Here is a 57249-nt window from a genome sequence, read left to right on the forward strand (position 1 = left end):
TACAACATCGGCACCGGCTTCTGGGTCGTCAATGCGCGCGCACCGTTCGCCCCAACCCTGGTGACATTGCACGCCAGCGATCTGGATGGCGCCACCATCCTGGAGTCGCAGAAGGGCCGCGGCCTGGGCGACTGCTACAGCCAGGCGGCGTGGACCTGGGATGGCCGCCGGTTCGTGCTGACCTCCAAGTCCACCTCCGGCCTGTGCCGGCTGGTCGCCGCCGGCGGCGCCTGGGAGCTGCCAACCGTGGTGGCCGACGTCAAACAATAACTGGCGCGATCACCCGGCCGGCGCATCGTCAACGGCGCGGTCTGCAGCACGGCAGACCGCACCAGGCCTATGCCCGGAGCGCACCTCTCAACCCGCTGACGCCGCCGGCTCGCAGTGCTCGACGATGAGCTGTACCGCAGTGCCACCGCGGTAGTCGTCGCCGACCAGCCGATAGGCGATGCGCACCATGCGCGCCGGCTCGCTGCCGCGCCAGCCATTGAAGTGGATGGCGTTGAGCGGCTCGGCGCGCCCGGCGCAGCGCAAGGTCAGCTTGAGGTGGCGCTCCTTGAGCAGGCGCCATTGCAGCACCTCGAATTGCCCATCGAACAGCGGCTCGGGAAAGCCCTGCCCCCACGGCCCGGCGGCACGCAGCGCTTCGGCATGCAGATGATCGAGTTCGTGCGCGGCCAGCTCGCCATCGCTGTGCAATTCGGCCTGCAACAGCGAGGCATCGACCATCGCCTGCACCTGCACCTGAAACGCCTGCTCGAACGCGGCCAGCGCGCGGTGCTCCAGGCTCAGGCCAGCCGCCATCGCATGCCCACCGAACTTCTGGATCAGGCCCGGATGGCGCGCATCCACCGCCGCCAGCACGTCGCGGATATGCAGGCCGGGAATGGAGCGCGCCGAGCCGCGCAACTGGTCGCTGCCCGGCTCAGCCGGTGCCAGCGCGATCACCGGACGGTGCAGGCGGTCCTTGAGCTTGGAGGCGACCAGGCCGATCACGCCCGGGTGCCATTCAGGGTCGAACAGGCAGGCCGCCATCGGCAGCGCGCCATCGGCAGCCAGCATCACCTTGGTGACGGCCTGCTCGGCATCGTCGGTCATCAACTGCTGGACCGCACGACGCTCGGCGTTGATTTCTTCCAGCAGGCCGGCGATCTCGCGCGCCCGGCTCCAGTCCTCGCACAGCAACAGTTCGATGCCCAGTGCCATGTCTTCGAGCCGGCCGGCGGCGTTGAGACGTGGCGCCAACGCAAACCCGATATCGCTGGCACTCAACCGCGCCGCATCGCGGCCGCTGGCGTCGATCAACGCACGCAGGCCGATACAGCCTTTGCCGTCACGCAGGCGGCGCAGGCCCGCCGACACCAGTGCGCGGTTATTGGTGTCTAGCGGCACCAGATCGGCCACCGTGCCTACCGCCACCAGATCCAAAAGTACCGACAGATCCGGTTCTGCCCGCTCGGCAAACGCACCGCGCGCGCGCAACACGCCACGCAAGGCGAGCAGCACATAGAAGATCACCCCAACCCCGGCCAGCGTCTTGCTCGGGAAACTGTCCTGCACCAGGTTGGGGTCCACGATCGCATCGGCCGGCGGCAAGACCTCGCCGGGCAAATGGTGATCGGTGACCAGCACGGTCCAGCCGCGCGCTTTGGCTGCCGCAACACCGGCATGGCAAGCGATGCCGTGGTCGACGGTGACCAGCAGATCCGGCTGCAGTGCGGCCAGTTCGTCCACCAGCGCCGGCGACAGGCCGTAGCCATGCACCATGCGATTGGGCACCGCGTGGTGCACATCCAGCGCGCCCAGCATGCGCAGACCGCGCACGCCCACTGCGCACGCGGTAGCGCCATCGCAATCGAAGTCGCCTACCACCAGGATGCGCCGTTGGGCGGCGATCGCATCGGCCAACAGTTCGGCGGCGACGCGGCTGTTGTGCAACAAATCCGGCGACAACAGCTGGCCGAGCCGCGGGTGCGCGCCCTGCACATCGACCACGCCGCGCGCGGCGTAGATCCGCCGCAACAACGGCAGCATTGCGTCGGGCCAGGTGCCGCCCTGCCCGGGCGGGCGTCGCACAATCGTGGGGCTGGAGGTCATTGCACCAGCTGCAGGCGCGGCTTCCGCCAGAACCGCCAGCGCTGCGTGCGCTGCAGCGTCAGGGTCTCGCCGTCCTGGAAATCCAGCACCAGGCGATCGAGTTCGCCGCGCGCGATGGCGGCGAGCAATGGCGCCACCGCATCGTCACTGAACTGCTCCAGCGAACGCAGGTGGCGCAGATCCACCAGCGCATCCACGCGCTGCTCGCCCTGCGCATCGGCACCGGCGGCAAGCGCCAGCGAACGCAGCAACGAATCGCGACTGCGTACCTGGCGGTGCGGCGAGGTCACTGCGTGCGGCAACACGCCGCCTCCCCAGAACCACAGCGAATTGATCGGCGGCTTGCCGTTGGCCACGCGCCCCTCGTTCCAGGGATGCTGGTGCAGCACCACCTGGGCTTCGGTCAGCAGCGCGCGCCAGCGCCGGCCCGTGTCGCCGGCCGGCAAATGATCGAACAGGTCTTCACCGATCGCCGCGTCGGGTGAGGCGAACTCCGGCAGCTGTGCATCCGGCGACAGCCGCAGATACCAGCGCGAGGGCGTGGGTGCATCCAGCAGAAAACCGGCATCGCCAAACATCGGCTTGAGCACCGGCAACAGCATTGCCAGGTCTTCGGCGGTGGCGCCCAGTGCTTCGCCATAGCCCATCAAGCGCGCGCCCTGCATGTCCGGCACCACATAGGCCGGATCGGCGCGGACCCAGGTCGCGCCGGCGGCGTCGCCGGCATCGAGCTGACGCGTCAGCGCCGCCACCGGCCACTGGCGCGGGGTGAGCGCGAAATGGCGCTGCAACTGCGCCACTTCGCCAGCTTCGGCCGGCTGCACATCGGCGCGCGCCAGTGCACGCGCCACCGCTGCATCGCCCAGGGTTCCGGGCAGGCGGCGGCGTTCCGGCAGCAGCAGGGTCGCGGTGGTCATCGATCAGTCGAGATACGCCACGCTGACGACTTCGTATTCGCGCTGCCCGGCCGGCGCATCGATGGTCACCGAATCGCCTTCCAGCTTGCCGATCAGCGCACGCGCCAGCGGTGAGGAGATCGCGATCAGGCCCAGCTTGATGTCGGCCTCCAGATCGCCAACGATCTGGTAACGCTTCTCTTCGTCGGTTTCGGTATCGGCCAGCGTCACGGTGGCACCGAACACGATCTTGGTGCCGGCCGCCAGCTTGGTGATGTCGATGATCTCGGCGTGCGACAGCTCGCCCTCGAGCTGCTTGATGCGGCCTTCGATGAAGCTCTGCTGCTCGCGCGCGGCGTGGTACTCGGCGTTTTCCTTGAGGTCGCCGTGCGCACGCGCTTCGGCAATCGCGGTGATCACCGCCGGGCGCTTGACCGACTTCAGGTGGTCCAGTTCCTCGCGCAGACGCTGCGCGCCCTTGGACGTCATGGGGGCTCTCATGCTTCCAGCTCCTTGTGCAGTTCCTGCAGCGACCAGACGGGGCCGGTGCCGCGGAATTCCAGTGAATGCACCAGCGCCTTGGCGCCGGCGACGGTGGTCGAATAGGTCACGCGATGCTGCAGCGCTTCACGGCGGATCGAGAACGAATCGGAGATCGCCGCGCGCCCTTCCGTGGTGTTGACGATGTAGACGATCTCACCGTTCTTGATCGAGTCGACAATATGCGGCCGCCCTTCGGCCACCTTGTTGACGATCTCGCAGCTCAGGCCGTGCTGCTGCAACCACGCACCGGTGCCACGCGTGGCCACCAGGGTGAAGCCGCGTTCCACCAGGGCCTGGGCCACCGGCAACACGCGCTGCTTGTCCGGGTCACGCACCGACACGAAGGCCTTGCCCAGCGGCGGCGCCTTGATGCCACCGGCTTCCTGCGCGCGTGCAAACGCGGCGCCGAAGCTGCGGCCTACGCCCATCACTTCACCGGTGGAGCGCATCTCCGGCCCAAGGATCGGGTCCACGCCCTGGAACTTGGCGAACGGGAAGATCGCCTCCTTCACCGAGTAGTAGTCCGGCACGATTTCCTTGGTGGCGCCCTGCTCGGCCAGCGTCTTGCCGGCCATGCAGCGTGCAGCGATCTTGGCCAGCGGCATGCCGGTGGCCTTGGACACGAACGGCACGGTGCGCGAGGCACGCGGGTTCACTTCCAGCAGATACACGATGTCATCGCCGGCGTCGTTGACCTGCACCGCGAACTGGGTGTTCATCAGGCCGACCACATTCAAGCCTTCGGCCAGCATCACCACCTGGCGACGCAGCTCGGCCTGGGTTTCGGCCGACAGCGAGTACGGCGGCAGCGAGCAGGACGAATCGCCCGAATGCACGCCGGCTTCTTCGATGTGCTCCATCACCCCGCCGATCAGCACGTTGCCGTCCTTGTCGGCAATGATGTCCACGTCCACTTCCACCGCGTTGTCGAGGAAGCGGTCCAGCAACACCGGCGAATCGTTGGAGACCTTCACCGCATCGCGCACATAGCGCGCCAGGTCGGATTCGCCGTACACGATTTCCATCGCGCGGCCACCCAGCACATAGCTCGGGCGTACCACCAACGGGTAGCCGATTTCGCGCGCCAGCACCAAGGCCTCGTCGGCATTGCGGGCAATGCGGTTCGGCGGCTGCTTCAGGCCCAGCTTGTCGACCAGCTGCTGGAAGCGCTCGCGGTCTTCGGCCAGATCGATCGAATCGGGCGAGGTGCCGATCACCGGCACGCCGTTGGCTTCCAGCGCACGCGCCAGCTTCAGCGGGGTCTGGCCGCCGTACTGCACGATCACGCCCTTGGGCTGCTCCAGCTCGACGATCTCCAGCACGTCTTCCAGCGTCAGCGGCTCGAAGTACAGGCGGTCGGAGGTGTCGTAGTCGGTGGAGACGGTTTCCGGATTGCAGTTGACCATGATGGTCTCGAAGCCGTCATCGCGCAGCGCCAGTGCCGCGTGCACGCAGCAGTAGTCGAACTCGATGCCCTGCCCGATGCGGTTGGGGCCACCGCCCAGGATCATGATCTTGTCGCGGTTGCTCGGCAGCGCTTCGCACTCGTCCTCGTAGGTCGAATACAGGTACGCAGTGCTGGTGGCGAATTCGGCCGCGCACGAGTCCACGCGCTTGTACACCGGGCGCACCTTGAGCGCGCGGCGCAGCGTGCGCACGGCTTCTTCGTTGGTGCCGATCAGCTCGGCCAGGCGTGCGTCGGAGAAACCGGCGCGCTTGAGAAGGCGCAGGCGTGGGGCATCCAGTGCCGTCATGCCATCGTCAGCCAGCTGCTGCTCGAGGCTGATCAGCTCTTCGATCTGGTCCAGGAACCAGGGGTCGATGAACGACAGCGCATACACGTCGGCCACGCTCATGCCGGCGCGGAACGCATCGCCCACGTAGAACAGACGCTCCGGGCCCGGGGCCTTGAGCTCGCGCTTGAGCGCGGCCATATCGTCTTCGCTGCCCAGATCCAGACCGGTCGGGTCCAGGCCGATCTTGCCGGTTTCCAGGCCACGCAGCGCTTTCTGCAGCGATTCCTGGAAGGTGCGGCCCATCGCCATGACTTCACCGACCGACTTCATCTGCGTGGTCAGGCGTGCATCGGCCTGCGGGAATTTTTCAAAGGCAAAGCGCGGAATCTTGGTGACCACGTAATCGATCGACGGCTCGAACGAGGCCGGGGTCAGGCCACCGGTGATCTCGTTCTTCAACTCGTCCAGCGTGTAGCCCACCGCCAGCTTCGCGGCGACCTTGGCGATCGGGAAGCCGGTGGCCTTGGACGCCAGCGCCGACGACCGCGACACGCGCGGGTTCATTTCGATCACCACCACCCGGCCGGTGGTCGGGCTGATGCCGAACTGCACGTTGGAGCCGCCGGTATCCACGCCGATCTTGCGCAGCACCGCGATCGAGGCATCGCGCAGGCGCTGATATTCCTTGTCGGTGAGCGTCTGCGCCGGCGCCACGGTGATCGAGTCGCCGGTGTGCACGCCCATCGGGTCGAGGTTTTCGATCGCGCACACGATGATGCAGTTGTCCGCGGTATCGCGCACAACTTCCATCTCGAATTCCTTCCAGCCCAGCACCGATTCTTCCACCAGCACTTCGGTGGTCGGCGACAGTTCCAGGCCGCGGCCGACGATGTCGATCAGCTCTTCGCGGTTATAAGCGATGCCGCCACCGCTGCCGCCCAGGGTGAAGCTGGGGCGGATGATGGTCGGGTAGCCGACGCGGGTCTGGATATCCAGCGCTTCTTCCAGCGTGTGCGCTACTTCTGCCCGGGGGCAATCCAGGCCGATCTCGCCCATTGCCACGCGGAACAGCTCGCGGTCTTCGGCCATGCGGATCGCTTCGCGCTTGGCACCGATCAGCTCGACGTTGTACTTCTCCAGCACGCCGTGGTCGGCCAGGTCCAGCGCGCAGTTCAGCGCGGTCTGGCCGCCCATCGTCGGCAGCAGGGCATCGGGCTTTTCCTTGGCGATGATCTTCTCGACCGTCTGCCAGTTGATCGGCTCGATGTACACGGCGTCGGCCATGTTCGGGTCGGTCATGATCGTGGCCGGGTTGCTGTTGACCAGCACCACGCGGTAGCCCTCGTCACGCAGCGCCTTGCACGCCTGCGCGCCGGAGTAGTCGAACTCGCAGGCCTGGCCGATGACGATCGGGCCGGCGCCGATGATCAGGATGGTTTTAAGGTCGGTGCGCTTTGGCATTGTCTTCTCTAAGTCTGGACAGCGTGACAAATAGGGGGAGTGATCGGACGCTGTCGATCAGGAAACGGCATCGGCGGTCAGCACGATGCCGCACTGCGCCTTCAGGTCTTTCGCCATGCGTGCTTCGTGGTCGTCGGGCATCGGCGAGGCGGCATCCAGCGCGGCCATCAGGCGTGCGCCGGAGGGGCTGCGCAGGAACGCGTCCAGCTCGACACGTGCCGTCTCGTCCAGACCTGCACCGGCCCTGTCGGCAATCGTCTGCGCGTTGGACCCGGCAAACACGCTCGCCAGCGACTTGCCGGCGGAGGTGTCCAGAAACTGCGCCCAATCGGCAACCACCTGCGCGCCGTCGTCGCCGAGACCGGCGATCATCGAGCTGCGAAAGCCTTGGTCGATCATGTCCTGGATCGGCTTGCGTGCGCAGACACGCTGCGCATCGTCCAGTGCGCTCAACGATGGCGTGCTTTTGACCGTCAAGTCGGCCATGTCGGTCCCAAGCCCGCCCATGCCCAACCGGGTCACCAGCGTCTTGACCGCGCCATCGCTGGCTGGCGCGGCATGCACCGCGCCCACCGTGCAGGACAGCGCCAGCAGCAGGCATACCCGCATCAAGACTTCGCCTCGGCCATCGATGCGACAAACCGATCGAACAACGGCCCGACATCGCGCGGGCCCGGCGAGGCTTCCGGGTGACCCTGGAACGAGAACGCCGGCGCATCGGTCAGGGCGATGCCCTGGTTGGTACCATCGAACAGCGAGCGATGGGTGACTCGCACGTTGGCCGGCAGCGTGGTTTCGTCCACCGCAAAGCCATGGTTCTGCGAGGTGATCATCACCCGGCCACCCTCCAGATCCTGCACGGGGTGATTCGCGCCGTGGTGGCCAGTCGCCATCTTGACCGTCTTGGCACCGGCGGCGAGCGCCAGCAACTGGTGGCCCAGGCAGATGCCGAAGGTGGGCACCTTCTTGGCGATCAATTCCTGGATCGCGCTGATCGCGTAATCGCACGGCTCCGGGTCGCCGGGTCCATTGGACAGAAACACGCCGTCGGGCTGCAGCGCCAGCACCTCGGCCACCGGCGTTTGCGCCGGCACCACGGTGACGTCGCAGCCGCGCTCGGCCAGCATGCGCAGGATGTTGATCTTGACGCCGTAGTCGTAGGCCACGACCTTGAACTTCAGCTCGGCCTGCACGAAGGCGTTCGCGTTTAGGTCCAGCTGACCTTCCTGCCACTGATAGGTGGTTTCGGTGGAGACCACCTTGGCCAGGTCCATGCCCTTCAGGCCGGGGAACTTGCGCGCGGCTTCCAATGCCTTTTCGACATCGATCTCGCCGGCCATCAGTGCACCGTTCTGCGCACCCTTCTCGCGCAGCAGACGGGTCAGCTTACGGGTGTCGATGCCGGAGATGGCCACCACACCGCGGGTCTGCAACCAATCCGGCAGCGCCACCTGGTTGCGCCAGCTGCTGGGGCGGCGCGGCACATCGCGCACGATCAGGCCGGCGGCCCACACCTGCTTGGCCTCGTCGTCCTGATCGTTGAAACCGGTGTTGCCGATATGCGGATAGGTCAGCGTGACCATCTGGCGGGCGTAGGACGGATCGGTCAGGACTTCCTGGTAACCGGTCATGGCGGTGTTGAACACCACTTCGCCGACGGATAGCCCGTTGGCGCCTACGGATTCGCCCTCGAACACGGTGCCGTCTTCGAGGACAAGGATTGCGGGTTGGGTCACGTGGGGTCTCGCTCTGGCTGCCTGGGACTCCGATGCGCTCCCGGCCAAATTCCGGTTGCAGCAAAGCGCGGACGCGGTGCTGGGGACCGGTCCGACGCTAGGTTCGGGCAAGCGAGAATTGTAAAGGCAAGTGCCCCGGCATGCCAGTGCGCGGCACACCGATCAGCGCAGGCGCGGCATCGCTGCCAGGTGAATACGGCCCGCTGGCATGCGTCCATTCATGTAACGGACGCCCGCGTTCACAGCACCAGATCGCGCACCCGGTAGCTGCCCGGCGGCTTGCCGAGCAGGCGCTTGGCCGCATGCAACGCACCGCGCGCGAAGATGTCGCGGTTGGTGGCGCGGTGGATCAGCTCGACGCGTTCACCCAGCCCGGTGAACTGCACGCTGTGCTCGCCGACGATGTCGCCGGCACGCACGCTGGCAAACCGCGGCTGTGCCCCGCTGCCAGTGGCGGCCTCACCCAGCGTCAGCGCGGTGCCCGAGGGGGCGTCCTGCTTGTGCACGTGATGGGCTTCGATGATGTCGCAGTCCCAGCCCGGCAGGCTGCCGGCGGCCCGCTCCACCAGTTCGGTGAGCACCGCCACGCCCAGGCTGAAGTTGGACGCCCATACCAGCGGAATCTGGCCCGCAGCCTGCAGCAAGCCGGCCCGCTGCGCCTCGTCCAGCCCGGTGGTGCCCGAGACCAGCGGTTTGCCGCGCTGCACGCACAACGCCAGGATCGGCGCAAAGCCCTGCGGCAGGCTGAAGTCGATCGCCACATCGAACGCCGGCGCACCGCCCAGTTCGTTGGCGGCGAAGTACGGCACGCCATCCACCACGCGCTGCGAGGGCGACCGCCCCACCACCGCACCGACGACGTGCAAGGCGTCGTCTTCTGCGGCCAATCGCAGCAATGCCTTGCCCATGCGCCCGGAGGCACCGTGGATCAGAACTTTCACGGGAGAAGTTGTCATGGGGTCAGGCTAGCGAGGCGGCAACGGTTTCACAAGATGAACCGGCAACCGCCTGCTGCGCGTGACGCCAGCGCTCACCCCGGATCGACAGCGCCGTGCAAGCGTGCGCCCCAACTCTCCACTTCGTGGCGCTGCAAGCGGCGCTCGAACAACGCGCGCCACGACGGCACCAGCGGCAGCTGCAACACCGCGGCAATGGCCTCGGCATCCACCTCGCGCGCATACAGCACCTGCTGCACGCGCGACAGCGTCCACTGCGGATGCGGGCGTTCCAGCAGCGTCAGCGCATCGCCGGCCGCCAGCTGCCCGGGCTGCAGCACGCGGTAATACCAGCCGGTGCGGCCGCTGTCCTGGACGCGGCGCGCCATGTCGCGCAGGCCGAAGCGGTCGGAAAGTTTCCAGCACGGTTGCCGCAGTTGCGACACCTCCACCACTGCACTGCCCAGCGCCAGGCGATCACCCAGGCAGACATCGACCTCGGTCAGGCCGAGGCTGCTGAGGTTTTCGCCGAACGCGCCCGCGGCCTCCAGTAATGCATGCGCGCCGATCTCGGCCTGCCACGCCGCATAGTGGTCGCGCGGGTAATGGTGGATCGCCTTGTCGGGACCGCCATGCACGCGGCGGTCGCCCTGCTCGTCGCCTTCCAATCCTTCGGGACCGATCTGCAGCGGCCGCGTGACCATGCGCTTGTCGATCGCACTGCGGCTGCCCGGGCGGGTGAAGTCGCGCGCCACGCCGGTGGCCACGCTGTCGATCCGCGTCAACTGCGTCGGTGTAGAGAGGCGTGTCTCCGCAGCGCTCACGCGTCCTGCCCCGGCAGCTCCGCCAATGCCTCACGCAGCAACTCGCCGAGCACCTGGATGCCGGCATCGATGCGTTCGCCCGGCACGGTAACGAACGACAGCCGCAGCGTATTGGTCTGCGGCAAGGTGGCGAAGAACGGCGCGCCGGGCACAAACGCGACATTGCGCGCGATCGCACGCGCCAGCAGCACGCTGGCATCCAGGCCCTGCGGCAGCGTCACCCACAGGAACATGCCGCCGTCGGGACGATTCCACTGCACCTGCGGCGGAAAGTGCCGCTCCAGCGCCTCCAGCATCAGGCTGCATTGCCGCGCATACAACGCGCGGATCTGCGGAATATGCGTATCCAGAAAATCGTCCTGCAACGTGGAGTGCACCACGCGCTGGGTAAACGACGGCGTATGCAGATCGGCCGCCTGCTTGGCCTGGATCAACTTGCCCAGCACTGCTTCCGGCGCCACCACGTAGCCCAGGCGCAGACCAGGCGCCAGCACCTTGGAGAACGAGCCCATGTAGATCACCCCGTCCGGGTGCATCGACAACAGGCTCGGCAGCGGCTCGCCGCTGTAGTACAGCTCGCCGTACGGGTCGTCTTCGACGATCGGCACGCCCGCCTCCGCAGCCCGCGCCACCAGCGCCTGGCGACGCGACAGCGGCAGCCGGCGCCCGGTGGGGTTCTGGAAATTGGGCAGACAATACAGAAAGCGCGCATCGGCCAGCAGCGAGGGGTCCAGCGCATCCACCACCACGCCATCGGCATCGGACGGCATGCCGACAAAGTTGGGCTGGAACAGCGAAAACGCCTGCAATGCACCGAGATAGCTCGGCGTCTCCACCAGCACCTTGCTGCCTTCGTCGATGAAGATCTTGCCCAGCAGATCCAGCCCCTGCTGCGATCCGGTGGTGATCAGTACCTGGGTCGGGCGGATGCTGGCGCCGTCACGGCTCAGCCGCGCGGCGACCCACTCGCGCAGCGGCAGATACCCTTCGGTGGGGCCGTATTGCAGCGCCGCCTGAGGCGCATCGCGCAGCACCTGGTCGCTGGCCGCACGCATGCGCTCCACCGGAAACGTGGCCGGCGACGGCAGGCCGCCGGCAAAGGAAATCACCTCGGGCCGCTCGGTGATCTTGAGGATTTCGCGAATCGCCGAACTGGTCAGCGCCTGCGCACGCCGGGAGATCTGGAAAGAGGTCGTCATCGCCCAAGCATAGCGACTGCCCGCCGCCAACGCGCTGTGCGCTGCAGCGAACGTGGGTCGGCCTGATTGCGATTGTTTACCCCGTGATTGCGCTGCCATGCGTGCATCAGCCGCGCATGGCAGCGATGCTTGGCGCGCTCACTGCCGCACGATGCCGCACGATGCTGAAAGCGCCAGTGCTCCCGCGCACCGAAGGCGGCGCGCGCGCCGCGCTCAGTCGTACGCGGGCCCGACCCAGGCGGTGCCTTCGCTGCGTTCCACCAGGGTTTTCCAGCGCTTGCGAATCACCTTGTCGCGACTGCGCAAGGTCATGCGCATGCCGGGCAACCCGATCGTGGCGCGGGTTTCGACCATGGCCGAGGCTTCGTCCGGTGCAATCTCGATCTTGGTGATGGAGTGCTTGTAGTCCATCACGTCTTCCAGGTTGACCGACGGATGCACCTGGCGCAGCGCCTGCGCCCATTCGCCATTGGCCTTGCAGTATTTTTCGCGCGTGGTGGTGCGGCGCTGCTGGTGCGAATCCATGCGGTACAGCACCACCATCTCGAAGTCCGGTGCGGTCATGGCGCACAAGGCCTCACCATCCTGGGTCAGCATCGCCTTGTCGTGCGCGGCATACAGATCGCGCACCTGCTGCTCGTCCAGCGCATTCCCACCGTAGTTATAAATCCCCGCAATCGCTGCCAATACGGCCAGCAACACCAACACACGCATCGCCTTTCCCCTGGACTGCCGCGTCCTGCGGCCGCGCAAGTGTAGCGAAGGCGCTGCCGGCCGTCAGTGGCTGCGCGGCGTCTTCGGCCCGCAACTGTCGCAACCACCGCAGGCGGCCGCGCCCTTCCCCGCGGGCGGTGCGACGCGGCGCCCGATTGCCTGCATCCACGCGGGGCGGCTGTCGCGCACCAAGGTGAGCGCAAGCGCGCCGCGCAGACGCCGCAGCGTGCCGGGGAATTGTTTTTTCATCACCACCCAGGCGCTTACCAGCACGGCGAGCGCGATGATCACGTATTGCAGGGTCAGCGACATCTCAGCCGGCTCCGAACAACACGGCAAGCTGGTAGGTCACCAGCGAGGCCAGATAGGCCAGCGCGAACAGGTACACCGCACTGATGCTCATCTGCTTCCAGGAATTGGTTTCGCGCTTGATGGTGGCCAGCGTGGAGATGCACATCGGTGCGTAGATGTACCAGACCAGCAACGACAACGCGGTGGCCAGCGACCAGCCGTCGCTGATCAACGGCGACAGCGCCTGTGCGGCCGCGTCGTCATCGGCTGCGGACAACGCGTAGACCGTGGCCAGCGACGCCACCGCCACCTCGCGCGCCGCCAGGCCGGGAATCAGCGCAATGCAGATCTGCCAATTGAAGCCCAGCGGCGCGAAGAACACCGCCATCGCGTGGCCGATGCGGCCCGCAAAGCTGTAGTCGATCGGCGGCAGGGTCGCATCGGCCGGCGCGGCCGGGAACGACAGCAGGAACCACAACAGAATGGTCAGCGCCAGGATGATGCCGCCCACGCGCTTGAGGAAGATCACCGCGCGCTCCCACAGGCCCAGCGCCAGATCGCGCAGCTGCGGCACACGGTAGGACGGCAGCTCCAGCATCAACGGATGCTCGCTCTTGTCGCGGCGCCACTTCTTCATCGTCCACGACACCAGCAGCGCGCTGACGATGGCTGCGGCATACAGCGCGAACAAGATCAGCCCCTGCTGATTGAAGATGCCCCACACGGTCTTCTGCGGGATGAAGGCACCGATCAGCAAGGCGTACACCGGCAGGCGCGCCGAGCAGGTCATCAACGGCGCCACCATGATGGTGGCCAGGCGGTCGCGTGGATCCTGGATACTGCGGGTGGACATGATGCCCGGCACCGCGCAGGCAAAGCTCGACAGCAACGGGATGAACGAGCGCCCCGACAGGCCCGCCGAGGCCATCATGCGGTCCAGCAGGAACGCCGCGCGCGGCAGGTAGCCGGATTCTTCCAACGCCAGAATGAAGGCGAACAGGATCAGGATCTGCGGCAGGAAGACGATCACCCCACCCAGGCCGGCGATGATGCCGTCCTTGAGCAGGCTGTTGAGCGGACCTTCGGCCATGTGGGTGCCGACCCACTCGCCCAGCATCGCGGTGCCGCCGTCGATCAGGTCCATCACTGGGGTGGCCCAGGCGTACACCGCCTGGAAGATCAGGAACATCACCACCGCCAGCGTCACCAGCCCCCACACCGGGTGCAGCAGCCAGCGGTCCAGCGCATCGTCCACACGCGAGGTACGCGTGGGCATGGTCACCGCCGCGCTCAGGATCTGCCGCACCTGGGCGTGATAGTTGCCATCGGCCGGCGGCGTGGCGGTGGGGGCAGCCAGGTGCGCAGCCTGCGCATCGATGCGCTCGACCAGCGCCTTGGCGCCACCGCGCCGCACCGCGACCGTCTCGACCACCGGCACACCGAGCGCCTGCTCCAGTGCCGGCAGGTCGATGACGATGCCGCGCCGCTGGGCGGCATCCATCATGTTCAGCGCCACGATCATCGGGCGGCCCAGCTCACGCAGCTCCAGCGCAAAGCGCAGATGCAGGCGCAGGTTGGTCGCGTCCATCACATAGACCAGCACATCCGGCGCCGGCTCGCCGGGGTAAAAACCGCGACACAGATCGCGGGTGATCGCCTCGTCCAGACTGGCCGGCTGCAGGCTGTAGGCGCCTGGCAGGTCCAGCACCGCGAACTCGCGCCCGGAGGGCGCGCGGAAATGGCCTTCCTTGCGCTCGACAGTGACGCCGGTGTAATTGGCGACCTTCTGCCGGCTACCGGTCAGCTGGTTGAACAAGGCGGTCTTGCCACTGTTGGGGTTGCCCACCAACGCCAGCCGCATCGGCAGGCCGATCGCGCTCATGCCGCCACTCCGTCGTCGCGCACCTGCACGCGGGCCGCCTCGCTGCGGCGCAGTGCAAAACGCGTATAGCCAACCTGCACCAGCAACGGCTCGCGGCCGACCGGGCCCATCGCCAGCACCGTCACTTCTTCCCCCGCCACGAAGCCCAGTTCGCGCAGGCGCCGGGCGATGGTGTCGTTGGGCTGACGGTCCTGCACGGATTCCACGGTGGCGACGCGATGCAATGGCATATCCGACAACGTCACAAAGACGGCCTGATTGTTAGGAATGGTTCTCAATTCTAGCATCGACGCACCGCGTCATGGCTCCGGCGGGTGGGCCGGCTATCATGGTTCGCATCCCATTCATGGACGCATGCGCAATGCAGGAAACCGGCTTGATCGTCGAGGACCAGGGAGCGGTCCGTACGTTGCGGCTCAATCGCCCGACGGTGCACAACGCGTTCGACGCGACCCTGATTGCCGCCCTCACCGGCGCCCTGCAGCAAGCCGGTACCGATGCGCAGGTGCGGGTGGTGGTGGTCACCGGTGCCGGCGCGGCGTTTTCCGCCGGCGCCGACCTACACTGGATGCGCAGCATGGTCAGCGCCAGCGAAGCCGACAATGCGGCCGATGCACTGGCGCTGGCGCGGCTGATGCGCACACTGGACGAATTGCCCAAGCCCACCATTGCGCGCGTCAATGGCGCCGCGTTCGGCGGCGGCGTCGGCCTGGTGGCGTGTTGCGACATCGCCATCGGTTGCACAGAGGCGCGCTTTGGTCTGACCGAAAGCCGCCTTGGCCTGCTGCCGGCGGTGATTTCGCCCTACGTGATCGCCGCGATCGGCGCGCGCCAGGCACGGCGCTGGTTTGCCACCGCGGAAATCTTCGACGCCGGCATGGCGCAATCGCTCGGGCTACTGCATCAATTGGTGGCCGCCGACCAGCTCGACATTGCGGTGCAGCGCCAGATCCGCCTGCTGCTCTCCGCCGCTCCGCAGGCCGCCAGCAGCGCCAAGGCGCTGGTGCGCAGCATGCTGCCGTATTGCGAACGCGATGCCATCGACGCGGCCAACGCCGCGTTGATCGCCCGCTTGCGTGTGTCACCGGAAGGCCAGGAAGGCCTGGGCGCCTTCCTCGACAAGCGCCCGCCTGCGTGGGCGAGCGAGGAAAGCGCATGAGGCTGTCCTGGTATCGAGCCGACCCCATGCCGTGCAGCGGGCAGCAGCAAGGGCGCTCCACGGCCCGGAGCCGCCCATGAGTGACTTCGTACGCATTGTCGAAGTGGGCCCGCGCGACGGCCTGCAGAACGAAGCCAACCCGATTGCCACCGCCGACAAGATCGCCTTGATCAACCAGCTCTCGGCCACCGGGTTGCGCACGATCGAGGCGACCAGCTTCGTCAGCCCGCGCTGGGTGCCGCAGCTGGCCGACGCCGCCGACGTGTTTGCGGGCATCACCCGCCAGCCCGGCATCGCCTACCCGGTGCTGGTGCCGAACCTGCAGGGCTATGCGCGTGCCCACGCGGCCGGCGCGCAGGAAGTGGCGGTGTTCACCGCGGCCTCCGAAACCTTCAACCGTACCAATACCAATGCCGGCATCGACGAATCGATCGAGCGCTTCCGGCCGATCCTGGCGCAGGCCGCGCAGGACGGCGTGCGCGTGCGCGGCTACGTGTCCACGGTGCTTGGCTGCCCCTACCAGGGCGAGGTGGCGGTGGCCGATGTGGTGAATGTGGCCGAGCGGCTGTACCGCCTGGGCTGCTACGAGATTTCGCTGGGCGACACCATCGGCGTCGGCACCCCGGCCAAGGCACGCCAGATGCTGGCCGCGGTGGCCGGCAGCATCCCGATGCAGGCCCTGGCAGTGCACTTCCACGACACCTACGGCCAGGCGCTGGCCAATATCGCCGCCTGCCTGGAGCAAGGCGTGCGCGTGGTGGACGCGGCCGTGTCCGGCGCCGGTGGCTGCCCGTATGCGAAGGGTGCCAGCGGCAATGTCGCCAGCGAGGACGTGGTCTATCTGCTGCATGGCCTGGGCATGCCCACCGGCATCGACCTGCCTGCCCTCGCCCGCACCGGGCGCTGGCTGGCGCAGCTGCTGGGCAGGGAAACCGGCAGCAAGGTCGGCAAGGCACTGGCAGCGGCCGCCTGATCATTCCACCTGCGTTGCGCCGCGCAGCGATGCGATCAGCGCTTCGGCTAGAATCGCCGACCGATCGCCGGCCGGCATCACCGCTTTCAAGGAACCCACGCGCATGCAGCCTTCTTCTGTCCTTGCCATCGTTACCGGCGGCGTTTCCGGCCTCGGCCTGGCCGTGGCGCAGCGCATCGTCGCCGACGGCGGCAAAGTCGCGCTGTTCGATGTCAACGCCGACAAGGCCGACGCAGCGTTGGCCTTGCTGGGCGCCGGCAACGCGCACTATTTCGCCACCGACGTCACCGATGAAGCGCAGGTCGCCGCCAATGTCGCGCAAGCGGCGCAGGCACTGGGCGGGCTCAACCTGGCCGTGAACTGCGCCGGCATCCTGGGCGCCGGTCGCGTGCTGGGCAAGGAGGCTGCGATGCCGCTGGCTACCTTCCGCACCACCGTCATGGTCAATCTGGTCGGCAGCTTCAATGTCGCCAAGGCCGCCGCCGATGTGATGCAACACAACGCCGCCGGCGAGGATGGCGAGCGCGGGGTGATCATCCACACCGCCTCGGTAGCCGCCTACGAGGGCCAGATCGGCCAGGCTGCCTACGCTGCCAGCAAGGGTGGCGTGGTCGGCATGACCTTGCCGATGGCGCGCGAACTGGCACGCTTCGGCATCCGCGTCATGACCATTGCGCCCGGCGTGTTCTGGACCCCGATGGTGGATGGCATGCCCGAAGCCGTGCAGCAATCGCTGGCCGCCTCGATCCCGTTCCCCTCACGTCTGGGCCAACCCGACGAGTACGCCGAAACCGTCGCCTTCATCCTGCGCACGCGCTATCTCAACGGCGAAGTCATTCGCCTGGACGGCGGCGTGCGCTTGGCGCCCAAGTAGCAGGGAATGGGGAATCGGGAATGAGGAATCGCAACCGCGCCCCACTCCCAGCACCCCGGCCCCGGCGTTTCCAATTCCCCATTCCCAACTCCCGATTCCCATGAAAGCTAACGACATCAAGAAAGGCAACGTCGTCGAATACAACGGCGGCATCTACCAGATCCGCGACATCGAACGCAGCTCGCCGCAGGGCCGCGGCGGCAATGTGCGCTTCCGCTTCATCATGTACAGCGTGCCGGGCGGCGCCAAGCTGGATGCCAGCTTCGATGCCGACGACAACTTGCCGGAAGTGGAACTGCTGCGCCGCCAGTCGACCTATTCGTATAAGGACGGCGAGGCCTTTGTGTTCATGGACGACGAGGACTACACCCCCTACATGCTGGACGCGGAGGTGATCGGCACCGACGCCGGCTACATCACCGATGGCCTGACCGGCATTTTCGTGCAGGTGATCGACGACCAGCCGGTCGCCGTGCAGCTGCCGCAGACGGTGACGCTGGAAGTGGTCGAAACCCCGCCAGAGCTCAAGGGCGGCACTGCCACCAAGCGCCCCAAGCCGGCCAAGCTCAACACCGGGCTGGAAATCATGGTGCCGGAATACATCACCAACGGCGAACGCGTGCTGGTCAACACCACCACCGGCGAATTCGCTGGCCGCGCCGACTGACATGCGCAGCATCCTGTGCCTGCTCGCGCTGCTGGCGCTGAGCGCATGCACCGCCGAGCCGGCACCGGCGCCCGCCCCTGCGGCTGCCGCCCCAGCGCCCGCTGCAGTTGCCTGCACCGACCCGGTGGTGGAAGAGGAATGGCTGCAACATCCGGCCGGCCTGTGCGGCATGCCGGACGACGTGCGCAAGCTGGTGGACGACTACGACACCTGCGAGCATTTCGCCGGCGAAGAGCCGTACGACGACGCGCGCCGCCGCGAAATCGAAGCGGCCGTGGAGCAGTACTGCACGCCGGCACCCGCCCGGCTGACTGCACTGATGCAACGCTACCGCAGTGATGCTGGCGTCAGCGAGTGGCTGCGCAACTATGCAAAACAAGCGGATTTGCAGCCCGCGAGCTGAGCCGTGCCATGCAGATGTAGCGGCTTGCTGCGTTCCCGATGCTTCCAAGCCGCTTTCTCACGCTGGACGCACTGGAAAGCGCGTCCGTCCCGGCGTTAGCTTGCGCGCAGCGCAACGCGGCATGCGCGCTGTTGTCAGCGTCAACTCACTCGCAATCGCCTAAAGACCTTCAAGTCGCGGGCGTGTTGGTGTGTTGGATGCACCCGCAATGCCTGCAACGCGGCAATCAACCGACGCAAACGCCAGCGTCGCCGCTCACTTGGCAGTCACTGATCCAGCAGCCGCAACTGCCTGCACCGGCTGAGCAAGCACGCGCAATCGTGCACGCAGCCTTTCCACATTCGCCTCACCCTGTTCCAGATCATCGCGCAGCTCGGCAGACAACTGCTGTCGGCCCAATGCCTGCAATTGCTTCCAGCCATCGGCCAGGCCGCTACTGGCCTGCGCGACCTGGGCGCGCACACGTTGCTGCTCGTCGGCCTGCGGCAATCCGTAGCCGGGGCCATCGAGAAGCGCCGCCGGATGACTGAGCCGCGCCTGCCGGGCGAACAGGCTTTGCAGTTGATCCTGCACTGCTGCGCGCTCGACGATGCCGGGCCGCAACAGGCGCTTGAGCGCATCGCGCGCAATCAGCTCCTGTCGCCGTAACGCGGCCTGCTCCAGCAGTAATGCAGCTGCGGTTTCGCGCAGGCCGCCGCGGTCGAACCACTGCGCGCGTGCGCCAGGCGCGGCATCCAGCCATTGCGCAACACTCGTCTGCGGTACCGGAATGCCGCGCCGAAGCACGTCGAACATGGCCTGGTAATGCGCAGCCGCCGATTCGAAGTAATAGCCCTGGCGTGTGGCCTGCGCGCGGTCATCCAGCACGTGCAGATCGGCAAGGCCGGCGCGCTGCAGCCGCTGGCGCACGCCGCGCGGGGTGATCGATGACACGCCGGCTTCAGCAAGACGCGGCACGCCGTCGTGCAACAACTTGTAGGTTTCCACCGCGCAGTTGTTGCTGATGAAGTAATAGCGCCCGTCGTAGCTCCAGTGCACCTGCGCGGCGCGCGTCAGCAACGCGGCGATCTCATCCGGGCGCAACGTCAGCGGCACCGACGACAGGGCACGCAATTCCACCTTGGTGTACTCGTCGATGACTTGGTTCAACGGCAGCACGAACAGCCGCGACGGATACGAGCCGGTCAGCCCGCGCCAGCTGGAGATCTGCACATCGCCGACGAAGGCACGAAACGACAGCACGCGGTGATACTGCAGATCCAACCGGCACGCCGGCCCTGGCGCACGGCCGGGCGCGCAGATCACCAGGCGCAACATGCTGTGGCCCCAGCGACTCATCGGCTGCTCGTTGCCTTCGGCAAGCAGATAGTCCACCGCATAGACCCGCGCCGGATCCAACGCCAGCAGCGACATCGCACCGGCATCGTTGTCGGCCTGCAGATACGGCAAGGTCGGCGCGCATGCTGCCGCAGCGTGCGGCGGCCCTAGCCGCTCGGAGAACCATGCCGCGAGCGCGGGACGGCGGCAGGCGTAGTCCGCATCCAGCACGTAATGCTCGAGATTGACCGCAACAAATTCGGCCGGGCTATGCCGCTCGTAGGCATCGGGACTGCGGTCGCTGAAGCGGTTTGCACCGCGCCCGACCTGCCAGGGACGCACCTGCCAACCGGCAAGATCGCGCAGGCGTGGGTCGCGCGACAACGCACTGCCCGCTCCACGGTCGCGCACGTGCGCCAATTCATGCACCAACGCCGCCATCGCCGCTCGCGTGGCCGGGGCGCTGATGTCAGTGCGTGCGCTGGCGGGCTGCATGCTCCAGGCATCCAACAGCGCATGATCGAGCAGGATGCGATTGCCGATCGCACGACCATGCACCTGCGCCGGTAAATCGCGGCGCCACTGCAATTGAATGCGTCCCGCATCGCGCGCTACCCAGCCTGCCGGCAAGCGTTGTCCGACCTGCTGCAGCAGCGCCTGGCTGGCCGCGCGCTCGGAAGGGGTCAACTCCGATACGACAACCGACACCTGCAGCGCGGGCGAACGCTGCGATTGGGCGTGCGCCGCCGGTGCGATCGCTGCGGCCAGCCACAGCCATGCGCACCGGCGACGACGATTCACTGCGCCAGGATGGACTGAGCCAGTTCCAGGTCGCTGGACACGCGCGCCGCATCGCTGCGACTGCGCAATTGCAGCAATGCCGCTTCAAGCCGCGCACCGCGGATGGCGCCATCGCTGGCCACGAAACCGGCCGCATCTTCGCGTGCGTCGGCAACCACTTTGTCGTCGCCGGAACTGCTGCTGTTGGACGAACCGGCCGACGAGGCACCGGCCGAGGTTCCCGCAAGACTGGATGCGGCGGCTGCCAGCGGCAGCAAGGTCAACGCACAAAACACCAGGGAGCGCATCATCGGCGTGTCTATTCCATGTGAGGTGGTGAAGAGACTACCCGGCAGGCGTTGCGCCGGGCACCTCGTCCATGTCGAACAGCTTGCCTGGATTCAGCAAAAGATGGGGGTCGAGCACCTGTTTGATGCCGCGCATCAGCGCGATTTCTGCCGCCGAGCGCGTGCTCCACAGGTACGGTTTCTTGACCAGGCCAATGCCGTGCTCGGCCGAGATGCTGCCGTCGAAACGCTGCAGGCTCTGCGCCAGCAACTTGGTGACCTGCTCGCAGGCAGTGATGAAATCTGCCTGGCTGGTGGCATCGGGCTTGAGCACGTTGATATGCAGGTTGCCATCGCCGATATGGCCAAACCACACCACATCGAAATGCGGGTAGGCATCGTGCAGCAGTGCCTGCGTCTCGGCCAGAAACGCCGGCATCGCCGAGATCCGCACCGACACATCGTTTTTGTACGGGGTGTAACGCGCCAGCGCCTCGGTGATGCCTTCGCGCAGGCGCCACAGCTGCGCCGCCTGCGCATCGCTCTGGCTGATCACCCCGTCGCTCACCCAGCCCTGCTCCATGCAGGCCTCGAACGCCGCCATCGCCGCCGCTTCCTGCGCCTCATCGCCGGCAGCGAACTCGGTCACCACGTAGTACGGGTGCACCTGCGCAAACGGCGCCTGCGCGCCGTGCGCCAGCACGTGCTCCAGCGCGCGATCGGTGAAAAATTCAAACGCTTCCAGCCGCAGCTGTGCGCGAAACGCCGCGAACACCTGCATCAACACATCGAACGACGGCAGCGCCAGCAGCATCACGTTGCTCGGCGGCGGCGGGTCGGTCAGCCGCAGCGTCGCTTCGACCACGATGCCCAGCGTGCCTTCCGAGCCGATCATCAGATGCCGGAAGTCGTAGCCGCTGGAATTTTTCACCAGCGCATTGTTGAGGTGCAGCAGCTCGCCGGTGCCGGCGACCACGCTGAGCCCGGCCACCCATTCGCGGGTATTGCCGTAGCGGATCACGCGGATGCCGCCGGCATTGGTAGCGATATTGCCGCCGATCGAGCACGAACCACGCGCTGCGAAATCCACCGGGTACACCAGGCCGTGCTCGCGCGCGGCGTTGTGCACCGCTTCCAGCGGCATGCCGGCCTGCACAGTGAGCGTGCGATCCACCGCATCGAAGGCCAGCGGCTTGTTCAACCGCTCCAGGCTCAGCACCAGCTCGCCATTGGCCGCGACCGCGCCACCAGACAAACCGGTACGCCCACCCGAGGGCACCACCGCCACCGCATGCGTGTTGGCCCAGCGCACCACCGCCTGCACTTCTTCCACCGACCCCGGCAGCGCGATGGCCAGCGGATTGGGCGTCCAGCGGCGCGTCCAGTCACGGCCGTAGTGCTCCAGGTCGGCCGGTTCGGTCTTCAACCGCAGCGCGGGGACGGCCTGTTGCAAGGAGAGGATGCGGGGATCGGTCATGGCACGCAGCGCGGCGGTAGGAACCCCACAGCGTGCCAGCCTGCGCTGGCCCCGTCCAGCTGCGGCAACGTGCGTACGCGCAGCGTTGGATTCAGCTGAAACCGTTGCGGCACAAGGGCTGCGGCGTCACACCGCAGGCACTGCGGGTGCCAAATCGCCCACCCCATCTGGCATAGTGGCCGGCCCGATTGCTGCAGTGCGTCCACCATGTCGCCGAAGAAAACCTCGTTTCCCAAGCAGGACATCCGCGTCCTGTTGCTGGAAGGCATCAGCCAGACCGCCGTGGACGTGTTCCGCGCCGCCGGTTACTCGCAGATCGAGCTGCACGCCAAGTCCCTGCCCGAGGACGAACTCAGGGCGCGCATCGCCGAGGCGCACATCGTCGGCATTCGCTCGCGCACCCATCTCAGCGCCGATGTGCTGGCGCACGCCAAACGGCTGATCGCGGTGGGCTGCTTCTGCATCGGCACCAATCAGGTCGACCTGGAGGCGGCGGAACTGGCCGGCATTCCGGTGTTCAACGCGCCCTACTCCAACACCCGCAGCGTGGCCGAGCTGGTGATCGCCGAGGCCATCCTGCTGTTGCGCGGCATCCCGCAGAAAAATGCGGAATGTCACCGCGGCGGCTGGTCCAAGTCGGCCGCCGGCAGCCATGAAACGCGCGGCAAAGTGTTGGGCATCGTTGGCTACGGGCACATCGGCACCCAGGTTGGCGTGCTGGCCGAATCGCTAGGCATGCAGGTGATCTTCCACGACATCGAAACCAAGCTGTCGCTGGGCAACGCGCGCGCGGCGATCGACCTGGACGACCTGCTGGCGCGCTCGGACGTGGTGACCCTGCACGTGCCGGAGACCCCGTCCACCAAGGACATGATCGGCGCGGCAGAAATCGCCCGCATGAAGCCCGGCGCGCATCTGATCAATGCCTCGCGCGGCACCGTCATCGACATCGATGCACTGGACGCGGCGCTCACCTCCGGCCAGATCGGCGGCGCGGCCGTGGACGTGTTCCCGATCGAGCCCAAGGGCAACGGCGATGCGTTTGAGTCCCCGTTGATTGCGCACGACAACGTCATCCTGACCCCGCACGTGGGCGGCAGCACGCTGGAAGCACAGGACAATATCGGCATCGAAGTAGCCGCCAAACTGGTGCGCTACAGCGACAACGGCAGCACCTTGTCGGCGGTGAACTTCCCTGAAGTCACCCTGCCCGAGCACCCCGACAGCCTGCGGCTGCTGCACATCCACCGCAACGTGCCGGGCGTGCTGTCGCAGATCAACGAACTGTTCTCGCGCCACAACCTCAACATCGATGGTCAGTTTTTGCGCACCGACCCCAAGGTGGGCTATGTGGTGATCGACGTCAGCGCCAGCGAGGAGCTGGCGGGCGTGTTGAAGGACGAGCTGGGTCAGATCACCGGCACCTTGCGGACGCGGGTTCTCTACTGACGGGGATTAGGGATTCGGAATTTGGGATTGGGAAGAGCGGCGGCGCTGGCGAGCCCTTTCCCTGACCGCTCTCTGGCTTGGATCGATTGCGGTGGCGTAGACGCGAATGCGCGGAATGCCAACAAGCGAAAAAAAGCGGATCACGCGACGTACGCGCTTGCGAATCCCCAATCCCCAATCCCGAATCCCAGCCCCTCAGGGCTGCAACTCGCCGCGCAAGCCCTCGCTCAACAGATAGTCGTCGGCCTTCAAATACCACCGCTCCGGGCCGGTGGTGACCGCCTCCATGTACAGGCCGTCGCCATCCTCGCGCGGCGGGCGCTGCAGGCTGACGATCGCCACGCCATGCGGCGGCCCGCTCAACGCCAGCAGCGCCCGTTGCACGGTACGCGCCAGTTCGGCCGAGTCCATCCGGTCGTCGACCGGGCGGAACGCCAGGCGGTAAGTGAACGAAGCAGCGGTGCGGGACATGGGCATGGACAGGCAACGGGCGCCCAAGGGTACCCAATCCCGCCATGCCCGCCCAGCCAACGGACGCTCGGCGCCCGCGCAATCCGGCCCGGCAACGCCCGTCGCCGGCGCATCAGCTGCCGCCGTGCGCCATCCACTTCTCGGCCATGCGACGCATCGACGGATCCAGCTCCGGGTCGGCCAGCAGCTCGGCGATCGGGCGCCACGCTAAAGCGAGCGATTCTTCGCTGACCTGGAAGGTCTCGTCAGCGCCGGCGACCACCACGTAGCGGGCGTCGTAATGCCAGTGGCCGGCCACCTCGCCACGGGCCGGGATCCAGTGCCGGTCCAGATCGAACAGCAGGCCGTCGGCCAGGGTCAGGCCGTTGAGGCCGGATTCCTCCTGTGCTTCGCGCAGTGCCACCTGGGCTAGATCGCGGTCGCCATCGGCGTGGCCGCCCAGCTGCAGCCAGCGCTGCAGCTTGCGGTGATGGGTCAGCAGCGTGCGGGTGCCATCGCCACTGACCACCCACGCCGAGCCGGTGAAGTGACCTTCGACACGCTCGCGCACGAACGGATCGGTGGCATCGTCCAGGAGTTGCGCAAACTGCTCGGCCAGTGCGGCTTCGTCGGGCCAACGGCTGCGGTATGCGGCCAGTTGCTGTTGCAGGGTCGAATCCACCATCGCTCGTCTCGGTTTCCACGCAGGGCCAGGCGGCCATTATCGCCATTCATGCTGCGTACGTGCTTGTCGCGAGCGTGTAGCTTTGGCAAGGTACGTCGCTTGCCCAACCCACCGGGGTCCGGGCGCATGACCTTCATCCGGGCGCTTGCGCCTTGCTTTGCCACTGGGGATGTCACCGAATGCTGAAGTCTTTATTGCGGGTCAAACCGATCGAGCCCGCAGGCCACGTCGATGCCGGCGAACCGTTCGAAGGCAGCCTGCAAGGCGAAGCCACCCTCAAGCGCACCCTCACCGCCAAGCACCTGATCATGCTCGGCATCGGCGCGGTGATCGGTGCCGGCATCTTTGTTTTAACCGGCCAGGCCGCGGCCAATCACGCCGGGCCGGCAGTGATGCTGTCGTTCGTATTCGCCGGCATCGCCTGCGCCTTTGCCGGTCTGTGCTACGCCGAGTTCGCGGCAATGATGCCGGTCTCCGGCAGCGCCTATTCGTATTCATATGCCACGCTCGGCGAAGGCGTCGCCTGGTTCATTGGCTGGTGCCTGGTGCTTGAGTACCTGTTTGCCGGCTCCAGCGTCGCGGTCGGTTGGTCCGCCTACCTCATCAGCTTCCTGACCGGCACGCTCGGGTTGCCGTTCCCGGCAGAACTGGCGGGCGCGCCCCTGGCCTGGGACGGCCATGGCTTTGTCAGCTCCGGCAACATCGTCAACCTGCCCGCCGTATTGATTGTCGGTGCGGTGAGCATGCTGTGCTACGTGGGTGTGACCCAATCTGCGTTCGCCAACGCGATCGTGGTGGCGATCAAGGTGGTGGTGATCTGCCTGTTCGTCGGCTTCGGCATCGCCTACATCGATCCGGCGAACTGGCACCCCTTTATCCCGGAGAACACCGGGCCGGGGCAGTTCGGCTGGGACGGGGTGTTCCGCGCGGCCTCCATTGTGTTCTTTTCCTACATCGGGTTCGACGCGGTCTCGACCTCCGCCGGCGAGACCAAGGACCCGCAGAAAAACATGCCGATCGGCATCCTGGTGTCGCTGGCGATCTGCACCGTCATCTACATCATCGTGTGCGCGGTGTTGACCGGATTGTTGCCGTATACCCAGCTCGGCACCGCCAAGCCGGTGGCCACCGCACTGGAAGCGCACCCGCAACTGAGCTGGCTCAAGACTGCAGTGGAGATCGGCGCGATCGCTGGCCTGTCCTCGGTGGTGCTGGTAATGCTGATGGCGCAGCCGCGCATCTTCTACACCATGGCCAAGGACGGGTTGATGCCGAAACTGTTCGGCAGGGTGCACCCGAAATTCCACACACCCTACGTCGGCACCCTGTTCGTCGGCGTGGTCGCCGCGCTGCTGGCCGGGGTGATTCCGTTGAACGTCCTGGGCGAACTCGTCTCGATGGGCACCCTGCTCGCCTTCGCCACCGTGTGCGCCGGCGTGATGGTGCTGCGCTTCACCAAGCCCAACCTGCCGCGTCCGTTCCGCGTACCGCTGGCGATGGTGATCTGCCCGCTGGGTGCAGTGGCCTGCCTGTTCCTGTTCTTCCAAGCCTTCCAGGAACACTGGAAGGTGTTCGTGGGCTGGACCGTGATCGGCCTGGTCATCTATTTCGGCTATGGCATCCACCATAGCCGTCTGGCTCGCAAGGCCTGACCCTCTCAAGACCGGCGTTCGCGCCGGTCTTCTCGTTCAACGATCGCGCGCAGCGCCAAGCCGGAACCGCTCCATGTTCAAACAACTTTGGGCCACCAAACACCCGCACGCCAGCCATGAGGCGGCCGACGGGCTGGGCCTGCAACGCGCGCTCGGTCCCTGGGGGCTGACCGCCCTGGGCATCGGCGCGGTGATCGGCGGCGGCATCTTCGTGATCACCGGCCAGGCCGCGGCCGACCATGCCGGCCCGGCGATCGTGCTGTCGTTCGTGCTCGCGGCGATCTGCTGCGCGTTCTGCGCCATGGCCTACGCCGAATTTGCGGCGATGGTGCCGGTCTCCGGCAGCGCCTACACCTATACCTACGCCACCTTCGGCGAGCTGGCGGCCTGGTTCATCGGCTGGATGCTGGTGCTGGAATACGGTGTCTCTGCTTCGGCGGTGGCGGTCAGCTGGACCGGCTATTTCCTCAGTCTGCTGGAACACTTCGGCATCCATTTGCCGGCCGCCCTGGTCAGCGCACCGCTGGACGGCAAGCTGCAGCGCACCGGCGCGATCGCCAACCTGCCCGCCGCCGGCATCGTGTTGTTGCTGACCTGGCTGTGCTACGTCGGCATCCGCAAGTCGTCGGCGATGAACATGGCGATGGTGATCCTCAAGACCGGGCTGATCATCCTGGTCATTGCAGCGGGCTGGAAGTACGTGGACCCGGCCAACTGGCACCCCTTCATCCCCGCCAACGAAGCACCGGGCAAATACGGCATGGAAGGGGTGCTGCGTGGCGCGGCGATGGTGTTCTTCGCCTACATCGGCTTCGAGGCGGTGTCGGTGGCGGCGCAGGAATCGCACCGGCCGCAACGCGATCTGCCGATCGGCATGATGCTGTCGCTGGTGATCTGCACCGTGCTCTACATCGCCATGGCTGCGGTGATGACCGGCCTGGTGCCGTTCACCCAGCTGGGCACCGATGAGCCGGTGGTGACGGCAGTGGCCGCGCATCCGCAATTGGCTTGGTTGCGGGTGGTGGTGGAAGTAGGCGCGTTGATCGGCCTGTCGTCGGTAGTGCTGGTGATGATCATCGGGCAGCCGCGCATCTTCATGATCATTGCGCGCGATGGCTTGCTGCCGGCGGTGTTCACGCGCATCCATCCCAAGTACCGCACGCCGCACATCAATACCGTCATCACTGGCGTGGGCATCGCCATACTTGCGGCCGTCTTCCCGCTGGATGTGCTGGGCGAACTGACCTCGATGGGCACGCTGATCGCCTTCGCAGCCGTGTGCGCGGGCGTGCTGATCTTGCGCCGCACCCATCCGGAACTGCCGCGTCCGTTCCGCATGCCGGCCGCGTGGCTGATCTGCAGCGCCGGTGTGCTCAGCTGCCTGGCCTTGCTGTCGGCCATGACGCTGCACAACTGGATGCTGATGGGGCTATGGACCCTGGTCGGGCTGGTGGTCTATTTCGGCTACGGCTATCGCCACAGCCGCCTGCGCGACGGCCGCTGAGCACGCGCGCGGGCCAGCAGAGACTGACAAAACGGCTGCGCGCCCCCTAGGGGAGCGGGCGATCTGAGCCTTCGTTGCAGGGCGGCTGATTTGTGGCGTGGCCTGCAGGGCTCTGATCTGCGGCGTTGCTGCAAGGATCCTTGCCCGCCCACCATCGCAGGACACGCCGCGAGGGACGTCCCCGTCGGCTCTTACGCGTCATCCATGCCGCGTCATTTCCCGCGGCGCTGGGCGGACAAGGATCGGTCGAGATGGTCGGCGTGCATAGCGAAGCGCCCTACGTGATGCACGTTTTTTGATGCTGGTGCTGGTTCGACGTCCGTCACACCTGCGATAAGCGGCTTTTCCCACGGCCACCGACCAACCGTCTGGTGCGGTGTCCTCGCCGCTTGCGGGACCGTGTGGCGGCATGGATGCCGCCACCGAGCCCCCAGGGACGGGTTCACGGCGTGTCCCGCAAGCGGTGAGGGTACCGCGCCCTCGACCCACTCAGCGTTTGACCTGGGCTTCTGACTGAACCCAACAAGAGACAACAAACAAAACCACTGCGCTCACTGCAAGACGCACGCTCGTTACATTCCATCAGCCATTCGCGATCCGACCGTGGCAGGAACAGCCCCTGCTGCGCTGCACCTGACCGTAATCCGGTGGGGCAGTAGAATAGGCGCATGAATGCGACCACTGCCCCCCTGCCCTATAGCGCCGCCCGTTTGCACGAGCTGGCGCAGCTGTTGATCGGCAATATCCGTGAGCTGGCCCAGGCCGGCTGGACACCCGCCACCAGCAGCAATTTTTCCCATCGCCTGGACGAGCAGCACGCGGCCATCACCGTCTCCGGACGCGACAAAGGCCGCCTGGTCGAAGAAGACATCATGGTGGTGGACTTCGATGGCCAGCCAGTGGGCCGCCCGTTGCGCCCGTCTGCCGAAACCCTGTTGCACACCCAGCTGTATCGCCGGTTCCCGGAGATTGGCTGCGTGTTGCACACGCATTCGCCGGTGCAGACGATTGCTTCCCGCCTCTATGCAGGCAGCGGCGTGATCCGCCTGGAAGGCTACGAACTGCTCAAGGCCTTCGAGGGCAATACCACCCACGAAACCGCGGTGGACGTGCCGGTGTTCGCCAACACCCAGGACATGCAGGTGCTGGCCGCGCAGGTCGAGGCCTTGCTGGACAAACAGAGCATGTGGGGGTATCTCATCGAAGGACACGGCCTGTATGCCTGGGGCCGCAACATGGCCGAGGCACGCCGTCATCTGGAGGCATTCGAATTCCTGCTGCATTGCGAACTCGAGCTGCTCAAACTGCGCAGTCCGCGCTAAGCCCTCCCCGCCCCACGTGTGAGCCAGACCGCCATGAGCCGACTGCGTATTTTTGCCGATTCCAACCCGACCACCCCGCACTTCGACAGCCGCGATGGTGAGCAGATCGCCACCGAGCTGCGCAAGATTGGTGTCACCTTCGAGCGCTGGCACGCCAGCCAGCCGGTCGAACCGGGTGCATCGCCCGAACAGGTGATGGCCGCCTACCGTGCCGACATCGATCGCATCAGCGCCGAGCGCGGCTTCAAGACCGTGGACGTGGTGAGCATCGCGCCGGACAACCCAAAGCGCGAAGAAATGCGTGCCAAGTTCCTGGATGAGCACTTCCACAAGGAAGACGAGGTGCGCTTCTTCGTGGCCGGCTCTGGGTTGTTCACGCTGCACGTGGACGCGCAGGTCTACGAGATCGAATGCGTCAAAGATGATCTGATTGCGGTGCCGGACAGCACGTTGCATTGGTTCGACATGGGCCCGGAGCCGCACTTCGTGGCGATCCGTTTCTTCACCGAGCCGGACGGTTGGGTCGGCCACTTCACCGGCACCGAAATCGCCAAACAATTCCCCCGCTACGCCCCCGAGAAACCTCCAAAGGCCAGCTGACGATGACACGACCGCAAGCGATCCTCACCGATATCGAAGGCACCACCAGCAGCATCTCTTTCGTCAAGGACGTGCTGTTCCCGTATGCGCGCCGCGCCATGCCCGCGTACGTGCGCGAGCACGGCGGGCACCCGCAGGTGCGGCACTGGCTCAATCAGGTGGCCGACGAGATCGGCGAAGACGTGCCGGATGAGGTGCTGATCACCACCTTGCAGACCTGGATCGACGAAGACCGCAAGCACACCGCGCTCAAGGCCTTGCAGGGCATGATCTGGGAAGACGGCTACCGCACCGCCGATTTCAGCGCGCATATCTATGCAGACGCGGCGATCCAGCTGCAGGCCTGGCATGCCGAGGGCATTCCGCTGTACGTGTATTCGTCCGGTTCGGTGCCGGCGCAGAAGCTGTTCTTCGCGCATAGCGATGCCGGCGACCTGAGCGGCCTGGTGACCGACTGGTTCGACACCGAGGTGGGCCCAAAGCGCGAGAGTTCCAGCTACCGCCGCATCGCCGAACGCATCGGCGTGCCGGCGCAGGACATCCTGTTCCTGTCGGACGTGATCGAGGAACTGGATGCCGCCAAGCGCGCCGGCATGCGCACCGCGCTGCTTGACCGCCTGGACGATTACCCCACGCCGCGTTCGGCGGACGATGTGGGCAGCCATCAGCGCGTGGAAAGCTTCACGCAGTTGGTGCTGTAACTGGTCACGCGCCATCGATTCGGTTGATGGCGCGGTTTTGTTGTCGTGGGGCAGCACCGTGAGTGCGCGGAAGCTGGGGTGACGGTGCGCCTGTTGATCACGGCGAGCGTGTCCACTTCAGATTGCAGGCTTGTATTGACTGCAGAGCGCAGCTGCAGGCGCCCTTGGCGACTCGGTAAATTGAGTCGACAACAGGGCTGCTCATGCAAGCCAGCCTGACGCCCGCCTACCGCAATGCCCGTATGCGGCACTTTCGCGTTGGATCACCGATCAGCTACATACGACGCCAGCCGCCTCGGCTTGTTATCCGCCCGCGCAAGCGCTACATCTGCATCTTTCCGGTCCTGGCGTTCTCCATGTTGCAGTCATCCCGATCCGGCCCGTCTGCCCTGTTGCGCCGATTGCTGCTGCTGACCGCACTGGTGGCCCTGGTTGCCGGCTGCCACCCGGATGCCGGCGCGGCGCTACCGGCGCAGCAAGACGCCAGCGACGCGCAGGTCGATCCGGTAGACCAGGCGGCGCTCACCAGCGCGCTCAAAACGTTGGCGCCGCAACGCCCAGGCGTCACCGATCTGTATGTGGTGGGCTTTGCCGGCGATGCCAGCGACGACGTCTTCCGCAATGAAACGCTCTACCTCAAGCAGCTGTTCGAGCAACGCTTCGACGCCCGTGGCCGCGTGATCACGCTGGTGAATCACCCGGACAATCTCGGCGAGCGCCCGTACGCACCGCTGGCCACCTACGACAATCTCTACGACACGCTCGCGGCGATCGGCAAGCGCATGGACCGCAAGGAAGACGCGCTGCTGTTGTTCGTCACCACGCACGGCACCGAAGACCACACGCTGTATGTGCAGGTGGACCAGAACGAAGAAGATTTCATCAGCCCACAGGATCTGCGCAAGGCGCTGGACGATGCCGGCATCGACAACCGTGTCATCGTGCTGTCGGCGTGTTATTCGGGCGGCTTCATTCCCGCGTTGCGCTCTGCCACGACGCTGGTCCTCACCGCGGCACGTGCCGACCGCCCGTCATTCGGCTGTGGCAACACCTCCAATGCCACCTACTTCGGCCAGGCCTGGTTGATCGATGCGATGAACCAGGTGGCCGACCCAGTGGCGGCGTTCGACGCAGCCAAGGTAGCGATCACTGCACGCGAAAAAGAGGACGGCGAGCTGCCGTCGTTGCCGCAGCAGTCGGTCGGCAAGCATATCGGGGCCGTGCTGGCGCGCTGGCGTGCCGGGTTCCAGCCGGGGCCGGCGCTGGCATATCCATATCCGCCGGTCGTTGCCGAAGCGGTGGATGCCGCGGTCGCCGATCAGGACGACACCCCCATCGACACCAAAGACGCTGCGCCCTCCAAGCCTGCGCAGCCCACGGTAGCCCCGCAACCGAAGCGTCCGTGATGCGCTAAAGGTTGCGACTAATTCTCATTACGTCACCGGCGGCCGCGCATCTCTACACTTGCCGGGCCAGCCAGCGACACGCCAGCCAGCACCGATCCCCGCCAGCGCGCCCATCGCCTGCCAGCCCGGATCCAAGACGCCTCCCTCGTGGAGGCGTTCGCGTTTGTGGGGGTACGCCCTGCGCGCCGAACTCAGGGCGTGGCGCGCTCCAGGCGATAGGTGGTGCGCGCGCTTTGCACGCCGGTAGGCAAGGTGGCACGCACATCGACGGTATGCGCGCCGACCTCCAGCGTGGTCGGCAATGCGCCCCGCCATAGATGCGTGGACGGCGTGGCCTCCGGTGAGCGGTCGTACCCCCGCAGCTGTTCGGCTGCATCGTCGCGCGTGTTCTCGGCGAGCACACGTGGATCGGGCCGCTCCACCCGCTTCATCGGCTGCCAGGCGCCGCCGTCGATGCGCATCTCCACCGGCGTTTGCGCATCGCCCATGAACACGTTTGCGTACACGCCCCAGGCCGCATACGCGCCCTGCCGCAGCACCTTGGGCGCACTCAGCAGCAGCTGCGCATCGTCCGGCGCACGCGCGGCGTGATACGCCAGCGTGTAGTCGCCACCCGGCGCTACCTGCAGCACCGCATAACCGTTCGGGGTGCCATCGCTCATGGTGGCATCCGGAATGCCGTCGGCGTCCTTCACCCCGGACCAGAACGCACCACAGGCCGCGCCCACGTTGTATTCGTGTAGCGGACGCGCGCCCTGCCAGCCTTCATCGGCGCCATGCGCCACCTGCCGCTGGGTATGGCTGTGTGCGCTCAGCACCAGCACGTGCGGGAAGTCCTTGAGCAGTGCGAACAGGCGACGCCGATCGGCATGGCGAAACGTCTCCTGCCCGGGCGCGGCATCGAACAACGGGATATGCAGGCCCAACACCACCAGGCGCTCGCGCGGCAGCTGCGCCAGGTAAGCCTGCAGGAAGGCGAATTGATCCTCGCGCAGGCCGCCGACATACGCCGGCTTGGCGCCCGGCGTGTAGATCACATCGTCCAGAAACACGAAGCTCGCGTTGGCCTCCTCCACCGCATAGGTGTCCGGGCCATAGATCGCACGCCAGCTGTCCAGCGACTGCAGGTCATCGCGCGCATCGAAATTGAGGTCGTGGTTGCCCGGCACATGGAACCACGGCACGCCCAGCTGCGTGGTGACCTTGTTCAAGGCCGGGTACAGGCTCAGATCGTCGCTGACGATATCGCCCAGCGTGGTACCCAGGCGCGCGGGCACCTTGCCGACGATGGGCGCGACGATATCGCGGCGGTAGTAGTCCACATCGGCCAGGCTGGCAGTCTGGCTGTCGGCAAACACCAGCATCTGGAAGCCGCTTGTCTGTGCAGCGACGCGCGGGGTCAGTGCGAAATCCCAGTTGCGGGTGTTGGTGCCAGTGGCAGCGATGCCGGTGTATTTGCGTTTGGGCGAGCCCTCGGGCGCGTAATGGCGCCAGAACCCGGGCAAGCCATCGGCATTGGGAACGAAACTGCGATCGCCCGGCTTGATCACAAACACGGTCTGGCCCTCGCGCACCGGCATACGGTAGCGGCCCTGCGCGTCGGTGCGCACCAGCTGCTGGCCATTGGAGACGATGACATCGGCAAGACCAGGCTCATCACGGCCCCGCCCCGGCGTGCCGTCGCGCTCTTCGAACACCACGCCATCGACCACGACAGCGCGTGCATGCGCAGTGCCTGCGAGCAGGCCCAGGGTCAGGAGAGCGAAACGAAGCTGCATGGGTATTCCTGCGATAACCAGCCGTAATTGTAGCGGGGCCTGGCTGGGTCACCGCAGGGCCGGATGGGTGATCGCGACGCGTGGACGCGTGCGTCTGCGCGATAGGAGGCCCGAGCCGCAGTGCGTAGGAGCGCGCTTGCGCGCGATGAGGCGTTATCGGTAACTCCCATCGCGCGCAAGCGCGCTCCTACGGGGTGCACCGCCCGCCGCGCAACTAACGTTGTGCCGCGATTCCAACGGCGCCATTGCATCGGACAGGCCCAGCCGTGCACGTCAATGAGATGCAGCGCGCAGCGACGAGGAGCTGAGTGCAACCAGATCTTTGGCAGCCCAGCTCTACGTAGGAGCGCGCTCGCGCGCGATGAGGCGTTATCGATAAAGCCCATCGCGCGCAAGCGCGCTCCTACGAGGTGCACTAGCTATCACGCGAATCACCTTGTGCCGCGATTCCGGCGACGCCATTGCATCGCACAAGCCTAGCCGTGCGCAGCAACAAGAGGCGCTGCGCAGCGACGATGCGCCTGGCTGCGATAAGGTCTGTGGCAGTCCCGCTTTGCGTAGGAGCGCGCTTGCGCGCGACGAGGCGTTATCGATAAAACCCATCGCGCGCAAGCGCGCTCCTACGAGATGCTTTGGTGGGCGATTACGTGTGCCGCGACTCCAGCAGCGCCACTGCGTCGCCCAGGCCCAGCCCGCGTGCGCGCAGCAGCACGATCAGGTGGTACAGCAGATCGGCGGATTCGCCCAGCAACTCGGCGTCGCCCTGCACCACCCCGGCCAGCGCGGTTTCCACACCCTCCTCGCCCACCTTCTGCGCAATGCGTCGAATGCCTTGCTCAAACAACTTGGTGGTGTAGCTGCCATGCGGGCGCTCGCGCTCGCGCTCGGCGATCAAGGCGTCCAGGCTGCCGAGGAATTGGCCGGGCGCGGTGGGGAAGCAACTGGTGCGGCCCAGGTGACAGGTCGGGCCGTGCGGACGCGCCTGCACCAGCAAGGTGTCCGCGTCGCAATCGGTTTCGATCGCGACCACGCGCAGCACATTCCCCGAGCTCTCGCCCTTGGTCCACAGCCGCTGCTTGCTGCGACTGAAAAAAGTGACCTCGCCACGCGCACGCGTCACTGCAAGCGCCTCGGCATTCATGTAGCCCAGCATGAGCACGCGCAGGTTGTCGGCATCCTGCACGATCACCGGCAACAAGCCGTCGCCCTTGTTCCAGTCCAGCGCATCGAGCGCATCGCCGGCTGCCGTCGTCTCACTGCCCATCACGTACCTCGATCTGTTGCGCGCGCAGGAAGCGCTTGAGTTCCGGAATCGGAATCGCACCGCTATGGAAGACACTGGCCGCCAGCGCCCCATCGGCGTCGGCCTGGTCGAACACGTCGGCAAAATGCTGCATCTCGCCAGCGCCGCCAGACGCGATCAGCGGTACCCGGCACAACGCGCGCACCTGGCGCAGCTGCGCGATGTCGTAGCCATGCCGGACCCCGTCGTTATCCATGCAATTGAGCACGATCTCGCCCGCGCCCAGTCGCTGCGCCTCGGCCACCCAGTCCAGCGTGCGCATCGGCAGCGCCTGGGTCTTGTTTGGGTCGCCGGTGTAGCGGCGTACACGCCACTGCCCGTCCTCTTCGCGGATCGAGTCGATGCCGACCACCACGCATTGCACGCCAAAGGCGTCAGCCAGCTCGGAGATCAGCTGCGGCCGCCCCAATGCCGGCGAGTTGATGGAGATCTTGTCGGCGCCGGCATGCAGCACCGCACGTGCGGTTTCTACATCGCGGATGCCGCCGGCCACGCAGAACGGGATGTCGATCAAGCGCGCAACGCGCTCGACCCACGCATAGTCCACCGAACGCCCTTCCGGGCTGGCGCCAATGTCGTAGAACACCAACTCGTCCGCGCCCTGGTCGCGGTAGCGCATCGCCAACTCGACGATGTCGCCCATGTCGATGTGGTCGCGGAACTTGACACCCTTGACCACGCGGCCATCGCGCACGTCCAGGCAGGGAATGATGCGACGGCTCAGCATGCCAGTGCGTCCTTCAGATCCAGATGACCTTCCAACAGCGCCTTGCCGAGCACGATGCCGGCACACCCGGCCGCCTTGGCCGCGGCCACGTCGGCCAGATTGCGCGCGCCACCGGAGACCTGCACCTGCAACTGCGGCGCCAGTGCGCGCAGATGCGCATACAAGCCCATGTTGGGGCCGGACAGCATGCCGTCACGCGCGATGTCGGTGCACAACAGATGCTGCAGACCGGCCTGCGCGTACTGCGTGGCCAGTTGATCCAGCGTGGCCTCGGCGGTTTCGGTCCAGCCATGCACGGGAAGTTGCCATACGCCCGCTGCGTCCTGGCGTGTATCCAGCGCGATGGTCAGCCGATCGGTGCCGAATTCCTGCAGCCAGCCAATCACCGTGGCGCTGTCGCGCACGGCCAGCGAGCCCACCACCACACGCGCCGCACCGGCATCGAAAATCCGCGCCACATCCTCGCGCGAGCGCACACCGCCACCGGTCTGCACCTGCAGGCCGGTCTGACGGCTGATCTGACCGAGCAGCGGGGCCAAGGTGTAGCCGCCCGCCTTGGCCGCATCCAGATCCACCAGATGCATCCACTGCGCACCAGCGTCGGCAAACGCCTGCGCACGCGGCAGCACATCGTCGCCGTAGCGGGTTTCGCGGGCGTAATCGCCTTGCAGCAGCCGCACCACACGGCCGTCGCGGATGTCCAGCGCGGGGTAAACGGTGAAACTCATGGGAAGCTCATCTCAAGAAAATTGCGCAGGATGCGCGCACCGGTGTCGGCGGAACGCTCGGGATGGAATTGCGCGCCGCATCGCAAGCCGTTTTGCACCACCGCGGTGAACAGCCCACCGTGATCGCAGGCGGCGACAGTGTCGGCTGTGACTGGCGCGGCATAGCCATGCACGAAATAGGCGCTGGCACGCTCCGGCAACCCAGCAAGGAGCGCGGAGTCACGCATCGGCACCAGCTGGTTCCAGCCCATGTGCGGTACGCGGATGCCAAGCGCCGGCGTCATGTGCCGCACGATGCCCGGCAGCACTCCCAGGCAGTCCACATCGCCTTCTTCGGAATGCTCGAACAACAGCTGCATGCCCAGGCAAATACCGATCAGCGGCACCTGCAATTGCTGCAGCGGTTCAATCAGCCCCTGCGCACGCAGGCGCGCCATGGCCTCCGGCGCTGCGCCCACGCCCGGCAGGATGACGCGCTCGGCGCCCTGCAGGCCCTGCGCATCGCGCACCACGCGCGCCTCCACGCCCAGGCGCTCGAGCGCATAGCGCACCGAGCCGAGATTGGCACCGCCGGCGTCGATGAGCGCGAGGTCGGTCATAGCGCCCCCTTGGTGGATGGCAACGCGGTGCCCTCGCGGCGGATCGCCTGGCGCAGTGCACGCGCCAATGCCTTGAAGCAGCCTTCCACCTTGTGGTGATCGTTCTCGCCGCGCACGTGCAGATGCAGATTCAATCCGGATGCATCGCACACCGAACGGAAGAAGTGCGGCACCAGCTCGGTGGGCATGTCGCCAACGCGCTCGCGTTTGAAGTCGCCGTCGAACACGAAGTATGGCCGGCCGCTGAAATCCAGCGCAGCACTGGCGATGGTTTCGTCCATCGGCAAGGCAAAGCCGTGCTGTGCGGTATCACCGGCCACGCGCCATGGGCTGTCGACCGGATCAAAGCCATAGCGGCCAATACCGCGCTTGTCGCCCAAGGCTTCGCGCAAGGCCTGCCCCAGCGCCAGACCGGTGTCTTCGATGGTGTGGTGCTCATCGATGTGCAGGTCACCTTCGGCGCGGATATCCAGCGCAAACCCGCCGTGCTTGCCGATCTGCTCCAGCATGTGATCAAAAAACGGCAGGCCGGTAGCGGTGTGCGGTTCGGCCACGCGATCCAGGTCGAGCTCCACGCGGATGCGGGTTTCCTTGGTATTGCGCTGGACCACCGCGCGGCGCGGCGCATCGGCCAGTTCGTGCGCGATGCCGGCCCAGTCCCAATCGCCGCCGAACTGCTCGGTGCGCAGCTGGAACCCGCGGATGTTGAGGTTCTGCGCGAACTGGATGTCGGTGATGCGGTCGCCCACCATCGCCGAACGGCTCCAGTCGATCGTGCGGTCCTGCAGGTACGGCACCATCAGGCCAACGCCCGGCTTGCGCGTCGGCGCGTTGTCGGCCGGCCAACTGCAATCGATCAGTACTTCGCGGAATTCGATGCCCTGGCTGGCGAAGATCTGCAGCATCAGATTGTTCGGGCCGTCGAAGGATGCCTGCGGATAGCTCTCGCTGCCCAGGCCGTCCTGGTTGCTGACGATGACGAACTGGTAGCCGGCATCGCGCAGCTTGAGCATGGCCGGAATCACGCCGTCGACAAAGCGCAGCTTTTCGTAGGCGTCGATCTGGAAATCGGCCGGCTCGGTAATCAGCGTGCCATCGCGGTCGACGAAAAGAATCGGGGTCATGCGGCCTCCTGCTTGCGCTGCAACGCGCCCAGCACACGATCATTCTGTTCGGGCGTGCCGATGGTGATGCGCAGCGCATCAGACAGGCGCGGCACCGCGCGTTGATCACGCACCACCACACCTGCTTCGAGCAGCGCCTGGAACGCTGCTTCGGCGTCGTCGAAACGCACCAGCAGGAAGTTGCCCTGCGAGGGGTAGACCTGGCGCACGCCGGCCACCTGCACCAGCGCGGCATGCAGGCGTGCGCGCTCGGCACGGATCTCGGTCACCCGCCGCTGCGTCACTGCCAGCGCAGGTGCAGACAAGGCCTGCTCGGCCATCACCGCGCATGGCGTGGGTACCGGATACGGCGCCTGGCAACGGCGCAACAACGCGATCAGCTCGGCATTGGCGATCAGGCTGCCGATGCGCGCAGCCGCCAGCGCGTGCGCCTTGGACAAGGTGCGCAACACCGCCAGATTGTCGTAGCGCGCAAGCAGGCCAATGGCCGAGGGCACATCGGAGAACTCGCCATAGGCCTCATCCACCACCACCACCGCCTTGCCCTGCAGCGCCTGCAAGGCAGCTTCGATTTCGGCCAGCGGGATCGCCGAGCCGGCCGGATTGGACGGCGAGCACAGGAACACCAGCTTGGCCTTGGCGTCCAGCGCGGCCTGCACGATCACCGGCACATCGGCATGCAAACCGTCCGACCCATCCACCAACGGCACTTCGACCAGCGGCACGTTCTGCAGGCGTGCGCACACCGCATACATGCCGAACACCGGCGGCGTGACCACCACCGCATCGCGCTCGGGCACGCACAGGCCACGCACCAGCAGATCGATGGCCTCGTCGCTGCCGCGGCCGATCAGCAATTGCTCGGGCGCACACCCGTACAGCTGCGCCAGCGCCGCACGCAGGCCCTTGGGCTGCGGATCGGGATAGCGACGCGTGCTGGCGTCGGGATCGGCCGGATTTCCCCAGGCCGACTCGTTGGCGTTGAGCCACACATCGCCCTGCAACGCACTCGTGCGCGCCGACGCATAACCTGCAAATGCGCGCAGATCGTCACGCACCAGATCCATTACCGATGCCGTGCTCATGCGGCCACTCCCATGCGCAGCGCCACCGCGTTGGCGTGCGCGTCCAGGCCCTCGGCACGCGCCAGAATCACTGCGCATGCGCCGATTCCATCGATACCGGCCTTGCTCGCCGCCTGCACGCTCACCATGTTCTGGAAGCTGGCCACGCTCACGCCGCTGTAGGCACGCGCCGCACCGCTGGTCGGCAACACGTGGTTGGTGCCGCTGCAGTAATCGCCCAGTGCTTCGGGCGTGTAGTCGCCGAGGAACACCGAGCCGGCGGCCTCCACCTGTGCCAACCACGCACGTGGCTCGCGCAAGGCCAGGATCAGGTGCTCCGGTGCATAGCGGTTGCTGATCTCGAACGCGTCCTGCAGCGTCGCCACCTTGATCAACCGCGACTGCGCCAACGCCTGGCGCGCGATGTCGGCGCGCGAGAGTTGCGCCAGTTGCAGGTCCAGTTGCTCCTGCACTGCGGCAATCAACGCATCGCTGTCGGACAACAGCAGCACCTGCGAATCCGGGCCGTGTTCGGCCTGCGACAACAGATCGGCCGCGACAAACGCCGGTTGCGCGCCGGCATCGGCAATCACCAGCACCTCGGACGGGCCGGCCGGCATGTCGATCGCGGCCGCGCCGGATTGCGCCACCTGCTGCTTGGCTTCGGTAACGAAGCTGTTGCCCGGGCCGAACAATTTGTCGCAGCTGGGAATGGAGTCGGTGCCATAGGCCATTGCCGCAATCGCCTGCGCGCCACCGAGCTTGAACACACGGCGCACGCCGGTGAGTTGCGCGGCCACCAGCACCGCCGGGTCGACACTGCCATCCTTGCGCGGCGGCGTGCACAGCACCACTTCGCGGCAGCCAGCCAGCCGCGCCGGCACCCCCAGCATCAAGGCGGTGGACGGCAACGGCGCGCTGCCGGCCGGCACGTACAAGCCCACGCGGCCGATCGGGCGCACGATCTTTTCGCAGACCACGCCAGGTGCGGTTTCCACCGCGTAGCCTTCGCTCATGCCGGCGCGGTGAAAGGTGTCGATGCGCGCCACGGCGTCCTGCATCGCCTGGCGCAGTTCCGGCGCGATGGCGGCGTCTGCCGCGGCAAATTCGGCATCGCTGACCGCAAAGCTGTCCAGCGTGACGCCGTCGAAGCGTGCGGTGATCTCGCGCAGCGCCACATCGCCGCGTGCACGCACATCGGCGATCAGGGTGGCGACCGCCTCGCGTGTCTGCGTGGCGACGGTCTGCACCGGACGCGTCAACGCCTGGGTGCGTGCGTCTGCAGTGAGTTGGGTCCAATCAAGCGTGTTCATGCGAGCGAGCGCTCCACCGTCAATACCATCAAGCCTTGCGCACCTGCGCGTTCCAGTTCTTCCAAGCGTTGCCAGGTCACCGCGCCGTGGCACATGGTCTGCAGGCGCAACGCGCCATTGCCGTCGTCGGGCAACTGCACCAGCGGGTCGGCATCGGGCAGCAAGCGGCGCAGCGCATCCACGTTGCCCTGCTCGGCGCGGAACATCAGCAGCTTGCTGTCGCGCAGCTTGAGCACGCCATCCATGCGCCGCAGCAGCATCGCCAGCAACGCCGCGCGCGCATCGGCGGGCTCGCGCACAGCACCGGCCAGCACCGCCTCGCTTTCCATCACCAGCTCGACCGGCTTGAGCTGGTTGGCGGCCAGCGTCGCGCCGCTGGAGACCAGGTCGCAGATCAGATCGGCGGTGCCCAGGCGCGGCGCGATTTCCACCGAGCCGGAGAGCTCGACCACCGATGCGTCGATGCCCTGGCGCTCCAGCCAATCGGCCAGGATCGCCGGGTAGCTGGTGGCGATGCGCTTGCCCGTCAGCTGCGCCACGCCCTGCCATTCCCACTCCTCCGGCACCGCCAGCATCAGCCGGCACTGGCCGAAACCGACGCCGCGCACGGCGTGATAGGCTGCCGGCAAGCCAGCGCGACGCCGCGCCGATGCCTGCTCGTCCAGCTCGTTCTGGCCGACGATGCCGAGGTCGCAGACGCCATCGGCGATCAGGCCCGGGATGTCGTCGTCGCGCACCAGCAACAGGTCCACCGGCAGCGATTCGCCGTAGCAGAACAATTTGTCGCGGCTCTGCCGCCAGCTCAGCCCGCAGGCGGCCAGCAGGCTGCGCGCCGGCTCGGCCAGGCGGCCGTTTTTCTGGATGGCAATGCGCAACCGGTCACGTGCCGGTGCTGCCGTGGAAGCACTCATCTTGTTCTCTCAGTGGGATTCGACAGGGCGCGACGATTGCTCGCGCAGGGCCGCGGCATAGCCGCCAGCGCCGTGTTCCAGGGTGCGCGCGACACGCCCGATGGTGGTCACGCTGACCTGGGTCAGGTCATGGATCTCGCGATACGGCACGCCCTTGACCAGCAACGGCACCACCCGCCAGCGGTCGGACATGGCTTCGAGTTCGGCCGGCGTGCACAGGTCACGCAGGAAGGCCTCGACGGCGCCGGGCGCCTCCAGGCACGCCAACGCCTCGGAAAGCATCTGCAGCGAGGCGGCGACATCGGTACTTTCGCGGGGAGCAGGTCGTTGTTTCATCGCGTTAATGTAATAGCGTGTTAGTACATTAGCGCAAACAGGGCCATGAGGACAAGCGGGCGAACTTGCGGCGTTCATGCAGAGCGCCCTGCACGGACGCGCCCTGGTATCGCTACCGCAGCGCCACCGCCACCGCCACCGCCACGCATCCTGCCCCGAAAACGAAAGCAGCCGGCCAGATCGCTCCGGCCAGCTGCCCGCAACGCCCGTGCAATGGGCGCGATCAGTTCGCCGCGATCCCCGACACCAGCATCGCCCTGGCCTGCTCCAGCTCCACCTGCAACGTGCTGGCCAGCTCGTCACGGGCGACATCGAACTGCTGCTCGCGCACCAGGTCCTTCACCGCCACCACGCCACGCGCCAGCTCATCGTCGCCGGCCAGCACCACGAAGCGGATGCCCGCACGCGCGGCGTACTGGAACTGCTTGCCGACCTTCTTCGGCTCCATCTGCACTTCGGTGTTGATGCCACCGATGCGTAGGCGGCGCGCGATATCCAGCGCATCGTCCAGGCGCGACTCGTCCATCAGCGCCACCATCGCGTGCACGCTGCTCTCGGCGATCCCGGCAATCAGGCCGGCCTCGCGCAGCTGCCAGAACAACCGCGTCAGGCCGATGGAAATGCCCACGCCCGGCAGCTTGGACTTGGTGTAGTGGCTGGCCAGGTTTTCGTACCGGCCGCCCGAGCAGATCGAGCCGATCTGCGGGTGATCGGTGAGCGTGGTCTCGTAGACGGTGCCGGTGTAGTAATCCAGCCCGCGCGCGATCGAGAAATTCAGGCAGTAGGCGGTCTCGGGCACGCCCAGCGCCTTGACCAGTTCCAGCACCTCGCGCAACTCGGCAATGCCCTCGCCCAGCGTTGCGCTCGCGCCCACCGAGGCCTCCAGCGCCTGCAGCTGCGCCAGCGCATCGGCATGCCCGTGGGAGCGCACCGCCACGAAGGCCAGAATCTTGTCCACCTGCGCGGCCGCAATGCCGAAGCCTTCGCCGGTCAAGGTGTCGCGCACGTACTCGGCACCGCGCTTGTCGATCTTGTCGACCTCGCGCAGCACCGCCAGCTGCAGCTCACCCTCGGCTACGCCCAGGCTTTCGAAGAAACCGCGCAGCAGCTTGCGATTATTCAACTGCACCTTGAACTCGCCGATGCCCAGCTCGGCGAACACCGCGTGGATCACCGCCAGCACTTCGGCGTCGTAGCGGATGCTCAGCGCATCTTTGCCGATCACGTCGATATCGCACTGGTAGAACTCGCGGAAGCGCCCGCGCTGGGCACGCTCGCCGCGGTACACGCGCTGCATCTGGTAACGGCGGAACGGAAAGCTCAACTCGTGCTCGTGCTCGGCCACATACCGGGCCAGTGGCACGGTCAGGTCGAAGCGCAGCGCCAGCTCCGGCAGGCCGCCACTCTCGGCGCCTTCATCTGCAGCCGCGGCGGCGTTGGCCAGTGCGCCGGTGGACTGCACGAAATACACCTGGCGCTCGGTTTCGCCGCCGGATTTGGTCAGCAGCACATCGGAGAGCTCGAACACCGGGGTTTCCACCGGCAGGAACCCGAACCGCTCGTAGTTGCGGCGGATGACGTCCAGCATGCGCTGGAACGCGATCTGCTCGCGCGGCAGCAATTCCATGATGCCGGGCGGCGTACGGGGCTTGATCACGAGCGAAACTCCTGCGTATCGAGTGGGGCGAACGCGCAATTCTACCGGCTGGGCGGCCGTGCTGACCGCATGGCGTATCATTCGCCGCGTCCCAGCAGTGCATGGCCCATGTACCGGCAGCTTCCAGACCCCAGCGTGACCTGCCCGGCCCCGGCCGAGGCCACTGGCGCCACCGCCCGTGACTCCGAATGCGCGTTGTGTGCGGTGCGCGGCCGGGCGATCTGCGCGGCGCTCTCGGAGCAAGAGATGGCCGCGCTGGACCAGGCCACCAGCGCGCAGGCCTATGCCACCGGCAGCACGCTGGTGCGGGCCGGCGATGCACGCCACCACGTCTACACCGTGACTTCCGGGGCGCTGCGCATGGTGCGCACCCTGGCCGATGGGCGACGCCAGATCACCGGCTTCGTGCTGCCCGGCGACTATGTCGGGCTCACCGAAACCAGCCACCACCGCCACGATATCGAAGCCATCATCGACAGCCGGGTCTGCCGCACGCCGATGGCGCAGATGCGTCAGCTACGCGAGCGCTATCCCAGCCTGGAACGCAAGTTGTTGCAGCGTGCCGGCATGGAACTGGCCGCCGCGCAGGACACCGGCCTGCTGCTGGCGCGCCTGCAACCCAGCGAGCGGCTGGCGCATTTCCTGCTGCGCCTGGCCGCACGCTCCACCCGCCCGGGCGCATCCGGCGACACCGTGGCGCTGCCGATGAGCCGCAGTGACATCGCCGACCATCTCGGTCTGACCATGGAAACGGTGAGCCGCACCTTCACCAAGCTCAAGCAGCAGCACCTGATCGCCCTGCCCCAGCTGCATCTGGTGCAAATCCTGGACTATCCGGCGCTACGCAAGCTGGCCGGCGACGAGGTCTGAGCCCGGCCGCCATGCGCTGGCGGCGAAACGGAGCGAGCGAGCATCGCAATCGCTGGCTGCAGCATCTCCGGCAACGACAGCCGTAGCGCTCCTACCGCCCACCCACGCTGGCAACGGCAGCGCCGCAACCGCCACTCAACAGGCGCGATTGGCGCAACCAGGCACGGTCCGGGTAATAGGCGAACACGAAGGCGCCTTCGCGCAAGGTATCGATCAACTGTTTGGCCACCGCCGGCCGCACCGCCGGGCACCCCAGGCTGCGGCCCAGCCGGCCCTGGCTGCGGATCACCGCTTCGCTGACATACGGCGCACCGTGGATCACGATCGCGCGGTCGCGTGCATGGTCGTTGAAACCAGGCTCCAACCCCTTCAGGCGCAGCGAGTAGCCGTTGTGGCCGGTGTAGGCCTCCTGCGCAGTGAAAGCGCCGAGGCTGGACTGGAAACTGCCGTCGTCATTGGAGAATTTCGCCGCCAAGTTGTTGCCGGTATTGCGCCCATGCGCCACCCACTCTTCGAACAACAGCCGCTGGCGGGCCAGATCGAACACCCACAGCCGCCGCTCGGTGGAGGGGCGGCTGTAGTCGATGACGCTGAGCACGCGTTCGGTGCCCACCTGCTGGCGTTGACGCGCGCATTGCAGTGCTTCGGTGGCCAGGGCCAGGACCTGCCGGTCCAGCGCTGGTGCCTGGCGGGCCAGTGCATCGACCAGGCCTGCCTGCGGTGTGCCCAGTGGCGACACAGGCGAGGCAGTGATGGCGTCGGCGGCACCCGCCGTGCCGGCCGTTGCCCATCCGCACAGCGCGGCGGCAACGGCGATCAATCGATAAGACATGCAACAACCCACAGGGACGCGGTGCCACGTGGGCCCGCACCCCCTAGAGATAGCCGCATCCGGCCCGGTTTCCAACCCCGGCTGGCTGAACGTGTTCGGTCAGGGCGCATCCGCGAGCAGGCGCTGCAGGAACGCCTGGTAGTCCGGTGCCAGCGGTTCGGCATGCGCCGGGCGCTGCAACAGCGCCGCCAGCGCCGGCGGGATCTCCACTGCACGGCCGATCAGCGGCTCCACCACCGCCTCGAACTTGGCCGGGTGCGCCGTGGCCGCCACCGCCCAGTCGCCGGTGCCGCCCTCAGCCCCTTCCGCACGCAATTGCTCCAGTACGTGCACGGCGGTGGCGGTATGCGGGCAATGCACTTCGCCGTAGCGTGCGAAGCGTTGCTGCACGGTGTGGCGGATCGCCGTGTCGTCCACCGACAGCGCACGGAACGCCTCGCGCAGGGCCGCATCGTCGCCGTCATACAGCCAACGCAGGCGTTCGAAATTGCTGGGCGCACCCACGTCCATCGCGTTGGCCACGGTGGCCACGCTGGGTTGCGGGGCGTAGTCGTCGCCGGCGAAATAGTCGGGCAACACATGGTTGGCATTGGACGCCAGCGCGATCTCACCCAGCGGCACGCCGAGCGCGCGTGCCAGGATCGCAGCCAAGCCGTTGCCCAGGTTGCCAGTGGGCACCACCAGGTTCAATGCGGCCCCCGAGCCAGCGTGGTGCTGCAGCGCTGCGTGCGCGTAGTAGCTCATCTGCGGCAGCAGCCGCCCCAGGCTGATGCTATTGGCCGAACTCAGCGGCAGCTGCGTCTGCAGCTCGCCATCGTTCAAGGCCTGCTTGACCATGGCCTGGCAGTCGTCAAAGGTGCCAGCCACGCGCAATGCCTGGATGTTGTCGCCGAAGCAGCCCAGCTGATGCGCCTGCCGTGGCGACACGCGGCCATCCGGGTACACCACCACCACCCGCAGGCCGGGCTGCCGATGGAACGCCGCCGCCACGGCCGCGCCGGTATCGCCGGAAGTAGCCACCAGAATGGTCAGCGGGCGGTCTTCGGCGCGCCGCAGCCGCGTCAGGCAAGCGGCCAGAAACCGCGCACCAAAATCCTTGAAGGCTGCGGTGGGGCCATGGAATAGCTCCAGCGCGTAGTCGCCCGGCGTGGCCAGCGGCACCAGCGGCGCCGGGAAATCAAACGCTTCGGCGCAGATGGCCGCCAGCTCGCCTGCCAGCGCGTCACCTTCGAAGAACGGCTGCAGCAGTGTGGTGGCCGTGTCGGCCAGCGTTGCGCCGGCCTGCAGGGTGCGTGCCGGCGGCAGGGTCTGCGGCACGTACAGGCCGCCATCCGGGGCCAGGCCGGCGGCGATCGCCTGGCTCAGGCTCACGGCAGGTGCGGCGCCACGGGTAGAGATGAACATCATGCGGACTCCAGGCAGAGCGGAAACGGGCCAGCGCCCATCAACGAGAAAGGCGGATGCTGCGGGTGAGCGGCGGCATTAGGCGTCGCGGCGCGCCGCCAGGCGGTCGCACGGGGTTGCCGGCGCGGCGCTATGCTGCGCGCACCTTCCCGTGGAGCCCGCAAATGATCAAGGTCAGTGTGATGTACCCGTACCGCGATGGCGCCCGCTTCGACCACACCTACTACAGCGACACCCACATGCCGCTGGTGAGCGCGCGCATGGGCGCGGCCTGCCTCAGCTACACGGTGGACAAGGGCATCAGCGGCGGTGAGCCGGGCAGCACGCCGCCCTACATCGGGATGTGCCACATCTTTTGCGACTCGGTCGATGCCTTCCACGGCAGCTTCGGGCCGCACGCAGCCGAGATTCTTGCCGACATCGCCAACTACACCGATCTCGCGCCGGTCATGCAGATCAGCGAAGTGGTAGTGGGATGAACATGCCATTGCGGTGCGTGCCTGCTGCGCGCACCGCTGCTGCCTGATCGAACAACGCGTGCGCTGGCTCATGCAAGCAGCCGTGCCGCGGGGCTGTTGATCGGCGTCACCCAGGCCTGGCTGTCCAGGCCCACGCCGGCGAATGCGGCTTGCACCGCCGGCGCCGCCGCCGCGGCAGCCGCGCGGGTTTCGAACCAGGCAAACACGCTGGGGCCGGCACCGGAAATACTGGCGCCCAGCGCGGCATGCGCGAGCGCGGCCTGTTTGGCCTGCGCAAAGCCGGCAATCAAGGGCGCGCGCCGCGGCTCGACCAGCACATCGCGCAGGCCGGCACGGACCAGGCCCGCATCGCCGGCATGGCAGCCGGCCAGCACCAACGCCAGGTTGGTGCTCTGCGCCACGAACTCGCTCAGGCGGTAGTCGCCGGCCAGCGCCTCGCGCGCACGGCGGGTTTCCAGCACTGCCTCCGGATGCACCACCAGGCTGTGCCACGCCTCCGGTACTGCGATCGGCACCAGCCGCTCCAAGGTGCACAGCACCAGCCCGCCCAGGAACAACGGCCCCAGGTTGTCGCCATGCCGGCTGCCGCTGGCCACCGCTTCGCCATCGAGCGCGTGCTGATAGAGCTGGTCGGTGCTGATAGGTGTGTCCAGCAAGGCATTCGCCGCCACCAGCGCAGCCACGCACGAGGCAGCGGAGCCGCCCATGCCCGAACTCAAGGCGATGCCCTTGTCGATCTCCAGTTCAAAGCCGAACGGCAGCGCCAATGCCGCACGCAGCGACACCAACGCCGCGCCGGCGGTGTTGCGCTCGGCCTCCAGCGGCAGCGCCACGGTGGTGCCGCGAATGGCGGCAATCCGCACCACCGGCGCGTCGATGCGGCGCACGGTCACGGTGTCGCCCACGCCATCCAGCGGGTAGCCCAACAGGTCGAAGCCCACCGCCACGTTGGCCACCGACGCCGGCGCAAAGGCGCGCGCCTCGCGCAGCCCACGCGCGGCGGGTACGGCGTGGCCCATGTCCACCATCTGATTCACAAGCGTGCCCCCTCGCCCGCCGCCACGCGCAGCAGATCGGCAAACACGCCGGCCGCGGTCACTTCCGGCCCGGCACCCGGGCCCTGCACCACCAATGGGTTCTCGCAGTAGCGGCGCGTGGTGAACTGCACCACGTTATCGGTCAGACGCAGATTGGCGAAGGCATGGTGCGCCGGCAATTCGACCAGGCCCACGCTGGGCGCGCGGTCTGGCGGCAGCTGCGCGACATAGCGCAGCACGTTGCCGCGCGCATGCGCGTCGGCCAGCCGCTGCGCAAAGCCGGCGTCCACCGTCTGCAGCTGTGCCATGAAGTCATCCACGCTGGCCTGGCGCAACGCCTCGGGCACCAGGCTTTCCACGCTGACATCGTCCAGGCTGATCGCCCGCCCCGCCTCGCGCGCCAGGATCACCAACTTGCGTGCCACATCCACGCCGGACAGGTCATCGCGCGGGTCTGGCTCGGTGTAGCCCATGCCGCGCGCCTGCGTCACCAACTCGGAGAACGGTACGCTGCCGTCGTATTTATTGAACAGCCACGCCAGCGTGCCGGAGAAAATGCCTTCGATCGAGGTCACCGCATCGCCGGTATCGACCAGGTCGCGCAGCGTGGTGATCACCGGCAGGCCGGCGCCGACCGTGGCCTCGTAGCGGAAGCGCGCACCGCTGGCATCGGCGGCGGCACGGATCGCTTCATAGCGCGCCAACGGGCCGGAGCCGGCCTGTTTGTTCGGCGTCACCACATGGATGCCGGCTGCCAGCCAGCCTGCATAGCGGTCGGCCACTTCCGCACTGCCGCTGCAATCGATGATCACCGTATGCGGCAGGTGCGCGGAGAGCAGATGCGCGGTGAAGCGCTCCAGATCGGTGGGCGTGGAGGCCGCTGCAAATGCATCGCGCCAATCGCCGGTCACGCTGCGCTCTTCCAGCAACATGCGCCCGCGCGACACCACGCCACGCAGGCGCAGATCCAGGTTGGCCTTGCCGAGCAATTGCGGCTGCGCGGTACGCAGCTGATCCAGCAACGCCGCACCCACGTTGCCCGGCCCGATGACACCCACCGAGAATGTCTGTGGCGACAACCAGAAACCGGCATGCGCCGCGCGCAAGGCCTTGGTGGCATGCGCCGCATCGATCGCCACCGAGATGTTGCGCTCGGACGAGCCCTGCGCAATCGCCAGGATATTGACCTGCGCGCGGCCCAGCGACTCGAACAAGCGCGCTGCCACACCGGGTTGCCCAGCCATGCCATCGCCCACCGCCGCCAGCACGCTGATGCCGGTGGTCAACTGCACGCGCTGCACCTGGCCAACCGTGAGCTCGTGCGCAAATGCCTGCAGCAGCGCATTGCGCGCACGCTCGGATTCATGCTGCTTGACCACGCAGCAGATCGAATGTTCCGACGAGCCCTGCGAGATCATCACCACCGACACCTGCGCCGTGCGCAGCGCCGCGAACACACGCTCGGCCGTTCCCGGCACACCGATCAGGCCGGTGCCTTCCAGATTCAGTACCGCCAGATCCGGGCTGAGCGTCAGCCCCTTGATCGGCCCGCTCACCGCACTGCTGGCGGTGATGCGCGTGCCCGGATGTTCGGGTTGGAACGTATTGCGGATGATGATCGGCAAACCGCGCTCGATCGCCGGCGACATGGTCTGCGGATGCACGACCTTCGCGCCGAAATAGGCCAGCTCGCAGGCTTCGTCGTAGCTCAGGGTTTCCAGCTGCACCGCCTCGGGCACCACGCGCGGATCGGCCGAGAGCACCCCATCCACATCGGTCCAGATGTGCAGCTCGTGAGCATCGAACAAGGCCGCGAAGATTGCGCCCGAATAATCGCTGCCGTTACGCCCCAGCGTGGTGATGCGGTCGCCGCGATCGCGCGCGACAAACCCGGTGACCACCACCCGCGTCTGCGGATGCGCCTGCCGCCAGGTGTCCAGCCGCTGCGCGCTCACTGCCCAGTCCACATCCACGCCCAGCTCGCCGCGATTGACCACCAGCACATCGCGTGCATCCAGCACTGCGCAGTCTTCGCCCAATGCACGGAAGTGGTCGCCAAGCAGCTGCGCGGAATACACCTCACCCAGCCCCTGCACGCGATCAAGCACTTCGCGCGGCAGCTCGCCGATGACTGCAAGCGCCGCCAGGATCTGTGACAGATGCTCGAAGCGCTCGTCCAGCCACTCCACCGTGGGCCCGGAATGCTCGCCCAGCAACGCCACCGCCGCACCGCGATGGCGCGCACGCGTTTCGTGCCAGCGCTCGCGCCACTCTGGACGATTCTGCGCGGCCAGTTCGGCCAGCTCGATCAACGCATCGGTCACGCCTTTCATCGCCGAGACCACCGTCACCTGCACGGTCTCATCGCGTGCCAGCAACAGCTGCGCCACATGCCGGTAACGCTCGGCATCGGCAACCGAGGTGCCACCGAATTTATGCACCACGGTGCGGGCGGAAGGCGTTGGGACAGCGGCGGGTTCAAACGAAACGACAGGCGATGACATCGACAGACCTCGTTGGGAGGCCCCGTCCGCTTCAGGTGAGAGAGGGAGACCCCCGCATCCTGATCCGGGTGCGGGGCCGTTGTTTTCGGAAGTTACGCGAAGACGACGGACCGCACCGGGCGAATGGTGGCGGTGGTAATGGTGGTGGTAATGCCGGCCACGCCCGTACCCCGCCGCATCGGCGGCATCACGGGGCAAGCGGTGGCGAAGGCGTTACGCATGCAGTCAAAAGACATCACCGGAGTGAAGCCTGTCAAGCAGGCCGGGTTGCAAGCGCTGCGCGCCACGCCACGTGCATGCAGAAAGCCTTGCAGGACAAAGATTTAAGCAAATCCACCACAAGCAATTGATTGCTATGGAAACTTTTCTGATGGGCGCGGAGTCGATCGCTGCGCAACTTGGCAGGTGTGAGACCTGGCTTCGGGCGTCGCTCCTGGCGACTGGGTCGCGCGCTCCACAGAGCTCGTTTCTATCGAATGGGTTGCGCTTTACAGCAGAGTTAGGACTTCGGCGGTTCCGATGATCTGATGCAGGCCGATGAGGGCCAGCGGCAAGCAATGACTCTGGGCCCCATGGCGACGACACGCCAGCTGAGCATTTCGAGGTCTTTCGCGGAATTGGAATGGCCCCGTCATTGTTTGCGCTCGTTACGCGCGCAGCGCCCACCACAGAGTCAACGCAGCCGGGCGACCCAAGCATGCCGCGTGGACCTTAGCCCGCTCACCCAAGCAGCTGAGGATTGAGCTGCCATACCGCATAGTTCAGCGCCGCCGCAAAGCTGACCCACAGCAGATAGGGAACCAACAACCACGCAGCACCACGGCTGTACCGAGCGAACGTCACGATGGTCGCCACCAGCGTCAACCAGAGCGCCACGATATCGGCAAACGCCCATGCCCCCATGTGCCACGCAAAGAACAGCCAGCTCCACAACCCATTGAGCCCCAGCTGCAACACGAACACGCTCAGCGCACCGCGCGCCCCACCCCACCTGCCGCGCCGCCAGACCAACCACACCGACACCGCCATCATCCCGTACAACACAGTCCACACCGGCCCGAACAACCACCCCGGCGGTGCCCAGCCCGGCTGCTGCAACTCAGCGTAGAAGCTCGCCGCCTTGATCGACGCTGTCGCTCCCAGGGCCGCCACCAGATAGCAGAGCATCAGCGAGCCCAGCAGTCCAAGCCACTGCGATTTCTTAGTCATCGACATCTCCATACAGAACTAGCGAGTGAGAGCATGCTATTCAGGCATCCGAATGTCGGGCACGCTGCCACGTAGCCTGTCCAGGCAATGCAAACAGAACGGACACCTATGATCATGGATGGATCAACTTTACGGGAGGCTGACACAGCACCAGAGGCTGTTCGTAGAAGCCGTCGCCTAGGCGGGTCTGGGTCCACTCCGGGTCCACGCCCAGCTTGTCCAGCAGGAAATCGCTGCTGATGAAGTTGTTGTAGTTAACGAACCGCGGATCGGTTTCGATCAGGTAACGACGGCCAGGGCCGTTGCTGCGCCAGGCATTGATGCCGCCCAGGCCGATAACTGCGCGGCCTGTACCCTTTAAGCTGATTCCGACTATCAGCGGAATATCTTAAAAAATTTTCCTTCCAATTAGTTTACCTTCCAGCAGTCCCTAAAAATTTATTTGTTATAAATTTCATAAATCCACTTTGCTAGGACTTCAGGCGAATCTGTTTCCTTTCTTAGACATTCATTACCACGATCCTTTGCAACAATAGCCCAAACTCCAGATTCACTAATCTCTATGTATGGAGCACCAAATTCCTCAACATCAGTCTCCAAAGGAAGAAATTTGTAAGACTTTCCTTGCTCTTTAGCATAATTGAAGAAAACATAGGATATTTATCAACCCCCACCTAAATCACCCTTAATCCGTTAAATTTCTTTGATGGATTAATTTGACTTCGAGAGGCATAGTCATATCCACTTGAAATGAGGATCAACTTGAAAATCCAATCTAGCCGCCTTCAAATTCCTTATAACATCAGAAATTTCCAGAGCCTTCCCAGTAAAAATAACAAATGAATCCTGCTTGAGAAGTTTTCTAGCCTCAATGAAATTCACACCAACTATAGACGCAACCATTCGCACATGCTCAGAGTTACTAAAATCACCACTACACCTAATGCTGTATTCGCTATTATCATCATTTATCTCAGTATTAACTGTAGTCAAAATCGACCACCCACAATTTTTGCAAATAAGCCCCTGAGTTCTGCCATCACTGTAAATACCTAAACGCCCCCCACAAACCTCACATTCCTCCGAAATATCGCCACTCATTATTTGACCTTAGGTTGAAATATCTTGAACTCACCACCAAACTTGTAAATTTTAATTTATATTTATTTAATTGGCTTTCTTGATCTCTGAAGCTGCAAGCGTAAGCAATGCAACAATTTTACCATCCGTATCAACAAATTCGACTTCATAAGCCTCATCCGGCACCGAGAACACGTGAACTATGGCACCAACTGAACCGCTCACAATACCACCCCGAGGAATATCGACGACTGTCTGCACAACATCATTTACTTTAAACATAATTTTATTTCACAAATATTGTCGTTAATTCCGGCGTATCTGAGCCGGGCCTATATATCCATCCACTCCGGACTATGCCGCTACCCCTTGGACCCACAACTGGAATATCAACAGTGAACCTCACCCCATATTGGTCAACTTTTCCTGGGATTGGAGTGTTACTCATAACTCCATCTTTAATTTGACTCATGAGCAAGTCTGAATTATTTTTGGTAAAACCAAGCACTGATTCGAAAACGCGCGCTTTATTTCCGCCAACTGGATGACTAGGATCCAACGCATATTCTGTCAGTTTGCGCGGATCGATGACAGCACGACTAGCACCAACAAGCGACTGGGCGCCTTCTACTAGGTCTGGCCCTTTCACCACTTGATTAGGCCGCAAACCATTTATGTATTCAATTACATCATCGGCCTTAAACGCGTCGCCCACGCCTGTGGCTGCCTTTGCAGCGACGCCGCCCTTTACTGCGTACAGCTCTGGAGCAACAAGTGAGAATACGTCAACGCTGACCTTGCCACCAATTGCACCCGCCTTGGCTATGTCATAGATATCCCAAGAGCCGTGCGTGTTCGTGTAGGCCGCAAATGCAAGATCCTCTGCATAGCCGCTGATGCCAGTTTTTATCGCATTTAACGTGCCCTTTGCGTCGTTGAAGTTCTTATCGGCGGTAGCTGCGTAACCATTCCCCCACAGGTAGGCTAGTTGATCAATCGTTTTCCCGACCTGGCCTGCAGGACTCATACCTTTGGCCAGCTCTGCCACACCGGCAACCATTTCCCAGACCCGGCCGGTAGCACCGACCGTACCTGCTCCCATACCCAGCGCCGCGCGCAGCGCAGAATCGGCGGTTGCAACCGATAGCGGGATGCTGCCGTTCCACGCTGCTGAAGCCAGTGCCTGATTACTGCAACCACCTGCCATAGCACACGCAAGTTTGTGGCCAAGGTCCGCAGTCGTCACATGGGTGACGAAGTCCTTGGTTAGCGTTCCGTCCTTATCGGAGTTGAACAGGCTAGCCAACTCAGGCACGTGACCCGCAAGCCAAGTGGTGTATTCCCCCGCGTGATCGAGTTGATCCTGCATTGCTACGGCGGCCAGTTGTTTCTGCTCCGCGCATACGCCACTTGCCGGATCGCTACACGCACCGCGCAGCTGGAGATTGCGTTCTTCCGATAGCGCCTTCAGCTGCTCGGCGCGCTCACACTGGGTGCCAGACTTGGAACAAGCGATCAGGGCGGTGGCATATTCCATGCGCTCTTGGTGCCCAAGGTAATTGTTGGACACCTCATTCAATGCTGCGGCGCCGCCTGCAGTGCCGCCGGCTACAGCGCCTAGCGCGGCTGTTGATAGCCCTGTCAACGTTGCAGCCACCGCTTTATTGATTCCTGCTTTCTCCAGCGCTTCTGCCAGGTACGGTGCTGCCACCGTGCCTGCGGCTGCGCCTAGCGCTCCGTCCGTGCCGCCTGTTAGACCGCCTACAACCGCATGCGACAACACGCGCAACGTGCCGCCATTGCCCCAATCCTTCATCAACTGATCAGCTTCGATCCGCTTGCTGTCATCACCAGTTGCCTCGGCTTCGGCATAGAGCTCCGCTGCTTTATCAACTTTCCCTTGTGCGTAATCGCCAACAAACTTGGTCGCCTGCTGTCCTGCGGTCGCGGTGATCTGCGCTTGCGCGGCAACTTGATCACGTAGTGCCTGACCATCCCATTGCTTGGTCAAGCCACTTGCGTCATCGCCACTGATCACATCGCGTTTCAGACCTGCCAAAGCATCCGCAGCGGTCTTGCCAGTCTTGGCGAGTTGCCCAGCCTCGTCGGTGATGACCAAACTGCCACCACTGATTCCGCTGGTGGTGGTCGATGTCGCGTCGCCACTTTTGGTCCCGATGCCAGCCGCTGTACCGGTGCTTCCAGTCTGGAAGTTCTGCCACGACCAGTTTGCACCGTTGTTGACTGTCGGCTGGACCTGACCGAGTTCTCCTTGCTGCTTCTTGTCGCCTGTTCCCTTGCTATATCCGCCCGACAGACTGAACCCTTTGGCGTCGTAGCTGCTGGTGTTTTCAATATCGCTATAGGTCAGCGTGCCGGTCTGCAGGCGGTTGACGCCGGCATCCACCGCCGCCTGGGTGCTGGCGATTACCGCGCCTTTCAGATCGGTATTGCCGCCGACACGGATGTTGAAACCGCCGTCGCCGGCCTGGATACCGCTCTGTTCGGTCACGCTGGCAAAGTCGCCACTGACCTTGTTACTGCTATAGCTGGCGCTGGCACTGAACCCTGCGCCAAAGGTCACACTCGCGCCAACACTCTTGTCCTTGCTGTCGTATGTGCTGGTGTCCTGCAGGCTCTCGATGCTCAGATTGCCACCGACATCGGCGATCACCTTGTCCGCCGACAGCTGCGCGCCCTTGAGCGTGGTGTCATTGCCACTGATGACCGTGGCCGTGTTGCCCGCAGCCAAATGACTATTGCTGTAGGTCACGTCCTCGCCATTGGCCTTGCCGCGCGATCCAGCTGCACTGATCATCACGCCAAATGCGGCACCATCTGGGCCGTAAGTGATGCCGACACCCAGCGACGCGCTGCTGCTCTTGCTGGTACTTTTTTGCTCGGCGGTGTTCTTGGCTGCTTCGATGAGTACATCGTGATCGGCTGCCAGCAGCAGATCATTGCCCGCCTTGATGTCACTACCACGAATCAACAAGTTGCTCTGGTCGCCGCCACCGGTGGCAATCAGGTTGACGTCACCGCCTGCCTGTAGCTTGGAGACTTGCGCGACACTGGCCGTCTGCGTGCTCTTGCTCTCGCTCTTGCTGCCGCCGATGCTGATGGCAATGCTCAGATTGGCGCCCTGAGCCGCATCTTTTGCGCTGCCGCCTAGCGAACCGCCTGCCTGTGCGAGGGCCTGACCTGCGCCATATGCACTGTAGGCCGCCGATCCGAGCGCAAGTGCTTCCATGCGACTGTCGCCCTTGACCTCCTTGCTGGCCTTGTAGCTGTCGTTTGCCGCCTGCGCCAGGCTGATCGCAGCCGAGCTCAAGGTCAGCGACAAACCGCCTTGGCTAAACTTGCTGCGCTGTTCCGTATCAGTGTCGTTGTAGACCTCGGTGATCGCGATGTCCTTGCCGGTCGCGGTCAGGTCGCCTTGAAGCGCCATGACATCGCTGCCGGTGATCGCCAACTTGTTGCCGGCCACCAGGGTGACGTCACCCTCAAGGCTGCCGACCGTCGTTCCGGTATGCGTGATCTGGTCGATGTCGGCGCCAGTGGTGACCTTTTGCTTACCGAGCGTCACCCCAATACCGCCACTTCCGAACAGACCGGACTTGGTGGTGACTTTGTCATGCTCTTCGCTATGTGTGTTCTGAGCGGTTTCCAAGGTCAGGTTGTTGCCTGCTGCAAGCGTGACCTCGCCAGTGCCGACGATTTGGGTGCCCTTCGACAGCAAGTCGTTACCTGCAACGATCTGAACCGAATCGCCACTCAGTGACGTCCCAACTGCCAGCGTGTCCTGCCACTCATCATGTGTAGTGGTCGTCTTGCTGGAGAACGTGCCCTTCTTCTTCTTGGTCATGTCCTGCACGGCATCGTGCTGCTCGCTGGCGGCGAGCAGGTTGACGTCGTTGCCGGCAGCCAAGCTGATAGCGCCGTTCTTGCTTGCAGCGGTGGCGGCGGTCAGGTTGATGTCGTTGCCGGCCTGCATGGCCAGGTTGCCGCCAGCGTTGAACTCGGTGCCGTAGACGGTTTCGTCTCGGGTCGCGGTGGTCTGCTTGAAGCGCTTGCGTGTTTCCAGGACATCGCTGGTGTCCACCGTGGTCAGCGTGCTGGCGTTGATGTCGTTGCCGGCGCTGATGCCCAGACCCTTGCCGGCGTCCAGCTTGGCAGCGACCAGATTGACGTCGTTGCCGGCGCTGAGAATCAGATTGCCGCCGGCGGTAAGAGTCTGCTGGTCGACGGTCTGCGTGGTGGTTGTCGTCGTAACG

The 57249-nt window shown here is 65.5% G+C and carries 52 protein-coding genes (2 of these 52 running past the window's edge); 15 read left to right on the forward strand and 37 right to left on the reverse strand.

What is annotated here, in order from left to right; translation table 11 throughout:
- Nucleotides 1-270 carry the 3' portion of a DUF1176 domain-containing protein gene (locus QRM60_RS00185; protein WP_285445338.1) on the forward strand. Its footprint begins 759 nt before the window's first position, so 270 of the gene's 1029 nt are visible here — the last part of the coding sequence; its start codon lies beyond the left edge, outside the window; the stop codon is at nt 268-270.
- Nucleotides 271-357: 87 nt separating this feature from the next.
- Here QRM60_RS00185 and recJ read toward each other — a convergent pair whose 3' ends face one another.
- The 13 genes from recJ to QRM60_RS00250 form a co-directional block, all read right to left on the reverse strand.
- A complete protein-coding gene (gene recJ, locus QRM60_RS00190; RefSeq protein WP_285445339.1) occupies nt 358-2097 on the reverse strand; it encodes a single-stranded-DNA-specific exonuclease RecJ in 1740 nt (579 codons plus the stop codon).
- Nucleotides 2094-3014: a phosphoglycerate mutase gene (locus QRM60_RS00195; RefSeq protein WP_285445340.1), complete on the reverse strand. Its 921-nt coding sequence runs from the start codon at nt 3012-3014 to the stop codon at nt 2094-2096. The genes recJ and QRM60_RS00195 overlap by 4 nt, the downstream gene beginning before the upstream one ends.
- Nucleotides 3015-3017: 3 nt before the next feature.
- Nucleotides 3018-3482: a transcription elongation factor GreA gene (gene greA, locus QRM60_RS00200; protein WP_014507602.1), complete on the reverse strand. Its 465-nt coding sequence runs from the start codon at nt 3480-3482 to the stop codon at nt 3018-3020.
- Nucleotides 3483-3490: 8 nt separating this feature from the next.
- Entirely contained in the window at nt 3491-6733 is a 3243-nt protein-coding gene (gene carB, locus QRM60_RS00205; protein WP_285445341.1) for a carbamoyl-phosphate synthase large subunit, read from the reverse strand.
- Nucleotides 6734-6790: 57 nt separating this feature from the next.
- Nucleotides 6791-7342 carry a hypothetical protein gene (locus tag QRM60_RS00210; protein ID WP_285445342.1) on the reverse strand — a complete coding sequence of 184 codons (552 nt, stop codon included), beginning with the start codon at nt 7340-7342 and terminating at the stop codon, nt 6791-6793.
- A complete protein-coding gene (gene carA / locus QRM60_RS00215) occupies nt 7342-8469 on the reverse strand; it encodes a glutamine-hydrolyzing carbamoyl-phosphate synthase small subunit (protein WP_042598981.1) in 1128 nt (375 codons plus the stop codon). Before carA ends, QRM60_RS00210 begins: the two co-directional genes overlap by 1 nt.
- 239 nt (nt 8470-8708) lie before the next feature.
- Nucleotides 8709-9425, reverse strand: a complete 717-nt coding sequence (gene dapB / locus QRM60_RS00220) for a 4-hydroxy-tetrahydrodipicolinate reductase (protein WP_011037010.1) — start codon at nt 9423-9425, stop codon at nt 8709-8711.
- A 74-nt stretch (nt 9426-9499) separates the two neighbouring features.
- Complete coding sequence (locus tag QRM60_RS00225) at nt 9500-10228, reverse strand: MOSC domain-containing protein (protein ID WP_285445343.1); 729 nt, start codon at nt 10226-10228, stop codon at nt 9500-9502.
- Nucleotides 10225-11427, reverse strand: a complete 1203-nt coding sequence (locus QRM60_RS00230; RefSeq protein ID WP_285445344.1) for a PLP-dependent aminotransferase family protein — start codon at nt 11425-11427, stop codon at nt 10225-10227. Before QRM60_RS00230 ends, QRM60_RS00225 begins: the two co-directional genes overlap by 4 nt.
- A 213-nt stretch (nt 11428-11640) precedes the next feature.
- Nucleotides 11641-12141 (reverse strand): nuclear transport factor 2 family protein, encoded by a 501-nt coding sequence (locus QRM60_RS00235; protein WP_285445345.1) that lies wholly within the window; start codon nt 12139-12141, stop codon nt 11641-11643.
- A gap of 63 nt (nt 12142-12204) precedes the next feature.
- A complete protein-coding gene (locus QRM60_RS00240; protein WP_285445346.1) occupies nt 12205-12453 on the reverse strand; it encodes a DUF6587 family protein in 249 nt (82 codons plus the stop codon).
- Nucleotide 12454: 1 nt separating this feature from the next.
- Complete coding sequence (locus QRM60_RS00245) at nt 12455-14314, reverse strand: ferrous iron transporter B (RefSeq protein ID WP_100665500.1); 1860 nt, start codon at nt 14312-14314, stop codon at nt 12455-12457.
- Complete coding sequence (locus QRM60_RS00250; RefSeq protein WP_011037004.1) at nt 14311-14559, reverse strand: FeoA family protein; 249 nt, start codon at nt 14557-14559, stop codon at nt 14311-14313. The genes QRM60_RS00245 and QRM60_RS00250 overlap by 4 nt, the downstream gene beginning before the upstream one ends.
- 116 nt (nt 14560-14675) lie before the next feature.
- Here QRM60_RS00250 and QRM60_RS00255 point away from each other — a divergent pair, with 116 nt between their 5' ends.
- From QRM60_RS00255 to QRM60_RS00275, 5 genes are all read left to right on the forward strand, one after another.
- Entirely contained in the window at nt 14676-15473 is a 798-nt protein-coding gene (locus tag QRM60_RS00255) for an enoyl-CoA hydratase-related protein (protein WP_285445705.1), read from the forward strand.
- A 76-nt stretch (nt 15474-15549) separates the two neighbouring features.
- Nucleotides 15550-16446 (forward strand): hydroxymethylglutaryl-CoA lyase, encoded by an 897-nt coding sequence (locus tag QRM60_RS00260; protein ID WP_285445347.1) that lies wholly within the window; start codon nt 15550-15552, stop codon nt 16444-16446.
- Between the two features lie 103 nt (nt 16447-16549).
- Nucleotides 16550-17320: an SDR family NAD(P)-dependent oxidoreductase gene (locus QRM60_RS00265; RefSeq protein ID WP_014507592.1), complete on the forward strand. Its 771-nt coding sequence runs from the start codon at nt 16550-16552 to the stop codon at nt 17318-17320.
- Nucleotides 17321-17420: 100 nt separating this feature from the next.
- Nucleotides 17421-17987, forward strand: coding sequence for an elongation factor P-like protein YeiP (yeiP, locus tag QRM60_RS00270; RefSeq protein WP_011037000.1), 567 nt, complete (start codon nt 17421-17423; stop codon nt 17985-17987).
- Between the two features lies 1 nt (nt 17988).
- The gene (locus QRM60_RS00275; RefSeq protein ID WP_285445348.1) at nt 17989-18390 is read left to right on the forward strand and encodes a hypothetical protein; all 402 of its coding nucleotides are present in this window, start codon (nt 17989-17991) and stop codon (nt 18388-18390) included.
- Between the two features lie 255 nt (nt 18391-18645).
- Here the strand turns inward: QRM60_RS00275 and QRM60_RS00280 are convergent, their stop codons facing one another.
- From QRM60_RS00280 to QRM60_RS00290, 3 genes are read right to left on the reverse strand one after another with little or no spacing between them, the layout of a single operon-like run.
- Nucleotides 18646-20508 (reverse strand): DUF4105 domain-containing protein, encoded by a 1863-nt coding sequence (locus QRM60_RS00280; protein ID WP_285445349.1) that lies wholly within the window; start codon nt 20506-20508, stop codon nt 18646-18648.
- On the reverse strand, nt 20505-20798 hold the full coding sequence (locus QRM60_RS00285; RefSeq protein ID WP_011036997.1) for a DUF2388 domain-containing protein: 294 nt from the start codon (nt 20796-20798) through the stop codon (nt 20505-20507). Before QRM60_RS00285 ends, QRM60_RS00280 begins: the two co-directional genes overlap by 4 nt.
- A gap of 34 nt (nt 20799-20832) precedes the next feature.
- Entirely contained in the window at nt 20833-22251 is a 1419-nt protein-coding gene (locus QRM60_RS00290; protein ID WP_285445350.1) for an FAD-binding oxidoreductase, read from the reverse strand.
- A 207-nt stretch (nt 22252-22458) separates the two neighbouring features.
- Between QRM60_RS00290 and serA the strand changes: the two genes are divergently transcribed.
- Nucleotides 22459-23700 carry a phosphoglycerate dehydrogenase gene (serA, locus tag QRM60_RS00295; protein WP_285445351.1) on the forward strand — a complete coding sequence of 414 codons (1242 nt, stop codon included), beginning with the start codon at nt 22459-22461 and terminating at the stop codon, nt 23698-23700.
- A gap of 195 nt (nt 23701-23895) precedes the next feature.
- Here serA and QRM60_RS00300 read toward each other — a convergent pair whose 3' ends face one another.
- On the reverse strand, nt 23896-24177 hold the full coding sequence (locus QRM60_RS00300; protein ID WP_011036994.1) for a hypothetical protein: 282 nt from the start codon (nt 24175-24177) through the stop codon (nt 23896-23898).
- 106 nt (nt 24178-24283) lie between these two features.
- Nucleotides 24284-24835 carry an NUDIX hydrolase gene (locus QRM60_RS00305; protein ID WP_115555885.1) on the reverse strand — a complete coding sequence of 184 codons (552 nt, stop codon included), beginning with the start codon at nt 24833-24835 and terminating at the stop codon, nt 24284-24286.
- 179 nt (nt 24836-25014) lie between these two features.
- Between QRM60_RS00305 and QRM60_RS00310 the strand changes: the two genes are divergently transcribed.
- The 6 genes from QRM60_RS00310 to QRM60_RS00335 all read left to right on the forward strand — a co-directional run bounded on the left by QRM60_RS00310 (nt 25015) and on the right by QRM60_RS00335 (nt 32020).
- Nucleotides 25015-26487 carry an amino acid permease gene (locus tag QRM60_RS00310; protein ID WP_228440585.1) on the forward strand — a complete coding sequence of 491 codons (1473 nt, stop codon included), beginning with the start codon at nt 25015-25017 and terminating at the stop codon, nt 26485-26487.
- Between the two features lie 73 nt (nt 26488-26560).
- On the forward strand, nt 26561-27991 hold the full coding sequence (locus QRM60_RS00315) for an amino acid permease (protein ID WP_228440584.1): 1431 nt from the start codon (nt 26561-26563) through the stop codon (nt 27989-27991).
- 668 nt (nt 27992-28659) lie between these two features.
- The gene (locus QRM60_RS00320; RefSeq protein WP_011036990.1) at nt 28660-29313 is read left to right on the forward strand and encodes a methylthioribulose 1-phosphate dehydratase; all 654 of its coding nucleotides are present in this window, start codon (nt 28660-28662) and stop codon (nt 29311-29313) included.
- Between the two features lie 33 nt (nt 29314-29346).
- On the forward strand, nt 29347-29913 hold the full coding sequence (locus QRM60_RS00325; protein ID WP_011036989.1) for an acireductone dioxygenase: 567 nt from the start codon (nt 29347-29349) through the stop codon (nt 29911-29913).
- 2 nt (nt 29914-29915) lie between these two features.
- Nucleotides 29916-30614, forward strand: coding sequence for an acireductone synthase (mtnC, locus tag QRM60_RS00330; protein WP_285445352.1), 699 nt, complete (start codon nt 29916-29918; stop codon nt 30612-30614).
- A 356-nt stretch (nt 30615-30970) separates the two neighbouring features.
- Nucleotides 30971-32020 carry a C13 family peptidase gene (locus tag QRM60_RS00335; RefSeq protein WP_285445353.1) on the forward strand — a complete coding sequence of 350 codons (1050 nt, stop codon included), beginning with the start codon at nt 30971-30973 and terminating at the stop codon, nt 32018-32020.
- 191 nt (nt 32021-32211) lie between these two features.
- Here the strand turns inward: QRM60_RS00335 and QRM60_RS00340 are convergent, their stop codons facing one another.
- The 11 genes from QRM60_RS00340 to hisS all read right to left on the reverse strand — a co-directional run bounded on the left by QRM60_RS00340 (nt 32212) and on the right by hisS (nt 43560).
- Nucleotides 32212-33798: a calcineurin-like phosphoesterase family protein gene (locus QRM60_RS00340; protein WP_285445354.1), complete on the reverse strand. Its 1587-nt coding sequence runs from the start codon at nt 33796-33798 to the stop codon at nt 32212-32214.
- Nucleotides 33799-34441: 643 nt separating this feature from the next.
- A complete protein-coding gene (gene hisIE, locus QRM60_RS00345; protein WP_285445355.1) occupies nt 34442-35062 on the reverse strand; it encodes a bifunctional phosphoribosyl-AMP cyclohydrolase/phosphoribosyl-ATP diphosphatase HisIE in 621 nt (206 codons plus the stop codon).
- Nucleotides 35052-35828 carry an imidazole glycerol phosphate synthase subunit HisF gene (gene hisF / locus QRM60_RS00350; protein WP_115540197.1) on the reverse strand — a complete coding sequence of 259 codons (777 nt, stop codon included), beginning with the start codon at nt 35826-35828 and terminating at the stop codon, nt 35052-35054. The genes hisIE and hisF overlap by 11 nt, the downstream gene beginning before the upstream one ends.
- Nucleotides 35822-36556, reverse strand: coding sequence for a 1-(5-phosphoribosyl)-5-[(5-phosphoribosylamino)methylideneamino]imidazole-4-carboxamide isomerase (gene hisA, locus QRM60_RS00355; RefSeq protein ID WP_285445356.1), 735 nt, complete (start codon nt 36554-36556; stop codon nt 35822-35824). The genes hisF and hisA overlap by 7 nt, the downstream gene beginning before the upstream one ends.
- On the reverse strand, nt 36553-37155 hold the full coding sequence (hisH, locus tag QRM60_RS00360; RefSeq protein ID WP_103702566.1) for an imidazole glycerol phosphate synthase subunit HisH: 603 nt from the start codon (nt 37153-37155) through the stop codon (nt 36553-36555). Before hisH ends, hisA begins: the two co-directional genes overlap by 4 nt.
- The gene (hisB, locus tag QRM60_RS00365; protein WP_115555879.1) at nt 37152-38279 is read right to left on the reverse strand and encodes a bifunctional histidinol-phosphatase/imidazoleglycerol-phosphate dehydratase HisB; all 1128 of its coding nucleotides are present in this window, start codon (nt 38277-38279) and stop codon (nt 37152-37154) included. The genes hisH and hisB overlap by 4 nt, the downstream gene beginning before the upstream one ends.
- Complete coding sequence (gene hisC / locus QRM60_RS00370; protein WP_285445357.1) at nt 38276-39364, reverse strand: histidinol-phosphate transaminase; 1089 nt, start codon at nt 39362-39364, stop codon at nt 38276-38278. Before hisC ends, hisB begins: the two co-directional genes overlap by 4 nt.
- Nucleotides 39361-40656 (reverse strand): histidinol dehydrogenase, encoded by a 1296-nt coding sequence (gene hisD / locus QRM60_RS00375; RefSeq protein ID WP_285445358.1) that lies wholly within the window; start codon nt 40654-40656, stop codon nt 39361-39363. Before hisD ends, hisC begins: the two co-directional genes overlap by 4 nt.
- Nucleotides 40653-41567 (reverse strand): ATP phosphoribosyltransferase, encoded by a 915-nt coding sequence (hisG, locus tag QRM60_RS00380; protein WP_285445359.1) that lies wholly within the window; start codon nt 41565-41567, stop codon nt 40653-40655. The genes hisD and hisG overlap by 4 nt, the downstream gene beginning before the upstream one ends.
- Nucleotides 41568-41576: 9 nt before the next feature.
- A complete protein-coding gene (locus QRM60_RS00385; protein ID WP_285445360.1) occupies nt 41577-41903 on the reverse strand; it encodes a YerC/YecD family TrpR-related protein in 327 nt (108 codons plus the stop codon).
- A 223-nt stretch (nt 41904-42126) separates the two neighbouring features.
- Nucleotides 42127-43560: a histidine--tRNA ligase gene (hisS, locus tag QRM60_RS00390; protein ID WP_285445361.1), complete on the reverse strand. Its 1434-nt coding sequence runs from the start codon at nt 43558-43560 to the stop codon at nt 42127-42129.
- Between the two features lie 246 nt (nt 43561-43806).
- On the opposite strand from hisS, the gene QRM60_RS00395 reads away from it, so the two are divergent.
- Nucleotides 43807-44430, forward strand: a complete 624-nt coding sequence (locus QRM60_RS00395; protein WP_343237640.1) for a helix-turn-helix domain-containing protein — start codon at nt 43807-43809, stop codon at nt 44428-44430.
- Between the two features lie 91 nt (nt 44431-44521).
- Here the strand turns inward: QRM60_RS00395 and QRM60_RS00400 are convergent, their stop codons facing one another.
- On the reverse strand, nt 44522-45262 hold the full coding sequence (locus QRM60_RS00400; protein ID WP_115572902.1) for a murein L,D-transpeptidase catalytic domain family protein: 741 nt from the start codon (nt 45260-45262) through the stop codon (nt 44522-44524).
- Between the two features lie 99 nt (nt 45263-45361).
- A complete protein-coding gene (gene thrC, locus QRM60_RS00405) occupies nt 45362-46666 on the reverse strand; it encodes a threonine synthase (protein WP_285445707.1) in 1305 nt (434 codons plus the stop codon).
- A gap of 164 nt (nt 46667-46830) precedes the next feature.
- Between thrC and QRM60_RS00410 the strand changes: the two genes are divergently transcribed.
- Complete coding sequence (locus QRM60_RS00410) at nt 46831-47145, forward strand: EthD family reductase (RefSeq protein ID WP_161962662.1); 315 nt, start codon at nt 46831-46833, stop codon at nt 47143-47145.
- Between the two features lie 68 nt (nt 47146-47213).
- On the opposite strand, the gene QRM60_RS00415 is transcribed toward QRM60_RS00410, so the two are convergent.
- The 6 genes from QRM60_RS00415 to QRM60_RS00440 form a co-directional block, all read right to left on the reverse strand.
- Entirely contained in the window at nt 47214-48182 is a 969-nt protein-coding gene (locus QRM60_RS00415; protein WP_285445362.1) for a homoserine kinase, read from the reverse strand.
- Nucleotides 48179-50686 (reverse strand): bifunctional aspartate kinase/homoserine dehydrogenase I, encoded by a 2508-nt coding sequence (gene thrA, locus QRM60_RS00420; protein ID WP_014507564.1) that lies wholly within the window; start codon nt 50684-50686, stop codon nt 48179-48181. Before thrA ends, QRM60_RS00415 begins: the two co-directional genes overlap by 4 nt.
- A gap of 720 nt (nt 50687-51406) precedes the next feature.
- Nucleotides 51407-51907, reverse strand: a complete 501-nt coding sequence (locus QRM60_RS00425; protein WP_115555872.1) for a TspO/MBR family protein — start codon at nt 51905-51907, stop codon at nt 51407-51409.
- A gap of 723 nt (nt 51908-52630) precedes the next feature.
- Nucleotides 52631-52996 (reverse strand): hypothetical protein, encoded by a 366-nt coding sequence (locus QRM60_RS00430; RefSeq protein WP_153065429.1) that lies wholly within the window; start codon nt 52994-52996, stop codon nt 52631-52633.
- Between the two features lie 66 nt (nt 52997-53062).
- Nucleotides 53063-53257 (reverse strand): DUF4926 domain-containing protein, encoded by a 195-nt coding sequence (locus QRM60_RS00435; RefSeq protein ID WP_115555870.1) that lies wholly within the window; start codon nt 53255-53257, stop codon nt 53063-53065.
- 4 nt (nt 53258-53261) lie between these two features.
- Nucleotides 53262-57249, reverse strand: partial view of a hemagglutinin repeat-containing protein gene (locus tag QRM60_RS00440; RefSeq protein ID WP_343237641.1) — the final stretch only. 10409 nt of this gene lie beyond the right edge of the window; only the last 3988 of its 14397 coding nucleotides appear in the window; the start codon falls outside the window, past its right edge — the gene reads right to left on this strand; its stop codon occupies nt 53262-53264.

Origin of the sequence: Xanthomonas sp. fls2-241-TYG-148 (genome assembly GCF_030208815.1) — a bacterium.
Taxonomy (GTDB): Bacteria; Pseudomonadota; Gammaproteobacteria; order Xanthomonadales; family Xanthomonadaceae; genus Xanthomonas; species Xanthomonas campestris.

What these genes read in the sequence shown, in the direction of transcription:
- recJ (WP_285445339.1), bottom strand. Translation starts at nt 2,097, where the DNA reads ATGACCTCCAGCCCCACGATTGTGCGACGCCCGCCCGGGCAGGGCGGC.
- QRM60_RS00195 (WP_285445340.1), bottom strand. Translation starts at nt 3,014, where the DNA reads ATGACCACCGCGACCCTGCTGCTGCCGGAACGCCGCCGCCTGCCCGGA.
- greA (WP_014507602.1), bottom strand. Translation starts at nt 3,482, where the DNA reads ATGACGTCCAAGGGCGCGCAGCGTCTGCGCGAGGAACTGGACCACCTG.
- carB (WP_285445341.1), bottom strand. Translation starts at nt 6,733, where the DNA reads ATGCCAAAGCGCACCGACCTTAAAACCATCCTGATCATCGGCGCCGGC.
- QRM60_RS00210 (WP_285445342.1), bottom strand. Translation starts at nt 7,342, where the DNA reads ATGCGGGTATGCCTGCTGCTGGCGCTGTCCTGCACGGTGGGCGCGGTG.
- dapB (WP_011037010.1), bottom strand. Translation starts at nt 9,425, where the DNA reads ATGACAACTTCTCCCGTGAAAGTTCTGATCCACGGTGCCTCCGGGCGC.
- QRM60_RS00230 (WP_285445344.1), bottom strand. Translation starts at nt 11,427, where the DNA reads ATGACGACCTCTTTCCAGATCTCCCGGCGTGCGCAGGCGCTGACCAGT.
- QRM60_RS00235 (WP_285445345.1), bottom strand. Translation starts at nt 12,141, where the DNA reads ATGCGTGTGTTGGTGTTGCTGGCCGTATTGGCAGCGATTGCGGGGATT.
- QRM60_RS00240 (WP_285445346.1), bottom strand. Translation starts at nt 12,453, where the DNA reads ATGTCGCTGACCCTGCAATACGTGATCATCGCGCTCGCCGTGCTGGTA.
- QRM60_RS00245 (WP_100665500.1), bottom strand. Translation starts at nt 14,314, where the DNA reads ATGAGCGCGATCGGCCTGCCGATGCGGCTGGCGTTGGTGGGCAACCCC.
- QRM60_RS00255 (WP_285445705.1), top strand. Translation starts at nt 14,676, where the DNA reads ATGCAGGAAACCGGCTTGATCGTCGAGGACCAGGGAGCGGTCCGTACG.
- QRM60_RS00260 (WP_285445347.1), top strand. Translation starts at nt 15,550, where the DNA reads ATGAGTGACTTCGTACGCATTGTCGAAGTGGGCCCGCGCGACGGCCTG.
- QRM60_RS00265 (WP_014507592.1), top strand. Translation starts at nt 16,550, where the DNA reads ATGCAGCCTTCTTCTGTCCTTGCCATCGTTACCGGCGGCGTTTCCGGC.
- yeiP (WP_011037000.1), top strand. Translation starts at nt 17,421, where the DNA reads ATGAAAGCTAACGACATCAAGAAAGGCAACGTCGTCGAATACAACGGC.
- QRM60_RS00275 (WP_285445348.1), top strand. Translation starts at nt 17,989, where the DNA reads ATGCGCAGCATCCTGTGCCTGCTCGCGCTGCTGGCGCTGAGCGCATGC.
- QRM60_RS00285 (WP_011036997.1), bottom strand. Translation starts at nt 20,798, where the DNA reads ATGATGCGCTCCCTGGTGTTTTGTGCGTTGACCTTGCTGCCGCTGGCA.
- QRM60_RS00290 (WP_285445350.1), bottom strand. Translation starts at nt 22,251, where the DNA reads ATGACCGATCCCCGCATCCTCTCCTTGCAACAGGCCGTCCCCGCGCTG.
- serA (WP_285445351.1), top strand. Translation starts at nt 22,459, where the DNA reads ATGTCGCCGAAGAAAACCTCGTTTCCCAAGCAGGACATCCGCGTCCTG.
- QRM60_RS00300 (WP_011036994.1), bottom strand. Translation starts at nt 24,177, where the DNA reads ATGCCCATGTCCCGCACCGCTGCTTCGTTCACTTACCGCCTGGCGTTC.
- QRM60_RS00305 (WP_115555885.1), bottom strand. Translation starts at nt 24,835, where the DNA reads ATGGTGGATTCGACCCTGCAACAGCAACTGGCCGCATACCGCAGCCGT.
- QRM60_RS00310 (WP_228440585.1), top strand. Translation starts at nt 25,015, where the DNA reads ATGCTGAAGTCTTTATTGCGGGTCAAACCGATCGAGCCCGCAGGCCAC.
- QRM60_RS00315 (WP_228440584.1), top strand. Translation starts at nt 26,561, where the DNA reads ATGTTCAAACAACTTTGGGCCACCAAACACCCGCACGCCAGCCATGAG.
- QRM60_RS00320 (WP_011036990.1), top strand. Translation starts at nt 28,660, where the DNA reads ATGAATGCGACCACTGCCCCCCTGCCCTATAGCGCCGCCCGTTTGCAC.
- QRM60_RS00325 (WP_011036989.1), top strand. Translation starts at nt 29,347, where the DNA reads ATGAGCCGACTGCGTATTTTTGCCGATTCCAACCCGACCACCCCGCAC.
- mtnC (WP_285445352.1), top strand. Translation starts at nt 29,916, where the DNA reads ATGACACGACCGCAAGCGATCCTCACCGATATCGAAGGCACCACCAGC.
- QRM60_RS00335 (WP_285445353.1), top strand. Translation starts at nt 30,971, where the DNA reads ATGTTGCAGTCATCCCGATCCGGCCCGTCTGCCCTGTTGCGCCGATTG.
- QRM60_RS00340 (WP_285445354.1), bottom strand. Translation starts at nt 33,798, where the DNA reads ATGCAGCTTCGTTTCGCTCTCCTGACCCTGGGCCTGCTCGCAGGCACT.
- hisIE (WP_285445355.1), bottom strand. Translation starts at nt 35,062, where the DNA reads ATGGGCAGTGAGACGACGGCAGCCGGCGATGCGCTCGATGCGCTGGAC.
- hisF (WP_115540197.1), bottom strand. Translation starts at nt 35,828, where the DNA reads ATGCTGAGCCGTCGCATCATTCCCTGCCTGGACGTGCGCGATGGCCGC.
- hisA (WP_285445356.1), bottom strand. Translation starts at nt 36,556, where the DNA reads ATGAGTTTCACCGTTTACCCCGCGCTGGACATCCGCGACGGCCGTGTG.
- hisH (WP_103702566.1), bottom strand. Translation starts at nt 37,155, where the DNA reads ATGACCGACCTCGCGCTCATCGACGCCGGCGGTGCCAATCTCGGCTCG.
- hisB (WP_115555879.1), bottom strand. Translation starts at nt 38,279, where the DNA reads ATGACCCCGATTCTTTTCGTCGACCGCGATGGCACGCTGATTACCGAG.
- hisC (WP_285445357.1), bottom strand. Translation starts at nt 39,364, where the DNA reads ATGAGCACGGCATCGGTAATGGATCTGGTGCGTGACGATCTGCGCGCA.
- hisD (WP_285445358.1), bottom strand. Translation starts at nt 40,656, where the DNA reads ATGAACACGCTTGATTGGACCCAACTCACTGCAGACGCACGCACCCAG.
- hisG (WP_285445359.1), bottom strand. Translation starts at nt 41,567, where the DNA reads ATGAGTGCTTCCACGGCAGCACCGGCACGTGACCGGTTGCGCATTGCC.
- QRM60_RS00385 (WP_285445360.1), bottom strand. Translation starts at nt 41,903, where the DNA reads ATGAAACAACGACCTGCTCCCCGCGAAAGTACCGATGTCGCCGCCTCG.
- QRM60_RS00395 (WP_343237640.1), top strand. Translation starts at nt 43,807, where the DNA reads ATGGCCGCGCTGGACCAGGCCACCAGCGCGCAGGCCTATGCCACCGGC.
- QRM60_RS00400 (WP_115572902.1), bottom strand. Translation starts at nt 45,262, where the DNA reads ATGTCTTATCGATTGATCGCCGTTGCCGCCGCGCTGTGCGGATGGGCA.
- thrC (WP_285445707.1), bottom strand. Translation starts at nt 46,666, where the DNA reads ATGTTCATCTCTACCCGTGGCGCCGCACCTGCCGTGAGCCTGAGCCAG.
- QRM60_RS00410 (WP_161962662.1), top strand. Translation starts at nt 46,831, where the DNA reads ATGATCAAGGTCAGTGTGATGTACCCGTACCGCGATGGCGCCCGCTTC.
- thrA (WP_014507564.1), bottom strand. Translation starts at nt 50,686, where the DNA reads ATGTCATCGCCTGTCGTTTCGTTTGAACCCGCCGCTGTCCCAACGCCT.
- QRM60_RS00425 (WP_115555872.1), bottom strand. Translation starts at nt 51,907, where the DNA reads ATGGAGATGTCGATGACTAAGAAATCGCAGTGGCTTGGACTGCTGGGC.
- QRM60_RS00430 (WP_153065429.1), bottom strand. Translation starts at nt 52,996, where the DNA reads ATGAGTGGCGATATTTCGGAGGAATGTGAGGTTTGTGGGGGGCGTTTA.
- QRM60_RS00435 (WP_115555870.1), bottom strand. Translation starts at nt 53,257, where the DNA reads ATGTTTAAAGTAAATGATGTTGTGCAGACAGTCGTCGATATTCCTCGG.